Annotated in this window: 54 protein-coding genes (1 of these 54 running past the window's edge); 21 read left to right on the top strand and 33 right to left on the bottom strand. The window is 50.5% G+C overall.

Features of this window, described 5'->3' with window-relative positions:
- Positions 1-1,657 carry the 3' portion of an RND family transporter gene (locus tag Q7J88_RS09775; RefSeq protein WP_303721995.1) on the top strand. The gene continues 854 nt to the left of window position 1, outside the view, so only the last 1,657 of its 2,511 coding nucleotides appear in the window; its start codon lies beyond the left edge, outside the window; it ends in the stop codon at positions 1,655-1,657.
- Positions 1,650-2,003: a YajD family HNH nuclease gene (locus Q7J88_RS09770; RefSeq protein ID WP_369682010.1), complete on the top strand. Its 354-nt coding sequence runs from the start codon at positions 1,650-1,652 to the stop codon at positions 2,001-2,003. The genes Q7J88_RS09775 and Q7J88_RS09770 overlap by 8 nt, the downstream gene beginning before the upstream one ends.
- A gap of 453 nt (positions 2,004-2,456) precedes the next feature.
- Here Q7J88_RS09770 and Q7J88_RS09765 read toward each other — a convergent pair whose 3' ends face one another.
- Complete coding sequence (locus Q7J88_RS09765) at positions 2,457-2,585, bottom strand: hypothetical protein (protein ID WP_303721994.1); 129 nt, start codon at positions 2,583-2,585, stop codon at positions 2,457-2,459.
- Positions 2,586-2,764: 179 nt separating this feature from the next.
- Between Q7J88_RS09765 and Q7J88_RS09760 the strand changes: the two genes are divergently transcribed.
- A complete protein-coding gene (locus Q7J88_RS09760) occupies positions 2,765-4,528 on the top strand; it encodes a DEAD/DEAH box helicase (RefSeq protein ID WP_303721993.1) in 1,764 nt (587 codons plus the stop codon).
- Here the strand turns inward: Q7J88_RS09760 and cfa are convergent.
- The 9 genes from cfa to Q7J88_RS09715 form a co-directional block, all read right to left on the bottom strand.
- Positions 4,525-5,643 (bottom strand): cyclopropane fatty acyl phospholipid synthase, encoded by a 1,119-nt coding sequence (cfa, locus tag Q7J88_RS09755; protein ID WP_303721992.1) that lies wholly within the window; start codon positions 5,641-5,643, stop codon positions 4,525-4,527. The genes Q7J88_RS09760 and cfa overlap by 4 nt on opposite strands.
- A gap of 171 nt (positions 5,644-5,814) precedes the next feature.
- Positions 5,815-6,846, bottom strand: coding sequence for a succinylglutamate desuccinylase/aspartoacylase family protein (locus Q7J88_RS09750; protein WP_303721991.1), 1,032 nt, complete (start codon positions 6,844-6,846; stop codon positions 5,815-5,817).
- Entirely contained in the window at positions 6,843-7,748 is a 906-nt protein-coding gene (gene rimK, locus Q7J88_RS09745; protein ID WP_303721990.1) for a 30S ribosomal protein S6--L-glutamate ligase, read from the bottom strand. Before rimK ends, Q7J88_RS09750 begins: the two co-directional genes overlap by 4 nt.
- A 23-nt stretch (positions 7,749-7,771) precedes the next feature.
- Positions 7,772-8,206, bottom strand: coding sequence for an ATP-dependent zinc protease (locus Q7J88_RS09740; RefSeq protein WP_303721989.1), 435 nt, complete (start codon positions 8,204-8,206; stop codon positions 7,772-7,774).
- A 227-nt stretch (positions 8,207-8,433) separates the two neighbouring features.
- On the bottom strand, positions 8,434-9,498 hold the full coding sequence (locus tag Q7J88_RS09735; RefSeq protein ID WP_303721988.1) for a M42 family metallopeptidase: 1,065 nt from the start codon (positions 9,496-9,498) through the stop codon (positions 8,434-8,436).
- Positions 9,499-10,155, bottom strand: coding sequence for a histidinol phosphate phosphatase domain-containing protein (locus Q7J88_RS09730; RefSeq protein WP_303721986.1), 657 nt, complete (start codon positions 10,153-10,155; stop codon positions 9,499-9,501).
- A gap of 43 nt (positions 10,156-10,198) precedes the next feature.
- A complete protein-coding gene (miaB, locus tag Q7J88_RS09725; RefSeq protein WP_303721984.1) occupies positions 10,199-11,515 on the bottom strand; it encodes a tRNA (N6-isopentenyl adenosine(37)-C2)-methylthiotransferase MiaB in 1,317 nt (438 codons plus the stop codon).
- A gap of 60 nt (positions 11,516-11,575) precedes the next feature.
- A complete protein-coding gene (locus Q7J88_RS09720) occupies positions 11,576-12,103 on the bottom strand; it encodes a hypothetical protein (RefSeq protein WP_303721983.1) in 528 nt (175 codons plus the stop codon).
- Positions 12,100-13,389, bottom strand: a complete 1,290-nt coding sequence (locus Q7J88_RS09715; RefSeq protein ID WP_303721982.1) for a M48 family metalloprotease — start codon at positions 13,387-13,389, stop codon at positions 12,100-12,102. The genes Q7J88_RS09720 and Q7J88_RS09715 overlap by 4 nt, the downstream gene beginning before the upstream one ends.
- A 149-nt stretch (positions 13,390-13,538) precedes the next feature.
- On the opposite strand from Q7J88_RS09715, the gene amrA reads away from it, so the two are divergent.
- Positions 13,539-14,084 (top strand): AmmeMemoRadiSam system protein A, encoded by a 546-nt coding sequence (gene amrA, locus Q7J88_RS09710; RefSeq protein ID WP_303721981.1) that lies wholly within the window; start codon positions 13,539-13,541, stop codon positions 14,082-14,084.
- Between the two features lie 7 nt (positions 14,085-14,091).
- Positions 14,092-14,832 carry a methylenetetrahydrofolate reductase gene (locus tag Q7J88_RS09705; protein ID WP_303721980.1) on the top strand — a complete coding sequence of 247 codons (741 nt, stop codon included), beginning with the start codon at positions 14,092-14,094 and terminating at the stop codon, positions 14,830-14,832.
- A gap of 374 nt (positions 14,833-15,206) precedes the next feature.
- Here Q7J88_RS09705 and Q7J88_RS09700 read toward each other — a convergent pair whose 3' ends face one another.
- The 4 genes from Q7J88_RS09700 to Q7J88_RS09685 are packed head-to-tail and all read right to left on the bottom strand — an operon-like array spanning position 15,207 to position 20,007.
- Positions 15,207-15,365, bottom strand: coding sequence for a rubredoxin (locus Q7J88_RS09700; protein ID WP_303721979.1), 159 nt, complete (start codon positions 15,363-15,365; stop codon positions 15,207-15,209).
- A 14-nt stretch (positions 15,366-15,379) separates the two neighbouring features.
- Positions 15,380-17,809, bottom strand: coding sequence for a vitamin B12 dependent-methionine synthase activation domain-containing protein (locus tag Q7J88_RS09695; protein ID WP_303721978.1), 2,430 nt, complete (start codon positions 17,807-17,809; stop codon positions 15,380-15,382).
- Positions 17,806-18,729 (bottom strand): homocysteine S-methyltransferase family protein, encoded by a 924-nt coding sequence (locus Q7J88_RS09690; protein WP_303721977.1) that lies wholly within the window; start codon positions 18,727-18,729, stop codon positions 17,806-17,808. Before Q7J88_RS09690 ends, Q7J88_RS09695 begins: the two co-directional genes overlap by 4 nt.
- A gap of 36 nt (positions 18,730-18,765) precedes the next feature.
- Entirely contained in the window at positions 18,766-20,007 is a 1,242-nt protein-coding gene (locus Q7J88_RS09685) for a NupC/NupG family nucleoside CNT transporter (protein WP_303721976.1), read from the bottom strand.
- Between the two features lie 177 nt (positions 20,008-20,184).
- Between Q7J88_RS09685 and Q7J88_RS09680 the strand changes: the two genes are divergently transcribed.
- Together Q7J88_RS09680 and Q7J88_RS09675 are read left to right on the top strand one after the other, a co-directional pair.
- Entirely contained in the window at positions 20,185-21,399 is a 1,215-nt protein-coding gene (locus Q7J88_RS09680; RefSeq protein ID WP_303721975.1) for a hypothetical protein, read from the top strand.
- A gap of 1 nt (position 21,400) precedes the next feature.
- Positions 21,401-22,195, top strand: coding sequence for a hypothetical protein (locus Q7J88_RS09675; protein WP_303721974.1), 795 nt, complete (start codon positions 21,401-21,403; stop codon positions 22,193-22,195).
- Positions 22,196-22,219: 24 nt separating this feature from the next.
- On the opposite strand, the gene Q7J88_RS09670 is transcribed toward Q7J88_RS09675, so the two are convergent.
- A complete protein-coding gene (locus Q7J88_RS09670; RefSeq protein WP_303721973.1) occupies positions 22,220-22,822 on the bottom strand; it encodes a DUF924 family protein in 603 nt (200 codons plus the stop codon).
- Positions 22,823-22,970: 148 nt separating this feature from the next.
- On the opposite strand from Q7J88_RS09670, the gene Q7J88_RS09665 reads away from it, so the two are divergent.
- From Q7J88_RS09665 to Q7J88_RS09650, 4 genes are read left to right on the top strand one after another with little or no spacing between them, the layout of a single operon-like run.
- Entirely contained in the window at positions 22,971-24,107 is a 1,137-nt protein-coding gene (locus Q7J88_RS09665) for an MlaE family lipid ABC transporter permease subunit (protein WP_303721972.1), read from the top strand.
- 1 nt (position 24,108) lies between these two features.
- Entirely contained in the window at positions 24,109-24,858 is a 750-nt protein-coding gene (locus Q7J88_RS09660) for an ABC transporter ATP-binding protein (RefSeq protein WP_303721971.1), read from the top strand.
- Between the two features lie 24 nt (positions 24,859-24,882).
- Positions 24,883-25,917, top strand: coding sequence for an MlaD family protein (locus tag Q7J88_RS09655; RefSeq protein ID WP_303721970.1), 1,035 nt, complete (start codon positions 24,883-24,885; stop codon positions 25,915-25,917).
- Positions 25,914-26,498 carry a membrane integrity-associated transporter subunit PqiC gene (locus tag Q7J88_RS09650; protein ID WP_303721969.1) on the top strand — a complete coding sequence of 195 codons (585 nt, stop codon included), beginning with the start codon at positions 25,914-25,916 and terminating at the stop codon, positions 26,496-26,498. Before Q7J88_RS09655 ends, Q7J88_RS09650 begins: the two co-directional genes overlap by 4 nt.
- Before the next feature lie 125 nt (positions 26,499-26,623).
- Here Q7J88_RS09650 and Q7J88_RS09645 read toward each other — a convergent pair whose 3' ends face one another.
- The 3 genes from Q7J88_RS09645 to Q7J88_RS09635 all read right to left on the bottom strand — a co-directional run bounded on the left by Q7J88_RS09645 (position 26,624) and on the right by Q7J88_RS09635 (position 30,314).
- A complete protein-coding gene (locus Q7J88_RS09645) occupies positions 26,624-28,084 on the bottom strand; it encodes a GGDEF domain-containing protein (protein WP_303721968.1) in 1,461 nt (486 codons plus the stop codon).
- 385 nt (positions 28,085-28,469) lie between these two features.
- Complete coding sequence (locus Q7J88_RS09640; protein WP_303721967.1) at positions 28,470-29,891, bottom strand: phosphoglucomutase/phosphomannomutase family protein; 1,422 nt, start codon at positions 29,889-29,891, stop codon at positions 28,470-28,472.
- 120 nt (positions 29,892-30,011) lie between these two features.
- A complete protein-coding gene (locus tag Q7J88_RS09635; RefSeq protein WP_303721966.1) occupies positions 30,012-30,314 on the bottom strand; it encodes a hypothetical protein in 303 nt (100 codons plus the stop codon).
- A 148-nt stretch (positions 30,315-30,462) separates the two neighbouring features.
- On the opposite strand from Q7J88_RS09635, the gene Q7J88_RS09630 reads away from it, so the two are divergent.
- Positions 30,463-30,753 carry a PxxKW family cysteine-rich protein gene (locus Q7J88_RS09630; RefSeq protein WP_303721965.1) on the top strand — a complete coding sequence of 97 codons (291 nt, stop codon included), beginning with the start codon at positions 30,463-30,465 and terminating at the stop codon, positions 30,751-30,753.
- Positions 30,754-30,824: 71 nt separating this feature from the next.
- Here the strand turns inward: Q7J88_RS09630 and Q7J88_RS09625 are convergent, their stop codons facing one another.
- From Q7J88_RS09625 to Q7J88_RS09595, 7 genes are all read right to left on the bottom strand, one after another.
- On the bottom strand, positions 30,825-32,774 hold the full coding sequence (locus Q7J88_RS09625) for a cation:proton antiporter (RefSeq protein WP_303721964.1): 1,950 nt from the start codon (positions 32,772-32,774) through the stop codon (positions 30,825-30,827).
- 164 nt (positions 32,775-32,938) lie between these two features.
- A complete protein-coding gene (locus Q7J88_RS09620; protein WP_303722009.1) occupies positions 32,939-33,148 on the bottom strand; it encodes a hypothetical protein in 210 nt (69 codons plus the stop codon).
- A 126-nt stretch (positions 33,149-33,274) separates the two neighbouring features.
- Positions 33,275-33,775, bottom strand: a complete 501-nt coding sequence (locus tag Q7J88_RS09615; protein ID WP_303721963.1) for an IS1595 family transposase — start codon at positions 33,773-33,775, stop codon at positions 33,275-33,277.
- A 723-nt stretch (positions 33,776-34,498) separates the two neighbouring features.
- Positions 34,499-35,191, bottom strand: coding sequence for an LrgB family protein (locus tag Q7J88_RS09610; protein ID WP_303721962.1), 693 nt, complete (start codon positions 35,189-35,191; stop codon positions 34,499-34,501).
- Between the two features lie 2 nt (positions 35,192-35,193).
- Entirely contained in the window at positions 35,194-35,538 is a 345-nt protein-coding gene (locus Q7J88_RS09605) for a CidA/LrgA family protein (RefSeq protein WP_303721961.1), read from the bottom strand.
- 26 nt (positions 35,539-35,564) lie between these two features.
- Complete coding sequence (locus Q7J88_RS09600) at positions 35,565-36,335, bottom strand: lipopolysaccharide assembly protein LapB (RefSeq protein WP_303721960.1); 771 nt, start codon at positions 36,333-36,335, stop codon at positions 35,565-35,567.
- Between the two features lie 9 nt (positions 36,336-36,344).
- On the bottom strand, positions 36,345-36,734 hold the full coding sequence (locus Q7J88_RS09595; protein WP_303721959.1) for a VOC family protein: 390 nt from the start codon (positions 36,732-36,734) through the stop codon (positions 36,345-36,347).
- Between the two features lie 71 nt (positions 36,735-36,805).
- Here Q7J88_RS09595 and Q7J88_RS09590 point away from each other — a divergent pair, with 71 nt between their 5' ends.
- A complete protein-coding gene (locus Q7J88_RS09590) occupies positions 36,806-37,513 on the top strand; it encodes a UDP-2,3-diacylglucosamine diphosphatase (protein WP_303721958.1) in 708 nt (235 codons plus the stop codon).
- Here Q7J88_RS09590 and Q7J88_RS09585 read toward each other — a convergent pair.
- The 4 genes from Q7J88_RS09585 to lon all read right to left on the bottom strand — a co-directional run bounded on the left by Q7J88_RS09585 (position 37,501) and on the right by lon (position 44,258).
- The gene (locus tag Q7J88_RS09585; protein ID WP_303721957.1) at positions 37,501-38,895 is read right to left on the bottom strand and encodes a YhjD/YihY/BrkB family envelope integrity protein; all 1,395 of its coding nucleotides are present in this window, start codon (positions 38,893-38,895) and stop codon (positions 37,501-37,503) included. The two genes, Q7J88_RS09590 and Q7J88_RS09585, sit on opposite strands and share 13 nt — an antisense overlap.
- A gap of 37 nt (positions 38,896-38,932) precedes the next feature.
- On the bottom strand, positions 38,933-40,342 hold the full coding sequence (locus tag Q7J88_RS09580; protein ID WP_303721956.1) for a pitrilysin family protein: 1,410 nt from the start codon (positions 40,340-40,342) through the stop codon (positions 38,933-38,935).
- The gene (locus tag Q7J88_RS09575) at positions 40,339-41,817 is read right to left on the bottom strand and encodes a pitrilysin family protein (protein ID WP_303721955.1); all 1,479 of its coding nucleotides are present in this window, start codon (positions 41,815-41,817) and stop codon (positions 40,339-40,341) included. Before Q7J88_RS09575 ends, Q7J88_RS09580 begins: the two co-directional genes overlap by 4 nt.
- 122 nt (positions 41,818-41,939) lie before the next feature.
- Positions 41,940-44,258 (bottom strand): endopeptidase La, encoded by a 2,319-nt coding sequence (lon, locus tag Q7J88_RS09570; protein WP_303721954.1) that lies wholly within the window; start codon positions 44,256-44,258, stop codon positions 41,940-41,942.
- 232 nt (positions 44,259-44,490) lie between these two features.
- On the opposite strand from lon, the gene pfkA reads away from it, so the two are divergent.
- From pfkA to Q7J88_RS09555, 3 genes are all read left to right on the top strand, one after another.
- A complete protein-coding gene (gene pfkA / locus Q7J88_RS09565; protein ID WP_303721953.1) occupies positions 44,491-45,453 on the top strand; it encodes a 6-phosphofructokinase in 963 nt (320 codons plus the stop codon).
- Positions 45,454-45,696: 243 nt separating this feature from the next.
- Entirely contained in the window at positions 45,697-46,155 is a 459-nt protein-coding gene (locus tag Q7J88_RS09560; protein ID WP_369682008.1) for a PepSY domain-containing protein, read from the top strand.
- Positions 46,156-46,211: 56 nt separating this feature from the next.
- A complete protein-coding gene (locus Q7J88_RS09555) occupies positions 46,212-46,610 on the top strand; it encodes a hypothetical protein (protein ID WP_303721951.1) in 399 nt (132 codons plus the stop codon).
- A gap of 18 nt (positions 46,611-46,628) precedes the next feature.
- Here Q7J88_RS09555 and Q7J88_RS09550 read toward each other — a convergent pair whose 3' ends face one another.
- The 3 genes from Q7J88_RS09550 to Q7J88_RS09540 all read right to left on the bottom strand — a co-directional run bounded on the left by Q7J88_RS09550 (position 46,629) and on the right by Q7J88_RS09540 (position 49,548).
- Positions 46,629-48,050, bottom strand: a complete 1,422-nt coding sequence (locus tag Q7J88_RS09550; protein WP_303721950.1) for a diguanylate cyclase — start codon at positions 48,048-48,050, stop codon at positions 46,629-46,631.
- A 103-nt stretch (positions 48,051-48,153) separates the two neighbouring features.
- On the bottom strand, positions 48,154-48,828 hold the full coding sequence (locus tag Q7J88_RS09545; protein ID WP_303721949.1) for a response regulator transcription factor: 675 nt from the start codon (positions 48,826-48,828) through the stop codon (positions 48,154-48,156).
- A 129-nt stretch (positions 48,829-48,957) separates the two neighbouring features.
- Positions 48,958-49,548 carry a DUF938 domain-containing protein gene (locus tag Q7J88_RS09540; RefSeq protein WP_303721948.1) on the bottom strand — a complete coding sequence of 197 codons (591 nt, stop codon included), beginning with the start codon at positions 49,546-49,548 and terminating at the stop codon, positions 48,958-48,960.
- Between the two features lie 41 nt (positions 49,549-49,589).
- Between Q7J88_RS09540 and Q7J88_RS09535 the strand changes: the two genes are divergently transcribed.
- Positions 49,590-50,303, top strand: a complete 714-nt coding sequence (locus Q7J88_RS09535) for a sulfite exporter TauE/SafE family protein (protein ID WP_303721947.1) — start codon at positions 49,590-49,592, stop codon at positions 50,301-50,303.
- Here the strand turns inward: Q7J88_RS09535 and hypF are convergent.
- Positions 50,284-52,566: a carbamoyltransferase HypF gene (gene hypF, locus Q7J88_RS09530; RefSeq protein WP_303721946.1), complete on the bottom strand. Its 2,283-nt coding sequence runs from the start codon at positions 52,564-52,566 to the stop codon at positions 50,284-50,286. The genes Q7J88_RS09535 and hypF overlap by 20 nt on opposite strands.
- Positions 52,567-52,834: 268 nt before the next feature.
- Between hypF and Q7J88_RS09525 the strand changes: the two genes are divergently transcribed.
- From Q7J88_RS09525 to Q7J88_RS09510, 4 genes are all read left to right on the top strand, one after another.
- Positions 52,835-54,511, top strand: a complete 1,677-nt coding sequence (locus Q7J88_RS09525) for a SulP family inorganic anion transporter (RefSeq protein ID WP_303721945.1) — start codon at positions 52,835-52,837, stop codon at positions 54,509-54,511.
- A 62-nt stretch (positions 54,512-54,573) separates the two neighbouring features.
- A complete protein-coding gene (locus Q7J88_RS09520) occupies positions 54,574-55,227 on the top strand; it encodes a pseudouridine synthase (protein WP_303721944.1) in 654 nt (217 codons plus the stop codon).
- An 85-nt stretch (positions 55,228-55,312) separates the two neighbouring features.
- Entirely contained in the window at positions 55,313-56,668 is a 1,356-nt protein-coding gene (gene purB / locus Q7J88_RS09515) for an adenylosuccinate lyase (RefSeq protein WP_303721943.1), read from the top strand.
- 168 nt (positions 56,669-56,836) lie between these two features.
- Positions 56,837-57,671 (top strand): multiheme c-type cytochrome (locus Q7J88_RS09510; protein ID WP_303721942.1); only part of this gene is annotated, 835 nt, incomplete at its 3' end.

Here is a 57,671-nt window from a genome sequence, read left to right as displayed (position 1 = left end):
GGTTATCCTGCCGATGCTCTGCTGTGCCGTTTCGGTGCTGTTTATGTTCGGCTTTCTCGGCTGGATCGAATGGAAAGTCACCGTGGTTTCCTCCAACTTCACCTCGTTGCTGTTGATTATCACCCTGTCGCTCTGCGTCCACCTGATTGTCCGCTACAACGAGCTATTCGAGGAAATCCCAAACGCCGACCAATTGACCATGGTTCGGGAGATGGTGCGCACCAAAGCGGTACCGAGCATCTACACCGCCCTGACCACCATCGTCGCCTTCGTCTCGCTGCTGACCAGCGATATTCGCCCGGTCATAGATTTCGGCTGGATGATGGCGATAGGCATCACCTTCGCGCTCCTGCTCTCCTTTGCCCTCTTCCCCGCCGGCCTGATGCTGTTTAAAAAACCGAACCATTTCACCCCACGCCACGATATTACCGGAAAGATCACCGCCGCCTGCGCGTACTTGGTTGAATATCGCAGCGGTTTGACTGCCAGCATTTTCCTTGGCATCGCTATTCTCAGCGTCGTCGGCATTTCAAAGCTTACGGTAGAAAACCGCTTTATCGACTATTTCAAACCAAGCACAGAAATCTACCAAGGGATGGAGCTGATCGACCAGCAGCTCGGTGGGACCACACCGCTCGATGTCATTATTGATGCTGACCCCGGGTTTCTTGCTGCCCAAAAGGCGGAGAAACAGGCGGCGGAAGAAGATCCGTTTGCGGACGATTTCTTCGGTGAGGATCAGGCGGATGCCGGTTTATCTGGCAGCAGCTACTGGTACAACAGCTACCGAATTAATACATTGGAAAAGATCCATAATTATTTGAACGCACTTCCGGAAACCGGCAAGGTATTGTCGATGGCCACCACCATGGAAATGATGCAGATAGTCAATGAGGACAAGCCGCTCGACAACATTTCTCTGGCGGTCATCCATAAAAAACTGCCGAAGGCGATCGCTGATGCCCTTTTCCACCCCTACATGTCGGAGGATGGCAATCAGGTAAGGTTCTCCTTACGGGTGATCGATTCAGACCCGAATCTGCAGCGTAACAAACTGCTGGAAAAAATCCGTCTTAACCTGACTGAAAAGCTTGGCCTGAAAGACGAGCAGGTGCACCTGACCGGCATGTTCGTGCTCTATAACAACGTCCTGCAGAGCCTGTTCAGTTCGCAGATCATGACTATCGGCGTAGTCTTTTTCGTCATCATGATCATGTTCATGCTGCAGTTCCATTCGCTGCGTCTGGCAATTATTGCCATCATCCCCAACCTGATTTCCGCCGGGATGGTACTCGGCCTGATGGGTCTGCTCCACATCCCACTCGACATCATGACCATCACCATCGCCGCCATCACCATCGGCATTGCGGTTGACGACACCATCCACTACGTACACCGCTTCACCGAGGAAATGGCTGTCGATGGAGATTACCTAGCGGCCATGAAGCGCTGCCACCATTCGGTTGGTCGGGCCATGTACTACACCTCGATCACCATCATTATCGGCTTTTCGATCCTTGGCTTGTCGAGTTTCATCCCGACTATCTACTTCGGACTGTTCACTGGGATGGCCATGCTAGTTGCCATGTTCGCCAACCTTACGTTGCTGGCACTGTTGCTGTTGAAATTCCCGGCTAAAGATAGAAGCAATGGATGATCGACAACGCAAAGAAATGGTCGCCCGGATGCGCCAGGAAGAACAAGAACGGCAATCCGGTTATCGGGAACAGGCGTTAAAATTGTTCCCGCACGTCTGTGCTCGATGTACGCGGGAGTTTTCCGGCAAACAACTGCGCGAGTTGACCGTTCATCACAAGGACCACAACCATGACAACAATCCGCCGGACGGCAGTAACTGGGAATTGCTCTGCATCTACTGTCACGACCATGAGCATACCCGCGGCGTTCAAGAAGAGCGCTTGGCCGGGGTACAGGAAAGTGCCCGCCCTGAGTTAAAACATTCCCCCTTTGCGGGGCTGGGCGAGCAGTTCAAAAATAAATAATCAACACCTGAAAAATCATTGGAAAATCCGGCCTTTGTTTTTAGAGCCAACTCCAACACAAAATACTATGTTGGTCTCCACGATAGACTTGAAAGAAATCCGCATTTCTGAACAAGTCATGTGGCCAACATGGCAAGATACAGCTTATCAGTTCTTCACTCCTTTTTACCGACACATAAAACCGAACCGTTCTAGATCGGCCTAGACATTCATAGGCGACCCCCTGCGATGGAATGGCCGGGGGTTGCTCCACCTGTTGATTTTTAAGCGACACAGTAAAATACCAGCGTCCTTACGTGGATTGCAGGTGTTTTGCATTGGCTGGAAATCTATCTAGCAGTCGCAAAACAACAAAGGCTCCCCTTGTAAGGAGCCTTAGCCAAGAAATATTTCTTGGCTTCAGGACGTCATTGCCGGATCACATTCAGGAATGACCGTCAATGCCGATTCATTCTAAAAGATAATCTTTTTTCGCTTCCGTACATTATTGCCAAGAGGTTTGGTTCCAACGTAAAACTCGATGATCTCCATTTCATTGGTTCCGCTTTCGAGTGAAATTTCCTGCTTCAACTCCTCACCCATCCCATATCCCCTTGTAAAAAGGATAGTCCTAGAATAATCTTAACTATCGAGGCCTTTACCATAACCCCTAAATCAAATTCATGATGAAAAAGACTAGCACTTACTGCCGATATGAGGTAGTGTTCGCATCTTTTGCTGAATTATTGTAAAAATTACGCACTCTCATCCGGTTAGGCATTATGAGCGAAACTATTGCAGCATCATTTGCAGACCTGAACCTGGCGCCTGCCATCTTTAAGGTTATTCACGAAGTCGGCTATGAAACCCCTTCGCCGATTCAAGCACAAAGTATCCCCCCCCTACTGGAGGGGCGCGACCTTCTTGGCCAGGCACAGACCGGAACCGGCAAAACGGCAGCCTTTTCTCTGCCACTGCTCAGTCGCATCAAACCGAAATTAAAGGCGCCTCAGGTGCTAGTTTTGACACCGACCCGTGAACTTGCCCTGCAAGTTGCGGAAGCAATGCAGACCTACGCCCGTCACCTGAAAAATTTTCATGTACTACCTGTCTACGGTGGCCAGAACTACACGCAACAACTCCGACAGTTGGCGAGAGGAGTACAAGTAGTCGTCGGTACTCCGGGACGTGTCCAGGATCACCTCAATCGTGGCACGTTGAAACTGGATGAGCTTTCTGCGGTTGTCATCGACGAAGCAGATGAAATGCTGAAAATGGGATTTATCGAAGAGGTCGAACAGATTCTCCAATTCGCCCCCCATGAAAGACAAACAGCTCTTTTTTCAGCCACGATGCCCAAAGAAGTTTTGGAAGTCGCTCGCAAGCATTTGCAGAATCCGGTCGAAATCCGTATCAAAAGCAAAACCTCCACAGTGGAGAAAATCAGTCAGCATTTCTGGCAGGTAAAGGGGTTACATAAACTTGATGCTTTGACCCGGATTCTAGAAGCGGAAGAGATCGAGGCGATGATCATCTTCGTTCGCACTAAGCTAGCGACTGTCGAACTGGCGGAAAAACTGGAGGCAAGGGGATTCTCAAGTGCAGCGCTGAATGGGGATATGACCCAGATGCTGCGCGAGAAAACAATCGATCGGCTCAAGGACGGTTCGCTCGATATCGTCGTTGCAACCGATGTCGCTGCCCGCGGCCTCGATGTGCCACGTATCACCCATGTAGTAAATTACGACATTCCACATGACATTGAAGCCTATATCCATCGCATCGGCAGAACCGGTCGCGCCGGACGAGAAGGAAAAGCGATCCTATTTGTCGCACCTCGGGAAAAAAGGATGCTAGCGGCCATTGAACGTGCGACCCGGCAGCCTATCAAGGCGATGGCTCTGCCGAGCCGCAAAGACATCACAGATCGGCGGATCGGCCTATTCAAAGAACAGATCGCTCGGGCGATGGAATCCCAAGATCTTGAATTCTTCGAAGAACTGATTGACCAGTACCAGAGTGAATATGAGGTTGGTCATCGGAAAATAGCAGCCACCCTCTCCTACCTGCTGCAGAAAGAACGCCCCCTGCAACCGGAAGAAAGGTTTGCTGAAGAACTACCGCCTGAAAAACCAGAGCCGAACACACAAAAGCGCCCTGCCCGGAAACTGGATAGCGAAATGCAGACTTATCGTATCGAGGTCGGCCGGGCACACGGTGTCGAACCGGGCAACATTGTCGGTGCAATTAGCAACGAAGCGAAGCTCAACAGCCGCAACATCGGCCGAATTCGACTGTTTGACCAATTCAGCCTGATCGACCTGCCGAAAGATCTTCCGGCAGAACAGCTACACAAGCTGAAAACTGTCTGGGTCTGTGACGAACAACTGCAGATCAGTGTTGACAGTGGTGAAAAACAGCCGCGTTGGGACAAAAGAAAAGAGCGTAAGGCCTTTGGCAAGGGGACCTTAGGCCGCAAGAAATCACCCGGGAAAAGTCCTCTACAGCGCCGTGGTGGCAAAAAACGTAAAACCGATAAGGCTTAACGCGGGAACCGTCGTCCCCCTGGGATACCATATCTGGACAGGACCAGCTGCCAGACCTGGTTGTCACGTGCCCTGAAGGAGGCGGCCGAGCAGCTCAAATAATAGAGCCACATCCGTCGGAAGCGCTCGTCGTAATTAGCTTTCAGTTCAGACCAAGCATGTTCGAAATTCTCCTGCCAAACCATCAGGGTCCGATCATAATCAGGCCCGAAGTTGTGCCAGTCTTCTAGCACAAAGATCCCTTCAAACGCCTTACTGATTTGCTGTGACGAGGGGATCACCCCGTTCGGAAAGATGTAACGCTCGATCCAGGGATCGGTGCGGGATGCCGGCCGGTTTCCACCGATGGTATGCAGAAGAAACAAGCCATCATCCTTTAACAACTCGGAAACTTTACAAAAATAGGTACGATAATTCTTGTGCCCGACGTGCTCGAACATGCCAACCGAGACGATCTTATCAAATTCCCCTTTCAGCTTACGATAATCCTGCAGTCTGATCTCGATCGGCAAGTTTTTACATTTTTCTCGAGCTAGTTCCGCCTGTGAGCTAGAAATAGTTACGCCAACCACCTCTACCCCGTAGCGTTCCGCCATGAACTTGGCAGTGCCCCCCCAGCCGCAACCGATATCGAGTACCTTCTCCCCAGGCTTCAAATCCAACTTGCGACATATCAGATCAAGTTTCTGCTCCTGCGCCTGATCGAGAGTTTCGGCATCCTGCCAGTAAGCACAGCTGTAGATCATCCGTTTATCGAGCATTTTCTGGTACAAATCATTGCCGGCATCATAGTGCTTTTCTCCGACCAGAAAGGCTCGTTTGGTAGTCTGTCGGTTAAACAGTTTTGCTTTAAAAGCATCAAAAGCGACCACGGCAGATTTGACTTTACTGTTTATTTTGGCACTTATCAGCCGAGTGAGCAGCTGATCAGGAGACTTCGCCTCCCACCAGCCATCCATGTAGGATTCTCCGAAACCGAGCGAACCCTGAGCCAGAACCCGCTGAAAAAACCTCGGATGCTTTACCTGAAGATCCCAAGGGCGGTTGCCATCGACGGCAACATCAGCCTGCTCAAGTAATTGCTCTACACGGCGTCGAAATGGTGCTATAGACATACAAACCTCCCACCACTAAACAGCAATGTCAGGAGGATGAAGCAAGAGAGAAAGGAGGGAATGAGCCCCTGACTTCGCTGAACTTTCAATCCATAATCTAACTAGATCAACAAATTGACCAATAATCTAAATACTTACGGCAACACTAATGAGTTGTCAAGTATGAACGTTTCAGCGCTCCAAGCTGAAATCATCCTCAGTCAAATTTGAGGTGTAATCATCGAGAGCATTCTCCGCTTCACTGGCATCCGGCACCCTGGCCAGATGAATCAAGGCATCTCCTTCGTGCGCCAGAGGCAGGTTCGACTGACCGATAACAACCCCAGTAAAAGGTGCAACGACTTCTTCGCGATCATCCCCCAAAGGATCACTGAGTATCCCGACTCGAGTTCCCTGTCTAACCAACTCGCCCAAATTCACCTTGCGGGTAAAAGTCCCACTCATCGTCGCTCTAATCCAGCTGGTTTTGTGAGTGATAATTGGCTCGACAAGCTTCTGCTTTCGCCCCTTCGGCAACATTCCGACATGCCGCATCAACCTGACGATGCCATTCAACCCGGTTCGAATGGCAGCTTCGTTGAAATAGAGCGCTTCTCCGCCTTCGTACACCAAAACTGGTTTACCGAGATCGGCAATCGCTTCGCGCAAGGATCCTTCGCGCAGTTCTGATGGCACAATGACCGGTGTGCCAAATGCCCTGGCAAGCGCGATCGTCTGCTCGTCATCCAGGCTCGCCCTCACTTGCGGCAAGTTGGATCTAAAATTTGAGCCGGTATGCAGATCTATCCCGAAATCGGAGCGTTCGGCGATTTCAGTCATAAACAGATTGGCAAGGCGACCCGCAAGCGACCCTTTCGGGGTGCCTGGAAACGAGCGATTAAGATCACGCCGATCAGGCATGTAGCGGGATCGCTGGATAAAGCCGAACGGATTGACTATCGGTACCGCCAGGAGGGTCCCTTTGATACTGGAGAGGGCCTTTACTTTCAGTAGGCGACGAATAATTTCAACACCATTAATCTCATCACCATGGACGGCGGCGCTGACAAAGATGACGGGCCCGCTTCTTTTGCCATGCACGACATGCACCGGCAAAGTGATTTCGTTGTGGGTATATAGACGTGCCATCGGCAAATCGACCGTTGCACGACTGCCCGGAGCAACCGTCTTACCACAAATTTCAAACGGACCGTTACGACTCATCCCTTCCCTCTGGTCCTGGTATTCCCCGGCCTTGCCTGTTTTTCGACGAATTGAATGATCATCCCGGCGACATCCTTTTCGGTGGCGGTTTCTATCCCTTCAAGCCCGGGAGAGGAGTTAACCTCCATCACCACCGGACCATGATTGGAACGAAGCAGATCAACGCCAGCGACGTTCAATCCCATAATTTTCGCAGCGCGGACCGCTGTCGCTCGCTCGCTCGGCGTCAAGCGAGCAACGGTGGCACTGCCACCGCGATGCAGGTTGGAACGGAACTCACCTTCCTTGCTTTGCCGCTTCATCGCCGCGACAACCTTGTCACCAATGACCAGGCAGCGCAAGTCAGCCCCTTGGGCCTCCTTGATGAATTCCTGAACAAGGATATTCTCCTTCAGCCCACGAAAGGCTTCAATAACACTCTCTGCCGCCTTGCCGGTTTCGGCCAGGACGACTCCAACCCCTTGAGTTCCTTCCAATAACTTGATCACGAGGGGTGCTCCTCCCGCTAGGCTGATCAGATCATTGGTGTACTTGGTCGAATGGGCGAAACCGGTTACCGGCAGACCAATCCCTTTTCGCGCAAGCAGCTGCAAACTGCGCAGTTTGTCCCGTGAGCGACTGATAGCCACCGACTCATTGACACTGTAAACCCCCATCATTTCAAACTGCCGGACGACCGCAGTGCCGTAAAAAGTAATCGACGCACCGATACGGGGAATGATCGCATTGTAATCAACCAGCTCTTCACCTTTATAATGGATTGTCGGGCGCTGGGTGGCGATCGTCATGTAGCAAAGCAACGGATCGATAACCCGCACCTCGTGCCCCCTCTCTTTAGCCGCCACCACTAAACGATGGGTCGAATACAACTCCGGATTTCTTGAAAGAATGGCTATTTTCATTACAACCTCTTTTTAAAACCAATTTATTCGGCGGGCTCTCGCCCAACCAGAAAAGACTTCTTCGGATTGACCAGTATCCCTCTCATCGCCGTACGTCCCAGCAACATGCGGAATTTCATGCTATCTCGATTGGTCAGGGTCATCTCGATATTCCAGCTCCGATCACCAAGCCGAGCCTCTGTTTCGATAACATAACGCATCTCTTTATGACCGCCTGAATCGCTGACCTGCCGATAATCCTTAACCGGATACTCGCAGATAACTTCAGCATCCCCACGTTTCTGCTGCGGGTGCACCCCGAAGCGCACCATCTCGATGCCATCTCTCGTGAAGGGTTCGACAAAAAACGCGTGCAGAGCAGAGGTTCGCGCTCCAGTGTCGACCTTTGCCTTGATTGCCGGAATGTTCAGTTCGGGTAGCGACATCCATTCCCGCCACCCTACAATCAGTTTATCCATTACACCTCATCTGGGTTAAAGCTTGACCTGCTCGCGGCAGTGTAACCATACTTTAGCGCAAAAAGCGCGCAATAATAGAGCCAACAAGCTAAAAAGAAAAGTAAAAACACGCTACTAAAAGAGTTTTTTACTCTCTTCCAGGCGCTCCAGGCCGCTGCTTCTCGTGCGTAAAAACAAGAAAGCCCCACCAGAATTTGACGGGGCTTTCTTTCTGACTATTGGTTCCCTCATTGTGGAATAAAACTTTGGTCTTTATCGAGCCGCAGTGTAAAAGATGTCAGCAACTTAATGGCGTTCTCCAGATCACTCAGAGAAAGAACCTCGACCGGGGTGTGCATATAGCGCAGTGGGATACCGACCAGGGCCGTCGCCACTCCGCCCCGCGAAAGCTGCATCGCGTTAGCATCGGTGCCGGTAGCACGCGGCACACCGATTACTTGCACCGGGATCTTCTCTGCTTCGGCGATCTGCATCAGCAGGTCGAACAACACCGGGTTGATGTTTGCGCCACGAGCAATCACCGGCCCCTCGCCGACCATAACCTCACCAATCCCCTGCTTTTCAACTCCGGGATAATCGGTGGCGTGGGTCACTTCGACGACAATTCCGGCATCCGGGTTGACGCCGTAGCTGCTGGTTGTGCCGCCACGCAGGCCGACCTCTTCCTGTACAGTAGAAACTGAAAAGAGTTCGGCTGTCGCACCACCCTGCTCTTTGACCCTCTTCATCACTTCAGTGACGATAAAAGAGCCCATTTTGTCATCAAAAGCACGTGAGGCAACCCGGTCCCCCTGCAGCTTTTCGACACCGACGGAAAAGGTTATCGGGTCACCGATCTTGACCAGCTTCAGCACCTGCTCCTTGTTGCTGCAACCGATATCGATGTACTGTTCTTTCAGTTTGATGACTTTTTCCCGGTCAGCCGGGTCGATCAGGTGAATCGCCTTCTTGCCGATAACCCCAGGGATAATTGTATCTGCGGCATGGATTGAAACCCGTTGTCCCGGTATCAGATGCGGATCAACGCCACCGATGGCACCAAAGTAGATAAAACCGTTGTCGTCAACATACTGCACCATGAATCCGATCTCATCACAGTGCCCGGCAAGCATCAGCTTAGGGCCACCATCCCCCTCAAGATGAGCGATCAAATTACCCATGACATCTGTGTGTATTTCATCAGCGACACCATCAAGCTGGGCACGAATGACCCGCTGCGCCGGTTGTTCATAACCAGAGGGGCTAGGGGTTTCGACCAGTTGCTTTAGAAACGCGAAATCCTTCTTTTTCATCTAGGCCTTTCCCTTCACCTTAGTGACCAGTGCTGCGGAATTTTTACGTGCCTGCTGAAACAGTTCCTCGGTCATGCCAGCACCCAATGCTACTTTACGCGCCATCTCCAGGGAAACCAGATCGCCAGGACCGTGCGCATCATTATCGATAACCACCTTGGCTCCATATTTGAGCGCCAGCTTAGCGACATGCCCATTGGTCAGCGAATGCCCTTTGCGGGTAGTAATTTCCAAGTAGACACCTTTTTCTGCCGCAAGTTTGACATCCTCTTCTGCGATCAGGCCGGGATGAGAGAGAATGTCGACGCCCGCTTCTATCGCCGCCCGGTTGGTTCCCTCCATCACCGGTTCAACGATGGTTTCCCCGTGTACAACGATGATTTCAGCACCATTGTCGCGCGCCAGCTTTGCAGTGTCAGCGATCATGTGCGGAGCGACGTGGGTCAACTCGACGCCAGCCAGCACCTGCATATTGTTCGACCTGCCGATATCATCGACGACGCCAACCAGCTTCGATAGCAGCCAGGCGATATTACTCTGATCAGCGTGATCGGTAATCGCCAGCGCCCGGTAACCAGCCACCGCGGCGCGGCGGACTAGCTCAGCAGGTACCAGTTCGCCATCACTGAAAAAGGTGTGGGTATGCAGATCGATCATATCCGTCTCCCATATGTATGATGAAACATTAAGAATTAAGGGTTTATATCAACTCACCCAGGTTCGAGTTACGGAAAACTTTAACAATCTTGACTGGCACAGTCATACCAATCAGTTCCTTTTCCCCTACGAAGTTGACAATCCGGTTCCAGGTAGTTCGACCGAACAGTTGGCCGTCCCCCTGCTTGCTTTCCCCTTCGACCAGCACCGGCAAGACTTTGTCTAGATCCTGCTGCCAAATCTCCTCACCAATCCGGTTCTGCAGGGCGCAAAGCCTCTCGAAACGTTCCTGCTTCAGCACGCTCGATTGGTCATCCTGCAATTCCGCCGCCTTGGTTCCGGAACGAGGCGAATAGAGGAAGGTGAAGGCATCAGCATAGCGCACCATCTCAACCATTTCGAGGGTGGCAAGAAAATCATCCTCAGTTTCACCAGGAAAGCCGACAATGATATCGGTAGTCAAACGGATTTCAGGGCAGACCGATTTCAAGCCCTCCACCTTGCGCAGGTAATCGGCTGCCGTGTAACCACGATTCATCAACTCGAGAATTCGATCGGAACCACTTTGCACCGGCAGGTGAATATGCTTGCACAATTTGTCGAGCCGACCAAAACAATTGATCAGCTCATCGGTCATATCCTTCGGATGCGAGGTCGCAAAACGAAGCCGCTCCAGACCAGCTACCTGATTGACCTCGTTCAGCAACTCGGCGAAAGAGAGTTCCCCATCTTCCTTTAAACCATAGGAGTTTACGTTCTGCCCCAACAGGGTCACTTCGCGAACCCCTTGCGCGACCAAGCCTTCGATTTCAGCTTTGATCTCACCACTTGGGCGACTTACTTCACGGCCACGGACATAGGGCACGATGCAGTATGAGCAAAAATTATCGCAGCCCTGCATGACCGTTACAAACCGGGTCACATTGTCGCGCACACTCCGATGTGGAAACAGGTTGAGCCGAGTTTCTCGGTCAAGAAAATCGGTGACACTGCCGCGGCGTTTTTCTTCTGCCTGCAGAACCAACTCCGGCAATCGATGTATATTGTGGGTACCGAACACCAAGTCTAGGTAAGGGACGGTTTCGAGCATCTTTTCCCCTTCCTGCTGGGCGACACAACCACCGACGCCGATGATCAATTCAGGGCGACGGTCCTTGATCGGCTTGAAACGACCAAGATGGCCGTAGACCTTGCGCTCGGCTTTGTCGCGCACCGAGCAGGTGTTCAACAGAACCAAGTCAGCTTTTTCTGCTGCATCGACCTGTGCATAACCAATCCCTTCCAACAAATCGACGATCCTCTCCGAATCGACGACATTCATTTGACATCCGAACGTTTCTAAATAAAAAGCTTTTCCCATAATTCCTAACTATCCGCTATGCAAAATTCCGCGCATCATAACGGCTGATTTTCCGGCAAGTCAAACAGATTCCTTGGTTGTGCTCGGTGTAAGTTCACACTGCAGACATTCGACCAAGTTCTGTGGCTGTTCAATGCAATGCAGGATAACCGGAGGGCGATTCCGAAGTTGCAGCCGCAGGCCGATCAGCTGAGCACCATACTTCTTTTGTTGCCAACCCTCGATCTCGTCAAGCGGGAAACTAGCGAAACGAGCCTTAAACTGGCCATCGCGAACCAACAGTCTTTGCTCGGTTACAGCATAAAAAACCTTCTCCCAACGAATTCGAGTCAGGAGTAAGTTTACCGGTCCAAACCAGAGCGAAAGCAGCACCAGCGGAACCGGGATCAGCAGCAACCACCAAGGGGAGCCATCCTTCTTGAACAGTTCATAGGCAAGCATCAGCCAGAAGCTGCTCGCTAGAAAAAGCATGGTACCAACGGCGGCCTGTTTCCAGTTGCGCCAGACAAAGCAGCGCGGCGCCGGGCGGCCTTGCCAGCGAAGCGTTTCACCAGCTGATAACGGCCACTGCCAGTCGAGTCCGTTCATTCAGAAAGCCCTTTCAGTTTAGCCGCTGCTGCTTGTCCCAACTTGCCATTGGCATCAGCCTGACTAACTGCTTGATAGAGTTCGCGCGCCTGCGCAAGATTCCCTTGTGCTTCTTCGGCTTCACCGAGCAGGTAGGCCGCTTGTACAGTCGGCATCAACTCGAGCGATTTCTTCAATTGAGAAGATGCGTCAGCAAATTTCCTGTCTTTCAGGTAAAGATAACCGAGTCCCATGCGGGACTGATAATAGTCGGGGTCTGTATTGATTGCCTTCAATAGATAACGTTTGGCCGGAATCAGGTCCTCCTTGCGTAGATAGGCCATTCCCAGAGCATTCAGCAGCAACCCGTGGGTCGGAGCATTTTGCATCGCTTGATGATAGGTCTCGATCGCCGCTTCAAGTTGGCCTTGGCTTTCCAATTTCAACGCCTGATCATATAATTCATAGGCTTCCTGTGTTTTCAGCACTGCTTCTATTGACTGCTGATAGCTGTTCCGATCGAGACCATAACCGGAACGGTCCAAATACTTCCCGGCGACATAAGTCCGGTTAGCATCGAGGCGTTCCTTAGAAAAGGGGTGGCTGCGGAACAGACCGCTCAACCAGTCAGTATTCTGTCCATTTTCAATCTTACGGTAAAAAATTTCCTGCAATTCAATCGCCCCCTGCGGGTCATATCCGGCAAGAACCATATAATCGATCCCGAGCCAATCCGACTCGCTTTCCTGGTCACGGCTGTAACGCTTATCAATTAGGTTTGCTGTGACTCCCCCGATCTGCGACGCCAAATCCCCATATTGTTCTCCCGCTGCAATTCCCGCCAGTCCGACTACCGTATCCAAAAAAGTCGAGCGCTGCATACCCTGAACACTATGTCGGGCTGTCACATGACCTATCTCATGCCCCAATACCGCCGCAAGCTGTGCTTCATCTTCCAGATTAATCAGAAGCCCGCGGGACACCCCGATGAATCCTCCGGGCAACGCAAATGCGTTGGGTGAAGAATCGTTGACGACCTTAAATGAATAATTCAATTCCGGCCGGTGGCTGCGCTTAGCGACCCGCTGCCCAACTCGATCGACATAATCGTTGACCGAATCATCCGGATAAATCCCCCCCATGGTCTGCATGGCCTGACCGAAGGATTTCTTTCCCAACAGAATTTCCTCCTCTGGGGAAACCTGCATCAAAGCCAACTCTTTCCTGCCAGTCACCGGGTTAACGGCGCAGCCGACAAGCGCTCCCAAAAGTACCAACAACCAGAAAAAACGGGTAACAGTTCTCATTTGCACTCTCCAAAAACAAACCACAGAAAAAACTCAACGCAATGACGTATACTACATTTCGATAAAAATGTTGCGTACATCCATCTCAGACACTATAAATGAACACTCTATGAAGTGACAACTTTTGCTATCAAATTGGGAGACATTAGATGCTATCAGAAAAGGACGCATCAACCCTTCTGGCCATAGCCAGAGATGCTATCATCAGCATTGTTGAAAAGCGGGATCACCTTCCACTCCCGAGAGAGGAAAAAGCCCTGAACGAGCGTTCCGGCTGCTTTGTCACCCTCAAGCAGAATGACAAACTGCGTGGATGTATAGGCAACTTTCAGAGCGAACGTCCTCTCTATATGGAAGTTGCCGAAATGGCTGTCGCATCAGCAACCAAGGATCCCCGTTTCCCGCCAATGGAAAAAGCTGAACTCGACAATTTCAGTTTGGAGCTTTCGATCTTGTCGCCGCTGGAAAAGATTGACGATGTCGAACAGATAGAAGTTGGCACCCATGGCATTTACCTGGAAAAAAACTTCAGCCGGGGCGTCTTATTGCCCCAAGTAGCGGCCCAATACGGCTGGGACCGCGTTACCTTCTTGCAACAAACCTGTCAGAAAGCGGGTCTTATGCCGGACGCCTGGCAAGAAACAGACGCTGACATCTATATCTTCAGTGCCCAAATTATAAAAGAACAGAATTAAGAAGAGCATGACTGAAATATCGATCGAACTTGTTCCCCGTAGTGAAGGTTCCCTAAAAAAAGAGCTGGAACTGATCCGTAACCATTTCCCATCCGTCGACCGCATCAATATTCCGGACATTCTCCGCTTCGACATGCGCAGCTGGCAGGGATGCATGATCGCCGGTGATGTTTTTCCGAAGACCATCCCGCACTTGCGGGCGATCGATTTCGATCCTAACAAGCCGATTCAGATTGTCGATGAACTGTGCCGTCAAGAAGTGGAAGCGGTACTGGTCATCACCGGCGACCTACCTCAGGACATGGCCCACAAATGCTATAGGACTAGCTGCCTAGAGATGATCCGCCGTCTGAAAAGAGAGTTACCACAACTCAAAGTTTATGCCGGGATGGACCCCTATCGGAACGGGATCAAAGAGGAAATCGACTATCTGAAAGCCAAGCAGGATGCCGGAGCAGAGGCGTTTTTCACCCAACCCTTCTTTGACCTGCGGCTGATGGAGATCTATCAGGGCTTCATGCGGGACTGTACTGTCTTTTGGGGGATATCTCCGGTATTGACCGAGAACAGCCAGAATTATTGGGAAAACAAGAACAACGCCGTCTTCCCACCCGATTTTGAGCCGACCTTGGAGTGGAACCGAGCGTTTGCACAAAAAGCACTCCAGTTTGCCAAAGAACATAACGACAACATCTACTTCATGCCGATTCGTACCGATATCGCCGCCTACCTGGATGGGATTCTCTAAAAGCTCTTATCGCTTAACGGATTGTGGCGATCTAACTGGATCTCCCTATTCCATTAAGCTTGGCCGTCCACTCAGTTCATCAGGGCCTTCACCAGCTTGAATTTCTGGGCATTAAAAAACTGCAAAAAACGAGTTCTGATTCGTTGCCTGCAGGTAAGGAACGACCTCTTCAGGATTTTTTTGATCGTATCTGCGATCGGTAAAGCAGTGGCAATTAATAGCCAATTCTTCAGCGAAGGCACTGTTGATCAACATGCCAGTGATCAAGATGCGAAGGAGAATCAATTTGCGCGCACGACACCTCTGTTCGAAAAAAGGATTAATTTTTATCCAACGTAGTAGAACGTTTATTTACCGTTCTTGATCTAGGTGAACTAATCGAGTGGATCAAACTGATCTTTGGAAGCATAGCAGAGCGGACAAACCCATCCTTCAGGTAGATCCTCGAAAGCGACACCCGGCATCACCCCATTCATACCGTCCCCGTTTGTCGGATCGTAGGTATAACCACAACAGGTACAGATATATCGCATCGAATACACCTCGCTCAGACAGCAAAATACTTGGCTTGTGGATGATAAACGACGATCGCCGAAGTGCTCATTTCGGGGACCATCTCGAAAGATTCTGTCAGTTTTATTCCGATCCGCTCCGCCTGTAGGAGTTCAAACAGTGGCAGGTGCGCTGACAGATCAGGACAGGCCGGATACCCGAAACCGTACCGTGACCCTTGATAGCTCTGCGCGACATAGGCAGCGATATCGGCATCGCGCTGCTGTTGAATCCCCACTTCAATACGCATCTGTTCGTGCCAATATTCGGCCAGCGCGTCTGTCAGCTCGACCCCGAGGCCATGTAACATCAGGTAGTCATGATAACTATCCACAGCAAAGAGTTCGTGGGTTCGCTCCGCAAGCATTTCACCAATGGTGACGATGAAGAAACCGACCCTGTCGCCTCCCTCCTCTGGCGTGCGAAAATAATCAGCGATACAGAGATGCGGTGCTGCGGACTGCCGCGGAAAGTTAAACTGCTTTTCTCCGGCTGCGCTTTGCACCAGCAGACTGTTTCCTTCACTGCAGCAATCGAAGTAGCCGTAAGCCACCTTCGGTTGCAGCCAGCCTCCGCTCAATACCTGCTCTTTCAAACGAGCATAAAGAGGCAATACCGTCCCCTCGGTCAGCTCGGCATACTCCTCCTTCGACATCTTGCCGCGCCGATACCCCCAACGTCCACGAAACAGTGCCGCCTGGTTCAGATAGGCAAAAAGCGGCTCTGCTGGCAGATCAGTAACGAACTGTTCGCCAAGAAAAGGTACCTTAGGCGGTTCCTGTGAGCGATCCAGCACTTCCACTTGTGGGCTAGGCCGATTACTTGGGAAAACGGCGGAATCCCAGCGAGTCGCCAGTAACTTGCCCGCCTCGAAATCGCGAATTGCCTTCAAGCCGGCGAAGGCATCGGCACAATAGACCACCGGTTTCTCATAACTCGGCACACAATCCTCAGCGACAAACTTCGGCGTCAGCGCTGCACCACCAAGCAGCACCGGTTGGGTCAGACCCGCTGCTTGGAACTGAACCATATTCTCTTTCATCAATAGCGCCGACTTTACCAGCAGACCGGAGAGACCGATGACATCAACCTGCAACTCCTTCGCCTTGGCAATAATTTCTTCAGCAGGCACCTTGATGCCGATATTGTACACCTTATAACCATTGTTGGAGAGGATGATGTCAACCAAGTTCTTGCCGATATCGTGAACATCCCCAGCAACCGTCGCCAGCAGGATGCTGGTGCGCCCTTCATCGGCAAGCTTTTCCATATATGGTTCCAGCAACGTCACTGAGTGCTTCATCACCTCAGCCGATTGCAACACGAATGGCAGTAATAACTCGCCGCGCCCGAACAGTTCACCGACCTCACGCATCGCCGGTACCAACAATCCATTGATGATGTCAAGCGGTTGCCAGCGGCCGCGAAGCTCACTCAACAAATCCTCCAACCCATCCTTATCCCCTTTGAGGAGCTTGTGTCTTATCTGCTCTTCAAGCAGGGATTCGTCCTCGCCCTCGTCGTTCTCCTCCACAGCTTGTTCGAAATGCTCGATAAATTTCATCAGCGCATCATCAGAGCGGTCGTAAAGCAAGTCGAGGCAGTAGCTACGCTCCTCATCACTGATCGCGGCATATGGCAATACCTTGGCGGCATCCACAATAGCTGTGTTTAGACCGGCAGTGACCGCTTCGTGCAAAAACACCGAATTGAGCACCTTACGGGCTGCTGGGCGCAAGCCGAAACTGATGTTACTGATCCCGAGGGTAAAATTAACCTCCGGCAGTTCCTTTCTGACCTGCTTGATGGCATTCAGCGTCTCAATCGCCGCGTTACGCATTTTTTCATCGCCTGAACCAACGGTGAAAGTGAGCAGGTCAAAGAGAATATCCTGTGGCCGCAGGCCATGTTTATCGACTGCCAGTCGGTAAATCTGCTTGGCGGTGGCGACCTTCTTTTCACAGCTCAGCGCCATCCCTTCCTCGGTGATAGTCAGGGCAACCACGGCTGCGCCGTATTTTTTTGCCAGCATACAAATTTTATCGAGAATAGCGCCGCCGTCTTCCAGATTAATGGAGTTGATGATCGCCCGCCCCGGGTAGAGCGGCAGCACCGCTGCCAGGGTCTCAGGATTGGTTGAATCGAGCATCAACGGCGACTTGCAGGAGCCGGCAAATAATTTGACCAGTCGGATCATGTCTTCCAGTTCATCACGACCGGCATAAGCGACGCAGAGGTCAAGCACTTGCGCCCCACGCGCTTCCTGATCGAGCCCCACCTTCAGACATTTTTCCCAATCTTCGGCCAGCAGAGCTTCGCGGAAGGCTTTGGAGCCGTTCGGGTTGCAACGCTCGCCTATCAACAATGGCGGAATTTCCTGATTCAGCTCAACTGCTTGGTAGAGGCTAGCAACGGACGTTTTCATCGGCTCACCTCCCTCGGCAGAGGTTTGACACAGTTCAACTTATCGGCCAGTGCCTTGATATGCGCCGGGTTGGTGCCGCAGCATCCGCCGACGATACTGACCCCCTGTTCGGTGACAAACTGATACATCTGTTCGGCGAATTCATGCGGAGTCAACGGGTAAACCGTCTGCCCATCAATCACCTCGGGAAGCCCCTGATTCGGGATACAGGAGATCCGCTGCGACCAGTGTTGACTCAAATAGCGGATATGTGAGCGCATGTCCTGCGGCCCGGTTGCGCAGTTAAGGCCAAGGGAAAAAATCGGGTACGGCTCCAGTGTGGCCAGCACTGCACCAATATCGGAGCCAACCAGCATGGTTCCCTGCTGCTCAATGGTCACAGAAACCAGTACCGGCAGTTCGAGTTTAGCCGTATCCAACACCTCAAACAGACTGACCAGCGCTGTTTTGGTCTGCAACAAGTCCTGACAGGTCTCAATGATCAGACAATCGATTCCAGCTTCCAACAATGCTTCGGCCTGTTCACGAGTCGCAGCCGCCAGTTCAGCAACCTCGATGTGCCCTAGTGACGGCAGCTTGGTGCCGGGACCAATCGAGCCGGCCACATATCGACCAGACTTTCCATTTGCTGCAGCGTGAGCATTTTCCACTGCCCGCCGGTTGATCTCTTTGACTTTGTCCTGCAAGGCATATTCTCCCAACACGATCCTGCTGGCTCCGAAGGTGTCGGTTTCGACCACCATCGCCCCGGCCTCGTACATGCTCTTATGCAGGGCAACAATAACCTCGGGGGCTGTCAGGTTGAGAATTTCGTTACAGCCCTCACAGTCATCCCAGGCAGACCTCGGAATTTCCATCTGCTGCAGGTTGGTGCCGCAGGCTCCATCGAAAATCAACAGTTCATTATCCCTTAATGTCATCTATCAACCTTTGTTCGCTATCTAGCTCATATTAATTCAATAAATTAAGCCAACCACAGCTCCAGTCATGCAGGTGGCGATAACTCCCGCCAGAATCGATTTCATTCCAAGTGAAACTATTTCATCGCGCCGCTCAGGAGCCATTGCCCCAAGTCCACCGATCATGATCCCGAGGCTACCAAAGTTAGCGAACCCGCACATGGCATAGACCATGATCAGCCGGCTGCGCTCGCCAAGCTGCTCCATCGGAATAGCCGCCAGCTGCAGATAGGCAACAAATTCGTTGATAATCGTCTTGGTGCCGAGCAGCCCACCGGCGACAAAAGCTTCATCCCACGGGACCCCCAGCAGCCATACGACTGGAGCGGTCACCATTCCCAACAACCGTTGCAAAGTCAGCGGCGCACCGGAAAATTCAGGCAACAGTCCAAGCAGCTGATTGCAGAAAGAAACCAACGCGATCAATACGATCAGCATACCAACAATATTTAACAGCAGTTTGATTCCATCGATGGTACCGGTAGTGATCGCATCCATCGCCCCACGAGCCTCGCTTTTGACAATTTCTCGACCGACCGTAATCTCACCCTGATGAGGAACCATCAACGCCGCGACGACTATGGCTGCAGGTGCGCTGATGATTGACGCTGTGAGAATATGTCCCAGTGCACCAGGTAAAGTTTCGCGCAGGATACTGGCGTATAAAACCAGAACAGTCCCGGCGATGGTACTCATCCCGCAGACCATCAGGATAAAGAGCTCGCCGCGCGACATCTTGCTCAGGTACGGTTTGACCAATAGCGGTGCCTCCACCATACCGACAAAAACGTTGGCGGCTGCGGCAATGCCAACTGCGCCACCGATCTGCAAACTTTTCTCCAGCAGAACCGAACAACTTTTGACCAGTAGCGGCAAGAACCGCCAGTAGAACAGTAGAGCGGAAAGTGCGCTGATCACCAGAACAATCGGCAGAGCCCGGAAGGCGAGAATAAAGGAACCACCCGCCAGATGCTCTACATAAGGCAGATCGGCACCGCCGAGAAATCCGAAGACGACCGAGGTTCCTGCAGCGGTAGCCTCCTCCAACGCAAGTGTCAACCGATTCAGCATCAGGAAGACATCTTTAAACGCTGGCAGTTTTAGCAGCAACAGTGCCAGAAAAAATTGCAAACCGACTCCGACGATAACTAATCGCCAGTTGACGTCACGCCGTCTTTCACTGCAGAGCCAGCTTAAAAGCAATAGAAACAGAATGCCGACGAGTCCTCGTAATGCCATATCTTCTCGAAATCTCCTCCATTTATGTTGCTGAAAATAAATATCACTTTACGCATATTGATGAGAGCTGTCCACTGGTGAACCTGCAACTCCTTTTAACTTAAAGACGATTATCACTACTTATCTGCACATTTTTTGTTAGAATGCTCTATTATAAAAATTAAAATGAGGTAAACCATGGATCTGCCAGAATACCAATTGAAAACCAACACTCTTAAACGCCGTCTTGGTGATTACCTGATCAGTGCAGGGATTATCACTCCTGAACTACTTGATGAAGCGATTGAATCTCAATGCATCTTTGGGGGCAAACTCGGAACCAACCTGATTGAGCTGGGGCTGATCGAAGAAGAACATCTTGCCAAGATATTGAGTCAGCAACTGAATTTACACTACATCAAACCGAAATTACTGATGAACGTTCCGGAAAAAATCCTCGATCTGGTACCACAAAACCTTGCGTTGAAACATCAAGTAGTCCCTTATCATAAGGAAAAAGAGAAAATTTTTCTTGCTATGAAAGATTCATCGAATTTAGCAGTGATCGATGAATTATCTTTTCAGCTTAATCACATCATCATCCCACTGGCAGTTCCAGAAGTTAGACTGATGCTGGCGTTGAAAAAGCACTACGGTTTAGAGCTGTCTCCACGCTTTGAAAGTATCGAAGCGAAAATCGATCATCCTGATTCTCCCCTCCCAAAGGCTCCTGAAACCAGTTCAAAAACTAATGGCAATCCCAATAATAAAATTCCATCAAAAATTTCGATCAAAAGAGTAATAAACTTAGAAAAAGAACACTCCTCAGAACAAAGCGATTCCTGGCCACTACTCGGGGAGGGAAACGATCAAGAAGCTATAGTTGAAGACTCTGTATATTTCGATTTCGGCACCTCGCCCAAAGAAATGTCGCAAACCAGTCTCGCACAACAGTTGGTATCCGCAACGGATCGAAACGACATTGCCCGTTCGCTAATCAATTACCTAGCCCAAGAATTTTCTGTCAGTGCACTCTTCATGGTTCGGGCGGACATTGTCCACGGCTGGTTGGTTAAGTACGGCAATATCGAGCCTACCGGCTTTGATCGGTTGCAGATTAATCTACAGAAGCAATCCATTTTTAATCAGCTTGTCGAAAACAAATCATATTTTCTCGGGTCTGTCAGCGACACACCTCAAAACAGCCTCTTACTGAAGTTCTTTGACACCCAGCCACCGCAAACAGCACTGATTGTTCCGTTGCTGGTAAAAGATCGGCTCGTAAGTATTTTATACCTGCAGGATCGATTAGAGATTTTGGAAAAGAACTTTTTCGAGGTCCAGAAAATGGCTCAAAAAGCCCAGATGGCCTTTACCTTGTTGATTCTCAAAAACAAGATTCTTTCGATTTGACATGAGCAGCAGAGAAAGAAACAAGCCGAATCCTGATGTTGCCAAAAAACTTGTCCAAGCGTTGACAGCTAGCAGCGATGCCTTGTTTCAGCTAGTTCTTAATGCAAATGAAGAGGTCCTTTTCAATACCCTGAAAAATCCTCATTTAAGCGAAGAGCATCTGCTGGCGCTGCTGAAAAGACGGGATTTATCTACAGATCTGTTGGACAGGATACATCAGCGCTGCAGCAAGACCCTCAGCCACCGATTGATTTTAGCTCTGATCAAAAATCCGGCAACGTCTGATTTCCTAGCCCGTTCCCTGATGCCGCATCTGAGGCTGTTCGAACTGGTCGATGTCTGTTTTCTGCCCGGCGCAGGGGCAGACAAGCGTCTGGCCGCGGAACGCAATATCCTGCAGCGGCTACCGACCACCCCGTTAGGTAACAAGCTCACCTTGGCACGCAGGGCGACAGCGAACATTGTAGGCGAGTTGCTCAAAGAAGGACATCCCACGCTGACAGAAATTTGCTTGAGCAGCCCACGGCTCAAAGAAGCGTCCATTTATCAGTTCTTGACAGGCCCCAAAGCTACAGCAGAAACCATATCGATGATCGCCCGCCACCAACGCTGGCAACACCGGACAAATTTACGCCAAGCAATTTTACGCAATCAAAAAACCCCTGACGTCTGGTTCACCCTCTGGCTACCGAATTTATCGCTACCGATAATCAAACAGATGTTTTCCAGGCAACGGTTCAATGCAAGCCAGAAGCATCTGATTCAGAATGAATTGAAAAAACGTTGCGGCGGCTGATTCTTAGCCGAAGATCAACAATCCTCAAAACGATGAGTTCGGTTGTTTGAGAAATTCAATCTCCTCGGCAGTCGACTCCCTTCCAAGTATCAGGTTACGATGCGGAAAACGGCCAAATCTGGTAATGATTTCTCGATGCCGTACAGCGTAATCGAGAAAACCTTCAAAGGCCGACCGCATCCGCTTGGGAACATTCCTAGTCAACTCTTCAAACAAGGCAACGGAGCGATTCTGCATCTCCATTTCCTCAGCGTGTTCCAGCGGTAGGTAGATAAAAACCCTCTCGATCGGCCTTAGTCCACTGTCGTAGTTATTTTGCAAAGAGTCCATCGCCAATCGCAATGCAATTGAGTCACTGGTAAAGGCACGAGCATCCCCCCGGTAAATATTGCGGGTAAACTGGTCGAGCAAAATGATTGTGGCCAGATACCGCTGGCCAACCTGCTCATCTCCCGGCAACACCCCTTCTGCGGCTGCGGTTGCGATCCAAGATCCGAAGATTGTTCCGATTTCACGATCAACCTGTTCATCTTTCCCAAACCAAAGTTTGACCTTCTGCTCCATCACCTGCAAATCATCCTCACTAGAACCGAACCAGTATCGTAGAATTTTTTCGGATTTATTCATAAACAACTCCAAGTGAGATAGATATCAGTTTACCAGCTTTCCCGAAAGATCCGACAGCTGCAGAATTGTTACAGCAAAAGCTGGATACTCTTCTATCGGCATGATATTTTTATTTCAACGATTTTACCTATTTGCCCGGCACGGAATTATGTCCACAATCAATCTAGACAAATACCAGCTTGAAGTTTCCGACTCCTGTGCCACCTTGCACATTTACGGAGACTGGAACTTTTCCACCGGCATCCCTCAACTCGAGCCACTTGCCGCACAGTTGGCAACAGTTACCGGCTGTCGAGATCTTACCTTTAACTTTGAAAAGCTTGGAGACTGGGACTCGGGCCTAATGACTTTTTTAATCGGCCTGTTAGCAAATTGCAGTGAGCAAAACATTACTGTCGATCCAAAAGGGTTGCCAGAGGGAATTCAACAACTATTGAAACTTGCTACTAGCGTCCCGGAACGCGAGGGCACCCGACGCCCAGTACTCGGGCAACCTGTCCTGGCCCGCATCGGCAATGTCACTGTCGAAATGCACCGCAACTGGGGAGACCTGCTGGCATTTCTCGGCGAAACCTTTTATGCCGTTCTCAACCTACTGCGCGGCCGCGCTCGTTTCCGCTCTTCCGACCTGATGTATCAGATCGAAGGAGCCGGCCCGATGGCGCTGGCGATCATTACCCTGATCAGCACCTTGGTCGGGATGATTCTGGCTTTTGTCGGCGCGGTCCAGTTGAGAATGTTCGGTGCACAGATCTTTATCGCCAACCTAGTTGGCCTCGGCATAGCCAGGGAGATGGGCGCCATGATGACTGCTATCATCATGGCTGGCCGCACCGGAGCTGCATATGCGGCGCAGATCGGCACCATGCAGGTCAACGAGGAGATCGACGCGCTGAAAACGATGGGTATCTCGCCGATCGAATTTCTTGTTTTGCCACGCCTGCTAGCCCTTTTCCTGATGATGCCGCTACTCTGCGTATATGCAGACTTCATGGGAATCCTCGGCGGAGCGGTGGTCAGTGCTTTGATGCTCGACATTTCTTTTTTCGAGTACTATCAGCAATTACAATCGGCAGTAGCGCTGAAGCACTTCCTGATAGGCGTCATCAAGGCGACCATATTCGGCCTCATAGTAGCCACCTCCGGCTGTTTTCGAGGGATGCAATGTGGCCGTAGCGCCTCGGAAGTAGGCTTTGCCGCGACGAATGCAGTTGTCACCTCGATCGTGTTGATTGTTGTCGCCGATGCCTTGGTGACCATTATCTGCCAGATATTGGGGTACTGACATGTCTACTAAAAACCATCTCGACATTCAGAATCTGACCATGGCCTACGGCGACAATATTATTCAGGAAAACCTTGATTTTAGAGTTGCACACGGCGAGATTTTTATCATTATGGGCGGCAGCGGCTGCGGTAAAAGCACTCTGTTGCGTCATTTGATCGGCCTGATGCAACCCTACAAAGGGAAGATTCTGATCGGTGGAGTGGATCTTTGGGAATCGTCTCAGGACGAACGCAACCAGCTAATCAGTCGCTGCGGCGTTCTCTACCAAGGAGGAGCCCTCTGGAGTTCTATGACCCTGGCTGAGAATATAGAGGTTCCTCTCAAGGAATACACCAATCTGAATGCGAAGCAGATTAGTGAGGTCATCTCCTACAAGCTCTCACTGGTTGGGTTGGCCGGTTTCGAGGACTACTACCCCTCTGAAATCAGCGGCGGCATGCAAAAAAGAGCTGGGCTGGCGCGGGCCATGGCGCTCGATCCAGACATTCTATTCTTCGACGAACCTTCCGCCGGACTTGACCCGATCAGTTCGCGCTTACTGGACGACCTGATCATGCAACTGCGTGACAGCCTCGGCTCAACAGTGGTGATCGTCACACATGAACTAGCCAGCATTTTTGCCGTTGGCGACAATTCGATTTTCCTCGATACGGAGAGCAAAACGATCATCGCCAGAGGCGCTCCAATTGAATTATTGAAAAATTGTCAAGATGCGCGGGTGCGAAAATTTTTGACCCGTGAAAGTTAACCTGCAACCTTAAATGAGACAGTTATGCAGCGGCGAAAACGTGTAGACCCACGAGTTATAGGTAGTTTTGTTGTCGGAGCGATCCTCCTCAGTGTCGCCGGGCTAATTTTTTTCGGGCCCGGCGGGCTGATTTCGGAAACCGTACTCTACGTGCTCCATTTTGACAGCTCGGTAAAAGGACTTACGGTCGGCTCCCCGGTGCGTTTTCGCGGAGTCAAAATTGGCCAAGTCAAAGACATCAACGTACGGGTTAGGCCCAGCGATTTTGAATTTCATATCCCAGTCATTATCGAAATTGAGCCATCCAGAATTGAAGCTGACGGCACCAACCTAGGCCTCTTCGATACCCTGAAAAGTACTGTCAAGGGAGAACATCCACTGACCCGCTTGGTCGAAAAGGGCTTGCGGGCGCAATTGCAGATGGACAGTCTGGTGACAGGACGTCTTTACGTCAACTTCGACATGCACCCGGATGAACCGATCTATCAGGTCGATTATCCATCCAAATACCCTTCGCTACCGACGATCAGCTCAAGCATGAGTGAATTGGCGAAAACCTTCGAAGATTTGCCGCTACGCGAACTGTCCGCCAAATTGATCAGCTCGGCAGACGGATTCGAGCGGCTGGTTACTTCGCCCAGCTTGCACAACGGTCTGGCAAAATTCGATGAAACCACGACGCAGCTGAATGCCCTTTTAGCTGGTTTGAATCAGAAACTGACTACTTTATCGGGCGACATGCAGTCAACCCTGCAAACCACGCAACAGACCTTGAGCACAACTCAGGATACCCTTAAGCATATCGACACCAGAATAGATCCACTCAGTTCAGAATTTACTACCGCCATGCAAGCATTTTCTTCTGCCTCGGAAAAGACCGAACTTGTGATGCAGAGTGTACAACAGATGACCGCCAACGATTCCCGTTTACAGCAGCAGCTGAGCCTCACACTGCATGAACTGAATCGCGCGGCCCGCTCAATCCGCTATCTTTCTTCAGAACTGGAACGAGACCCACAGATTCTGTTGCGCGGGCGTATGTCTGGAGGTGAGCAATGATGAGATATTTATGCCTGTTTACCCTGTTGCTCTGCAGCGCCTGTATCCAACTGGGCAACGAACCGCACCCGACACGTTACTATCTTCTTGAACCGGTAGCCGATGTCCGCTCGGCTGCCAATGACCAACCGTTGCAGCTTGAGCTAAGCCCCATTATCTTCCCAAGCTACCTCGATCGGCCGCAGATCGTCACTCACAACATCAACAACAGCATTCAGATCGCCGAATATGATCGGTGGGCTGAACCGCTATCGGAAAATCTGACCAGAACTTTACAGGAAAACCTGCGCAACCAGCTGCCGAATGTACGGATCAGTTCAGCCCCCTGGAACCAGTCCTCTGCGCCAGTGTACCTGCTTCAGCTTACAGTGAACCGTTTTGACGGTGTGCTTGGGCAACAGACCGCCGTCGACATCCGCTGGACACTCGTTAACTATAAAACTAATACAGAAATAGCCCGTCGGCATTTCCGGGCACAGTTACCGATCGATGAAAATCACCGAGGGCTAGTTGATGGACTTAACAGTACGCTTGCAGAATTGAGTCAGGAAATAGCCTCGATGCTGACGACACAACAGTGAAACCTTAACAGAATCGATCTCGAAAAATCAGCCCAACCAGATAACAGCTGGGTGATTTGTTTGCTGTGCAACAACGGATCAACCTGCCCTTTATCAGGAACTGCTAGCGGAAGGTGGGCAGATCATTATCCTTCGGCCAGGACAACCTGGTTCCGCCCCGCGTTTTTGGCTTGATAAAGAGCACGGTCGGCAGCCCCGATCAGTTGATCCTTTTGTATCTGTTGTTCAGAGGGAACGGCGGTCGCAGTTCCGATACTGATGGTAGCGGTAACCCATTTTCCTTCGACCGAGGTCGCAATCCCCTCAACACACGAACGCAGGTGCTCTGCGAAAGTTCTGGCTCCCTCACGATTCGTCGAGGGTAGAATAATTGCAAACTCATCCCCGCCGAAACGCGCAACAACATCGTTGGTTCGTACGGTGGAAATAATCGCCTTGGCAATATTCATCAGCACCATATCGCCGACCAGATAACCATAATTATCGTTCACCAGCTTGAAATAATCGATATCGAAAAGTACCAACGAAACAGAGGAACGATAGCGGATCGCACGGGCCAACTCTGCCTCAAGCGCTTCCTGAAAATAACGATGGTTATAAACACTGGTCAGGCTGTCGTGAGAAACCATCTCAGTTAACCGATTTTTTGCATCCTGCAATTTTTGGATTAGGCGCTGGTTCTGTTCCTTGGCTTCATGCAGTTCCAGAAACAGTTGAGCTTTGCTCAAATTCAACCTACCTAAGTCCTGATTAGCTTGCTGCAATACCTGCGAAAACGGCTGCATGTCGAGTGGATCGATATCGAACAAGGTGATTATTTCTCGGCTTTTTTCGGCCACTTCATCCAAAAGCTCAAGAGATTCGGCCTCATTCATTCCGTAGGCGGCCATTAAAGCTGACTGCACTTGACGAGCCTTTTCCGCAACCTTCTTTCCGGTATAAATTTCTGCAAGTTGATCTGCCCAAAATAGAACTTCAACTTTCCCCTTGAATTCTTCCGGGGCATGATCCGGATGATGATGATAAAGAACTGGCGTAAAAAGGTTTTCGGGAAAGTTCCAATGGTAAAATAGCAATGAGGCGACCTGCTGATGATCGAAACCGTATTGCTCATGTTCCTGATGACACAAATCGGTTGGGTTATCGGAAAGCTCATCGAGTACCTCTTTGTATTCTCTTCCCTTCGTTAACAAAATCATCAGTGCCCCTAAATCTTGCAACAGGGCGACAAGAAAAATGTCAGGAATGTCCCGTTGCAATTTTTGCGACAGTAACTCCGCAGCGACGGCAGCAGTCACCGAATGACGCCAGAATTGGTCGAGACTGTATGCTACATCCTGTTGCTTGCTCAGATTCGCGGTAATGACAAAAGACAAGGCAATACTTTTGGCCGTGTTGGTCCCCAAAATAGAAACCGCACGTTTGATATCTGTAACTTCCTGGTTGCATCCGAACAGGCTGGAATTAGCAACTCGCAATATCTTGACCGATAACGCAGGGGCGAGAGAAATAATACTGCTCAACTCAATCAGTGCCGCATCATCTTTGCTCACCGCCTGTAAAATTTCAGACGCAATTGCCGGCAAGGTTGGAAACTTCACCTCATTTTTTATTAAATTGCTAAGTTTTGGATCAATCATAAAATCAGCCCATTTACACTGAAAAGCGTCTGTTCCTATATAAAAAAGACGCTAAGACCCATCCTTTGTCCTGCATTATTTCACTCTTCGACGCCCCGGTTATCAGATTATTCAGAGTTATGAACTCGCGGCAATAGATATCGAGAGATTCCCAGTTTTGCTGTTATCGATATGGTATATACATTTACAATCAACATTCACATTTCCATATATGACAGACAGGAACACACTTTAGTCAAATATTTTAATAATAATTTCATAAATTCAACTCTCAAGCAAAAGAGGGAGAAGCATCCGCATCTCCCTCTTTTTAGCATCTTTAAAGCAAGGCCTAATTGAGGATGAATTGTTCCGCCTGTTTCAGCAACTCGTCTAACCGTTCGGCGGTCACAGCTTCTCCATAGAGACGAACAACCGGTTCAGTCCCTGACTTCCGAAACAACATCCAGCTGCCATCGGCAAAGATAAATTTATTTCCATCAATTTTAATTACTTCACTAACCTGATGACCACCGAACTGCTGTGGCGGATTCTGTAGTTTCTCCGACAATGCCGCTTCCAACTCTGGAGAAAGTCGGATATTGATCCGCTTAGTGTAAATTTCACCGACACGGGAATACAGGTCATCAAGCAACTCTAAAAGGGTGCGTTTTTCCACAGCCACCATCTCTGCCACCAGCAGGCAGGCTAGGATGCCGTCTTTTTCCGGAACATGCCCACAGATACTCAGTCCGGCACTCTCTTCTCCACCGATCAGAATCTTGTCATCACTGATGTACTCGCCTATGTACTTGAAACCAACGGGTGTTTCCAGAACTTCGACACCGTGATATTTAGCAACTGCGTCAATCAGGTGCGACGTCGCCACGCTGCGCGCTGCGTTTCCTTTCATCCCCTTGCGACGGATCATATAATCGAACAACAGTGCCAGAATGTAATTCGGTTCGATGTAGCTGCTGTCGGCATCAACGATGCCAAAACGGTCCGCATCGCCGTCTGTGGCTAGGCCAAGACCGATCGCGGGGTCAGACTTGATCAACTCAATAAAGTCTGGGATATGGGCTTCAGCCGGCTCCGGCGGTTCCCCGCCAAAATAGGGATCCAGGTGATTATTGATCTTTACAATCTCAACACCAGCTTGTTCAAGAATATCGTCTAGATAACCACGTCCGGAACCGAAGAGGGGATTAATCGCGATCTTCATCCCCGAAGCGGCAATCGCCTCAAAATCGATCAATGTGTGTAAGGTCTTAAAATACTCGTCACGCGGATCGATCTCTTCAAATAGGCCTAATTCGATAGCCCGGTGCACGTTCACATCCTTAAAAACGATTTCGCCGATCATTTCGTTGGCGCGTTTTTCAATATCCCCGGTGGTTTCGGGCAGGGCTGGACCTCCCCAGGCAGGAGAGAATTTTATCCCATTATAATTATAGGGATTGTGGCTGGCAGTGAAATTAATCGCACCTGACAACTTGCGACGGAGTAATTCGTGAGAAATGACCGGAGTCGGTGTGTCCCGCTTGCAGAAATAACTTTTGATACCAGCACCAGCCAGGACACGAGCAGCTTCCCTCGCGAAGTCCCCCCCCATGAAACGTGCATCGTAACCGATGATCAAACCACTGCCGGCCAAACCTTCCGCGTGCAGATGGTCGGCAATTGCCTGAGTCACAACGCGAACATTGCTCAGGGTAAAATCTTCGCAAAAAATCCCACGCCATCCGGAAGTCCCGAACTTAATCTGAGACATTGAAAACCCTCCTTGCTGGTTTTGTTGGAAATAAGAAACTGAAAAGTAAAATATACCATAGGAAAATGATCCTGCGGGGCTACAGCACAAACTGAAATGTTCAGGAATTATTACGAAAACTCAACCAGCATCGATTTCCGGGGCCGGATAGTCTTCTATCCCTGCAACATAGGGGCAATCTGCGGGAAGAATACCGGCAGCAACCAATTCAGGTGTCAATTGGGCGCATTCAGGATGCAGTTCCGAGCGCTGTTCATATATTCGGCACTGGTTAAGTTCGACATCCAGATGTGGGCAGGGAACATCCGTGTAATAGATACGCCCCTGATAATCAAGTTTTTCATAACAGCAACAACCGCAACGCTTGCAAACCTCTTCCCACTCTGCGCTACCCGGCATGAGATCTTTCTTTATCTTGGTCATGAACACAGACTACCCAGAATCGGCAACTCCCGTCAATGGATTGCTACCACGAAAAACAAAGAAAAAGCGTTGACTCAGGAAATGAAATTCGCTATTAGTAAGCGTTCTAAACGCTGAACCAAAGCATAAAGCTAGGAGGAATAGAAACATGCTGTGCCAAACTGTTCTCGTAGGTACCGAATGTACTTTCTGGAAAAAAGCCGGCTGCTCTGCCGAAGGCGGTAGCTGCCAGGTTGTTGTTGAAGAATGTCAGGGTTGTGAGCGTATCGTCAAAGGCTCGATCGGCGATGTCTGCAGCTCTTATCCGAGTCCGTCCGTCAAGTGGGCATCCGGGCTGTGTAACTTTGCAACCCACAAGAAGATCGATATCAAGATTGATGATGTTCGTATCAACCCGCTTAAAGCTGCCAAGCGGGCCGCTGCCGGTAAAAAGAAGTAAGACCACGGCTTTGCATTATGAAAAAAAAGGCCGTCGGAAATCCGACGGCCTTTTTTATTTCATTTGATAACTCAATTAAAATTCTGCAGCGCCTGCTGCTGAATCGGACTGCCGATAATGGCAATCATATCATCGACCTGAAAAACAAAATCGGCTGACGGATTCAAGGTGAACTTTCCGTCGCGCAGCACCCCGACAATAGACACACCGAGCGTTTGGCGTAGCTCAAGTGTTCTTAAACTCCTTCCAACCAGCAGGCTATCCTCCCCCAGTCGCTCCCAGCTCAATTCGAGCAGTTCTCGAGCATTTTTCAACAGACGAATTTCCTGATTCCCCGCTTGGTTCAGTATTTCGGAGTGATAATGATCGAGTCGCACCGAGTCGGTATAGCGTTGAATGGTCGGAATCGGAATCTTCAGATTGAGCAACGCCTGCCGGGCTATTTCCAGACCGGCCTCAAGTTCAGGCATGATCACCATATACACCCCGTCTTCGTAAAGTGCCGCCATCTGTTCCACCCCATTGGCACGGGCAACGATATTCAGTTCCGGATAATTGCGATGTACATAACGAACGATGCTTTCCGTTGTCGTAATGTTCGGCATGGTAATTAGCAGCTGTTGTGCTTCAGCCAGATTGGCAGCCTCAAGAATCGTCTCTTGACCAGCATCTCCATAAATTGCAGGGTAGCCACATTTTTTACAAATATCAATCAGGCGGTGACTCAACTCAATGACGACGAACGGAACGTCCAATTGCTGCAGCACCTGAGCGATATGTTGACCGACGCGACCGCCACCAGCAATTACGATATGTTGATGTAGCCCTTCTTGCGGCAGGTTGACGGTTTCCAGCGTATCGGTTTTCATCAGACGCCGCTTCATGCCATAAAGAGGTGCCGTCAATCCTGATGCCAGCGGGGTAATCACCATGCTGAAGATCGCAGCGGAAAGAATATAGGCATGCTGCACACCATCAAGGAATCCCCCCGCATGTCCGACTTGGCCGAGAACGAAGGAAAATTCGCCAATCTGAAACATACCCAAACCGACCGCCAGCGGCACCACATTGCCGTAGCCGAACCCGCGCGCAATTGCGGCCATCAACACCCCTTTGCCGACCGCGATCAAGCCGACCAGTCGCAATACTCTGGCGTAGTTTTCTAATAGAAAATTAGGCTCCAGCAGCATGCCGACCGAGGTAAAAAAAAGCAGTCCGAACAGGTCACGCAGCGGGATGATATCGCTCAGCGCCTGATGTCCATAATCCGACTCACTCAGCACCATCCCGGCAACAAATGCACCGAAGGCGAACGACAACCCGACCAGATAGGTAGCATAGCCTATTCCCAGCCCGATTGCTGTGATCGTCAGCAGAAAAAGTTCGCGAGAATTCCAGCGGGCAACAATTGCCAGCAACCAGGGTAAAAGGCGGGTGCCGACCAGAAACATCAGTAAAAGAAAGACCACCGACTTTATTACAGCGACACCGAGAATTGGCAAGCCACTGGCCGGATCGGAGAGTTGTGGCAGCATGATCATCAGCGGCACCACAGCCAGATCCTGCACAATCAGCACACCGATCATCACGCGACTGGACAGGGTTCCCATCATCCCCTGGTTCATCAGGGTCTTCAAAATCACCATGGTGCTAGAAAGTGACGCAATCCCTCCCAACCAGAGGGAAGGCACTGTCTCCCAACCGATCCATCGGCCGATCAAATAACCATAACCGATCGTCAAAACTATCTGAATGGGACCACCGAGCAGAGCGACATATTTAACCGGTTTCAACTCTTTGAGGGAAAACTCTAGGCCGAGAGCGAACAACAGAAGAGCCACACCTATCTCGGCGAGTTTCTCGACCTCGTAGACATCGGTCACCGCACCGCCGGTAAATGGTCCGATGACCACGCCGGCTAGAATATACCCCAAGATCAAGGGTTGACGGAATTTTTGCGCCAGCAAACCACCGAACAGAGCGGTAACAACAATAATGACAATATCAGCAGCTATGCCCATTTAATTTCGTTTCTATCCACAATACAAAGGATGGGGTTGAGCAGGTCCGCCCCAGATGGTTCTTCGAAGCTGAGTGCCGACCACATGCTGAAGCAAGTCATCAAACTGTTCCTGAACGGGCTTTGCTTGCCTCACGATCTTTGACAATCCGTTTCACTTCTTTTTCACTGGACCCCGGTTGTTCCAGCGAAAGACGATCCCACTGAGATCGCGCGGCAGATGTTGTCGACTGACAAAATAAATCCCCCCTGCTTCGCTCTTCCCAGAATCGCGTTAAAGGACTCCGCTGTATTGACGGGTGCTTCTCCGTAAGCGTATTCCCTGTGGCCGTGATTAACACTTACATGATCGGAAAATTCTTTTTCCAGCGTCATGTAGGTGTGTAATTGATCTGTTATCAACAAAGCCTCCAGTAAAAAAGGCCTGCTTGACATGGGGTGTCAGGGTCGCATAGCTATCGTTAGTGATTACCCCTGTTCGGACCGGTCCTTTGCGGCTGACTACCACGTGCCCCCAGGTCTTCTTGGTTCCTCTGCCCTTGGGATGCTTACCCCATGCTGGAATCTCGGTTTTCCGCCAAGATATTTTTCATCCAGTTCAACGATGCCGGTCAACATCCCTACGGTATCAGTGTGTACATCCATTATGGCACGAATAGCGTGGACGACTTTCCAGACGGTCTTTTGATAGACCCCGAGCCATCGAGCCAGACCAACCGAGAAAATGCCCTTACTGGAGCGGATGATGAGACACATCGCAATCAACCAGATCTGCAGCGACAGCTTGGTGCTGTGCATGGGAGTCTTGGTTGTCACCGTGAACTGCCCAGAAAAACCGGCGCACTCGTAAAGCCCAGAGCGAGAAGACTCTCCTTTGATCCTCCACGACTTCAGGCAACCATAATGCGGGCAAAACCGGCCGAAGGGCCAAATCACATTTTCCAGATAACGACGGCAGATCACCTCATCTAAAAACATGTTGCAAAACTGATTGATATCCATGGACCTATCTCCCTTCGAAGATAGGTCCCATTGTAATTTTATCAACCTATGTCACATCCACCTTTGTTTGATGGATAGAAGTGTTTAATTCAGTGTAATAACAAAGAGTTCAGATCATCTGAACGGTTCAAGAATTCCAGCGAGCGGCGACTATCATCTTTTAGCTGCAACAAGCTGATACTGGGGGGGGCTATCGACAGATGACAGTTTCCTATATCATTCAGTGAAATTATCAGCGTGCCCATTACCAGACAGGTGAGAACAAAAGAATAGTTGACCACAATTAGATTTTCTGCTTCACCGTCGAGCCAAGCTTCCACAGCCGTATAAATTCGCCCAGCACATTCACCTCACTATTCGCCGCAACCGCGGACCCGATATCCGAGAAGATCAGTCGAAGCTAATGGCTACTTATACTGTTCCAGCCAAGCTGTCAGTTGACCGTCCCCCTCGCCACAGTTAAATTAGCTAAATCTCGGCAGAAAAATCGGCTTACCAGCATAATTTTCGGTCGATAACAGCTGCTGTTTCCGGGACACGTATTAAGGACGATTGCCCGCTGGGCCACCGATTGCTTGCACAAAGACACCTCAATCGCAGCTGCATGATTTTTCCCTAAAGCGGTCAGACCAGTATCGTCCCAACCACCGACGACACTATCGATCTAGTGTTAGGACTAAGAGAAATCTTTTTCGCTCGACCTACCTTAAGCGTTAAAAAGATTCAACCAAACAACAACCAGAGCAGCGGAACCAGCAATGCCGTCGCCAGTCCGTTTAAGCCGATCGCCAACCCGGCGATCGCTCCGGCGAAACGATCCTCACCCAACATTCGAGCAGTCCCGATGCCATGCGAAGCAGTGCCAACCGCCAATCCCATTGCGGCTTTAGAACGAATGCCGATCAAACGACAGAACTCTGGGCCACAGATGGCGCCGAGACAGCCGGTCAATACCACCAATGCGGCTGTCAAAGGCACAATGCCACCGATCTTTTCAGATATGCCGATGGCAATAGGTGTGGTGACCGATTTGGGAACTAACGACAAAACTACCCCTTGACCTCCACCAAGCAGCCAGGCGATCCCGGCTGCCGAAATAATAGACGAAATGGCTCCAGCAACGATGCCGATTAGAATTGGCAGCTTTCGTTTAAGGATTTCCTGGCGCCTCTGATAAAGCGGAACCGCCAGCGCCACAACTGAAGGGCCGAGCAAAAAGAGGATCATCCGGCCGCCACTATTGAAATTTTGATATGGAATGTCGCACAACTTTAGCAACAGAATGATACTGACAATTGAAACCGCAACCGGGTTAAAGAGAATAAAACGGGTACGGCGGTAAAGTAACTCTGCCAACTGATATGTCAACAGGGTCAGGACAACACCGAATAATGGTGATGCGAGTAGTTCACGCACTGTTATGATTCCTCATGCTTGTCGAGCAGATTCTCACTCCAGCCCGTCACCGCCATCACCACGAAAGTACTAATCACGGTCCCAGCAATAATCGGTAACCACTCACGACCAATCAGGTCAAAATAGAGCATCACGCCAACGCCAGCCGGGACGAAGAACATCGCCATGTAGGACAAAAGCAGTTCAGCCGCCTCTTGAAGCCACTCCGACTTGACCCAACCGGCAGACAGGGCTGCCAGCAGTAATGCCATGCCGATGACATTCCCAGGAATCGGCAGCGCTAAAAAACGCGATATCCCCTCCCCCAGAAACTGAAACAACAACAGCAGAACCATTCCCTGCAACATAACATTCTCCAGACAGTATTCTCGACTTACTTCAAGCCTTCAATGACAGCACTCACTTCATCACGGAGCTGCTTGGAAGAAAGGCTTTTTTCCAGCTTCAGAAATTGCTGAAAGTTCTCCACTGCTTCCCGACTTCGATCCAAATCCATATAGATATATCCGAGCGTCAGGTAACCGGCCGACAATCCGGCGTCTAACTGCAAAGCCTTCTGGCATGACTCTTCGGCCTGATCCAACTTCCCTTGTTCATAATAGAGATCTGCCAAATTGAGATAAGTTTGCGGTTCGTCCGGATCGATCTCGGCGGCTTTCAGGTAAGCGTCCATTGCAGCCTGATTTTTACCAGCCGCAATTTGAATATCGCCTAGGGCATTCAGGGCCAATACCGATTCAGGATCTGCCTGCAGTGCTTCGCGGCAAGTCTGCTCAGCGACATCCAAGTTATCCTTTTCCAATTCGAGCATCGCCTTATTGACCCGCGCATCTATTTGCTCCGGGTCGATCTCAATAATCCGCAGGTAGGTTTGAAGAGCCTGATCGATATGATCTTCCTCCAAGCTGATGTCAGCAGAGAGATAGAGCAGATCGATATTATTCTCCTGCAACTTAAGACCGGAGATAACACTTTTTTTCGCTTTGAACAGCTGATTTTCGTCCAACTGAGCTTCGGCCAACAGCAACCAGGCTTCTGCCGTCTGCTCCAGTTTGATTGCCTCTTGGAACAGATCCAACGCCTTGCGACTATTATCTTCATCAAGGGCCCGTTGCCCCTGACTGAGCAAATCCTCAAACGACATCCAAAACTCCTATAAATTTTTCCGACGCACAACTTCCACCCTGAAACCGTCAGGGTCGGTGACAAAATAAAACATCGGCTGTCCCTCACTCAACCCTTTTAGTGGTGTCACTTGCAGCCCCATCTCGGTATGGTGTTTGTGGGAAGCTTCCAAATCGGCGACCGCTACCGCTAGATGGGAATATCCATCGCCGATCACATACGGATCCTTTTGATCATAGTTGTACGTTAGTTCGAGTTCGAAGGGCAAACCGGCCGAGGTCATATAACTCAAGGTGAACCGCCCTTCGGGATAGTCCTTCTTGCGGGAAACTTCAAAACCGAAGGCCTTGCGGTAAAACGATTCACTGGCCTCAAGGTCCATGACCCGGTAACAGATGTGAATCATCGGATATTCCATAAAAATCCTCCTTATAGTGATGTCCGCTGTGTAATTGACAAGGGTTGATCCTCTCTTTATAGTGACCGACCATGAAAGCTATTTTTCTTGCCGACGCCCACCTGCGCCAGCCGCAGGATCATAATTATCAACAGCTACTCGAATTCCTCGAGCAGAACAAGGATGTTGACGGTCTGTTTCTGCTCGGTGATATTTTCGAATTCTGGCTTGGCTACAAATATTTGACCTTTTCCGCCTACATACCGATTTTGGAAAAGCTACGTCAGCTTGCCACCAACGGAACCCGGATTTTTTTCGTTGAAGGGAATCACGACTTCAATCTCGGTCCCTACTTCACTGAAACCCTCGGCTGCACCCTGATCACTGATCAACAGCTGGTCGAGTGGGACGGCAAACAACTGCTACTGAGCCATGGAGACCTCCTCAACCCAAGCCGAAGTTATCACCGCATGCGCGCCTTCTGGCGCAGTGGCATAATCCGTTTTTTAAGCAAGATCGTCCATCCCGATACGGTCTGGGCATTTGCCATCTGGCTGAGTAATCAAAGTCGCAAAAAACGCCTCAGAAGTAAAAACTGGGATCCGTCCTACCTGATCCTTCCCCTTGCGGATTCAGATGAAGCGAAACCAGCCGACGCGATCATTTGCGGACATTTTCATCAGCCCCTAAGTACAGAGTACCAAGGAAAACAGCTGATTGCAGTCGGCGATTGGATGGGGCAATTTTCTTACGCAGAAATGATCAACGGCCAAATTGAGCTGAAAAGCTATCCGGCCTGAGTTTTATCGCGATTCTCAAGTGACCCACCATCTGCCTGCTCAACATTTTGCTGAGAACGCAACACCATATCGCGTAAGCTCATCCCCCCCAACCCTTCTTCAACCAGAGATTTCATCTTTTTATACGTTTCTAAAGCGACCAGCGTCTGCGGATGCGGATGGAGGTGAAAGACTTCTTCCCCTGTATTACGCAAGGTTTCAAGAATTTCTGCCAAGGACAAATTTTCCGCAGCACGACCGAGTTGGTAGTTTCGCCGACCAAGCCGGCTACAAAGTTCAGAAACATACCCCACCGCAACCAACTGACGCAGGATACTGCTACAAAGCCGGGCTGGTATGTACAGAAACTTGGCTAGCTCCTGCTGGGAGAGAGCACTCTTACCACGGGAAAAACGATCGGCCAAAGTCACCAGAATAATCAACGACACTTTTTCATAACAGTTGCGGCTGACCTCCGAACCGCGCAAATCGCGTCCGCTGGTGCGCAGGTTCTGTTTCGCGTAGGTAACCCCGAGTCCGAACAGCACAATCACCCAGGAGAAATACACCCAAATCATAAAGATAGGCAGCGCCGCCATGGTTCCGTAAATAGCATTGTACTTAGCAACGCCAACCTGAAAATTGATGTACGCCCACTGGGCGAGCTGCCAGAGTGTCCCCCCAACGATCCCACCAACAAATGCAGCCCGCCACTCGACCCGGGTATTCGACATAAAGACATACAACACGGTGAAGGCGAGCCACATGAAGACGAAGGGAGCAAATTTAAAGAGCAACAGGATCAGGGTCCCAACCATCTCCATCTCGATCAGTTTATGCACCAGATTGTTGCTAGCCAGGCTGGAGGTCATCGAGATCGCGGAAATAATCAGCACCGGGCCAACCAGAATCACGGAAAGATAATCGGAGAACCGACGCATCAGGGGGCGGGTTTCACGAATCCCCCAGACATGATTGAAGGCTTTCTCAACGTTGGTCAGCAGCGAGACAACCCCAAACAGAAGAAAAATCAGGCCGATGGCCCCCATCTTGCCAACCTGGGTGTTGTTGATGTAGCCGAGAATCGCCTGCACAACCTCCCCGTCGCCGACCTGAAGTTTTTCCATGATCAGCGGTTCGAGCAGATTCTGCACACCAAATGCTTTTAAAAGAGCGAAGGTCAAGGCCAACAGCGGTACGATCGACAGCATTGTGTAATAAGTGAGTGCCGAAGCACGCAACAGACTCTGGTTGACACCGAAATCGCGCACCACCAGAACTGCGGTCTGGACTTGACGCAGTAGAATCCGCTGCCCAAAATTCAGCTCGTTGAGGTTCTGTTCCCAAAGCAGTTGTTTGGTTTTGTGACGGATATTATGTTGCGTCTTTTTGATCCCCGCCATCCCCATCCCTTAACCCTAAAACACAGCAACAAATAAATTATAATTCTACCTGTTCAACCGGCAAACCAAAATCATCCACATCGGAGACAAACAGATTCAGATCGCCAACCAGCACAATCTGCAATTGATCCGAATGTAGGTACTTCCGGGCAACTCGCTGAACATCCGCTATCGTTACAGCAGCAATTCGATCACGATAGTTTTCCAGGTAACCTTCCGGGTAGGAGAAGAAGTCGAGCCTCACTTTGCGGGTGACAATTGAATGGGTGTCATTAAAAGCAAAAACAAAGGAATTGATCAGACTCTGTTTCGCCAATTCCAACTCTTCAGCCGAAACAGGTTCGTCCCTTAATTGCTGCATCAACTGTTGCATCAAAGAAACAACCTCGCCCGTAGTGGCACATTTGGTTTCCGCGGCAGCGATAAACAGTTCCGGCAAACGCCGACCTACCTTGAAATAAGAATAAACAGAATACGCTAGACCACGATTTGAACGAATTTCTCGCATCATTCGCGAATTAAAGCCACCGCCACCGAGGATGAAATTGGCGATCTGCAATGCGAACAGGTCTGGGTTATCCTTATTGATGCCCGGATGACCAATCATGATACTGGTTTGAGGAATGTCCTTGCTGACCATCCAAACCCGACCTTCCGGGGTAGGTGGCAAAGGTGGAAGCGGCGCTGTGATCTGTACGACCGGTTGCCAATCGGCAAAATTGTCATTTAACAGATCGATCATTTGTCTTTGTTCCACAGCGCCGGATACGGCGATCCAGATATTGTTCGGTTGCAGGCAACGCTGCTGTTTTTTCAGCAGATCTTCACGACTGAATGCTTCTACCGCTGCCGCCTTCGCGGTACTGCCCAGTGGATGTTGCGGAAAGACTGCTTCACTCAGTATCCGCTCAGCAACCATGCCCGGATCATCATTCTGTCTGTGGATCACTTCAAGAAGCTGCTTTCGCGCCAGTTCCACCCGTTCAGCATCAAAACGTGGTCGACGCAGCATATCAGCGAGGATTTCAAGACCGCGCCGCAGATCCTGCTGGTGGATGGACAGATGAATTGAAAGATTATAACTGTCGCTTTCTACCGAGAGTTCAGCCGCCATATCCTCAAGTTCTGATTCAAGCTCAATCGGAGACAGGGACTCAGTCCCACCGGTCTCCAGCGCAGCAGCAAAAAACTGCGACAGACCAGTCTGGGCTAGCGAATCTTCAATGCTACCACCGTCTATCATCATGGTAATATCAACCAACGGCAGCTCATGATCTTCTTTCATGTAGAGCTTCATTCCGTTGGCGAGTTGTTGTTTGCTGACTTCAGGAAAGGTAAATTCCAGTTTAGGGAACTGCAACTGATCTGGTCGCACTTGCGCGGTCTTTACCGTCTGGTCACAGCCAAACAGTAGGAATAACAGGCAACAAAATATCAGGCGTATCATTCAAAACCCTCCCGACCAATGCTGACAACAGTCCGATTTGCCGCATGAAAATAAGTTCGCGCTACTTCCATCACTTCTTCAGCAGTAATCGAATTCAACTGCTGCTCGTAATCGACCAGATACTGCCAACCGCCCAGCGTTTCGTACGAGGAGAGCATCCGCGCCAGACCGCTGTTACCTTTAAGTCTTCGTAAAATTGAGATCGAGATCTGCCGCTTGGCTCTTTTCAGTTCGTGCTGGCTGATCGGCTCAGTCTTCAAGCGTTCCAACTCTTCATAAATCACCCCTTCAATATCGATACAGGTGCAGGTCTGTCGAGGCGTCAACGCGATCGTCATCAAATTATTGTAGCGGGAACCGGGTACACCAAACACGGCCACCTCTGTCACCAGCTGCTTATCAACGACCAGCGACTGATAAAGCCGCGAGGTTCGGCCTTCCCCCAACACCTGCATCAGAATGTCAAAAACGTAATCCTCGCGCTGCGGCATGGTCGGTTTATGATAGGCGATCATCAGTTGTGGCTCGGTATCAAACTCCACAATCGCCCTTCGCTCTCCAGTTTGTGGCGGTTCGGCCTCTACCACCGGCGGCACCGGAACACCCGGATTCAGTGAACCGAAATAGCGGTTCACCAGTTCCAGCGCTTGTGCACTTTCAAAATCTCCTACCAGAGTGATCACCATATTGGCTGGTGAATAATAATTATGGAGGAAAGCACGTGTTTCGGACAAGGTCAAGTTGGCGATATCGGAATCCCAGCCGATAATCGGATTACGATAAGGATGAACCTTATAGGCGGTTGCCAGCAAGGTTTCGTAAATCATTCCTTGAGGGTTGCTTTCATAGGATCGGCGCCGCTCTTCACGGACAACCTCGCGTTCCGTATAGAACTCGCGCAGGACGGCATTGTGTAAGCGATCCGATTCGATCGCTGCCCACAATTCCAGCTTATTGGAGGGGAGATTAATCAGATAAGTGGTCTGATCCTTGCTGGTAAAGGCATTGTACCCGACTCCGCCGTTTTCAGCGTAGATCTTCGAAAACTCATCCTTGACGACCAGTTGCCGGTGTTCTTCCTGTAACACCCCCAGCTGGTTCCTTAATTTTTCCAACTCTTGAGGATCGGCTTCAGGTTGATTTTTCAGAAAATCAATGCGATCGCCCAAATCCTCGATCTTTTTCAGAAGTCCGCTTTCCGTCTGATAATTTTTGGTGCCTAGGGTTTTGGTTCCCTTGAACAACATATGCTCAAGCAGATGAGCAACCCCGCGATGACTGCTGTCTTCGTTGACCGAACCAACCTTAAAACTGATATAGGCTGAAACTGTAGGTGCTGCATGCCGTTCCACCATTAACAGGGTCAACCCATTATCAAGTTTATACTCCTGAACCTTTTCTGCCAATGTCTGCGCAGACACCATCCCCGGCCAGATCAACACCAGTAGGAAAAGTAAAATTCGACATCTAACCATGCGATACCCCTATAAATCAGCCAGCAATATAATTATTGACCGTTATAGTAACTCATTGTTCAGAGAATAACCACAGGACGAGGTTATATTTCTTGGCAGAGCGCTAGTCAGCAAGCGATGGCTCAGGAAGGTAACAGAATTTTTTCAATGATTTGATCGACCGATTCAACCAGTTCGATATTGATGTCTTCGATATTCACATCTTCCAGCTCAACCAGATGTTCCTTGTTTCTCGCTGGCAACAAAACGGTTTTCACTCCTGCTCGCCGGGCGGCCAATACTTTCTCCTTGACCCCCCCGATCGGCAAAATCCGACCCGACAGGGTTAATTCACCGGTCATTGCGATATCTCGCCGAGCGGGCCGCCCAGTTAATAGTGAAATGATCGCCGTGGCAATCGTCACCCCGGCAGATGGTCCATCTTTCGGGATCGCTCCCGATGGCACATGAATATGAAGGTCGTGATTTTCAAAAAAGTCTGCTGCGACACCGAAATCGGTAGCCCGGCCTCGAACGTAGGACAATGCGGCGCGAGCCGATTCCTGCATTACATCCCCAAGGCTGCCGGTTAATGTCAAGTCTTTGCGACCTGGCATCTTGGCCGCTTCAATAAACAGGATGTCGCCCCCCGATTCAGTCCAAGCCAATCCGGTAACCACACCAACCCGGTCTTCTTCGCTGGCAACATCAACAAAATAGGTACAAGGGCCGAGCAGTTCTTCCACCTCAGCAGAATGAATCTTTTGTCGCGGGTCCTCACCTTGAGTAATTTCCTTGGCAACCTTGCGACAGACCGCCGACAACTTCCGCTCCAGATTACGCACTCCAGCTTCACGGGTGTAATCATGAATAATTTTATCAACCGCATCTTGACCGAAGGTCAACGGATACTTCGCCAGCCCATTCTCCTCGATCGCTTTTGGAATCAGATATTTATAGGCAATCTGCGACTTGTCCTCCTCGCTGTAACCGCTCAGACGAATTACCTCCATCCGATCTTTAAGCGCGTGAGGAATAGGATCGAGCAGATTAGCGGTGGTTATAAACATCACCTTTGACAGGTCGAATGGGACGTCGAGATAATGATCCTTGAAACTATCGTTCTGTTCAGGGTCAAGAACCTCCAGCAATGCCGACGAAGGATCTCCACGAAAATCCTGACCAATCTTATCAACCTCATCGAGCATAAAAACCGGATTGTTCGACTCAACGCGACACAATTCCTGAATGACCCTCCCCGGCAAGGCGCCTATATAAGTACGCCGATGACCTCTAATTTCCGCTTCGTCCTTCATTCCCCCCAAAGAGAAGCGAATAAACTTCCGCCCCATGGCTCGGGCGATAGATCGTCCCAAAGAGGTTTTCCCAACCCCCGGAGGGCCTACGAAGCATAGAATCGGACCCTTGGTGGTGTCACGCAACGAGCGGACGGCAAGATATTCGAGAATCCGCTGTTTAACCTCTTTAAGGTCATAGTGGTCTTCATTGAGCACCCGCTCTGCTTTATTGATATCAAGATTATCTTCTGTTCCTTGCTGCCAGGGGGCCGTACAGAGGTAATCGAGATAGCTGCGCGAAACCGTATATTCGGGTGACGCTGGATTGATCTGTTCCAGTCGACGTAATTCCTTCTCCACTACCGACAGTACCTCATCAGACATTTTCGCCCGCCGGATACGGCTACGCAGCTCATTGATTTCTGCCTGGCGCGGATCCTGCTCACCAAGCTCCTGCTGAATCTGCTTCATCTGCTCGCGTAGAATCTGCTCTTTCTGATTTTTCCCGAGTTTTTTTGTCACTTCAGTCTGGATCTCGCCTTTAATCTGAAGCTTCTGGACTTCGTTGGTCAGATGGATAAATACAGACTTCAACCGTTCAATCGGGTCGATTATCGTCAGCAATTGCTGCTGAATTTCAAGCGGTATCCCAATATAAACCGAAACCATGTCTGCCAGGCGGCCAGGATGTTCAATGCGATCGATAATTTTCATCACATCATCCGGTAGTGGTTGTCCATAGGCCAAAGCGATCTTTAACAATGCGTTGACACTCTGAACTAACGCCTCGGAAACAATCCCCTGGCAGTCCTGCTCCGGAATAACGCGGATTGACGCCATCAGACATGGATCGTTCGACACCGAAGAACTGAGCGCAAAACGACTGATCCCCTCGACAGTCGCCTTCCCCCCACCGCTTGGGAACTTGATCAATTGATTGATCTTACAAACCGTACCGACCCGCGGGTGTTCATCAAAGGTACAGATATTCTTATTACCAGGACAAAAAACCATCCCGATCAGCTGATCATTCCGCATCGCCTCTTCGATAATCGCTGCCGTTTCACGATCAAAAAAAACCGGCAAAACCATATAGGGAAAAACGATCTGCTCTTTTACCGGGTAGATCGGCAAGACACTCGGTATCGGTATGCTACTCGGCATTTCCAGCACCTCGAAAGCTGTTGTGGCTGTTCATTAACAGGCAAAGCGCTAATCAAACAACATATTGTCATATCAAGTAGTTACTAAAATAAACTAACAGCTATTCAGAGCCCGTCAAGGGAAGATATTCTTTTGACAAACAGGACATCGACTGTTTAACTTCCTGTAAGAAAAAGAGCATTTCGTTTTTCCATTTAAAAAACAAATCATTCTCGATAGATGGAGTTTTAAAATGAAACGTATTGCCGTGTTGACCAGTGGAGGTGATTGTTCAGGAATGAATGCAGCGGTTCGCGCCGTAGTTCGTGCCGGACTGGCTTCACAAGTTGATATCATCGGAATTTACAAAGGCTTCCAGGGACTGATCGATCGACTTTATGAAAATATGACGACAAAATCTGTCAGCAACGTGCTGCAACGTGGTGGTACCTTTTTGCAAAGTGCCCGCTGCCTGGAAATGAAAACCAAAGCAGGCCTGCAGCTGGCAACTGCTAACCTCAAAGGGATGGGCGTGGAAGGCCTAATCGTTATTGGCGGCGACGGCTCTCTCAAGGGCGGCTACGCCATCCATCAACAAGGGGTCCCGGTAATCGGCATCCCCGCCTCGATCGATAACGATATCCCCTACACCGATATGTCGCTTGGGGTTGACACAGCGCTGAACAACATCGTTTCCGCAGTCGACAATTTAAAGGACACCGCCTCTTCCCACGACCGCGCCTTCGTGGTAGAAACCATGGGCCGTGGCTGCGGCTATCTGGCGGTTGTCGCGACAATAGCGTCCGGTGCTGAGTACAGCCTAATCCCGGAAGAAGATTATAACTTGGAAGTAATTTGTGAAGATTTGCGCCGCCGCTACCGGGAAGGACGCAGCAATTCCATCATCCTGGTCGCCGAAGGAGCAGGAAAAGCACAGGACATTGCCGATCAGATCAAGGACAAGATCGGTTTCGAAACTCGCGTCATTGTCCTCGGACACTACCAGCGGGGAGGCTCACCGACAGTCTTTGACCGGCTGCTCGGCGCTCGCTTCGGCGAGGCGGCCATTGAAAATATGCTGAAAGGCAATCACGGTAAAATGGTTGGACTGAAATCAGCAGAGATCCAGTTGACCAACCTTGAAAAAGTTGTCAAAACGAAAAGCCGTCCGATCGACCCGATGCTTCCTTTATTGGCAAACCGGCTTTCGGTTTAAACCATTTACTTTATGCTGTTCAACACGCAGCATTGAGTACTGAGCATCCTTAGGATGTCCGGTCGCAGCAGCAGAACCTGCGGTGCGACCGGCAGCCTCTTTTATTCTAGTTTCTGTTATCACTCCGATGCGCGTCACGAATCTTAAATTTTTCTATATTCTTAACCCTAAAAAAGTGCAATTATTTATGCGGAAATTATCTGACGCAATACATGAGCACCATATTGTTCACAGGTTTCACTAATGGTTCAATGCACAAAAACACCAAGGAGAAATAAAACCATCTCCTTCTGGTTAAAAATTCATCTTTACGGTTTCGGACATTACAGATGGCTGGCCCTGATGATCTCAACATTCTTAGTCATATGTTCACTGACCGGTATCTTCTACAACCACCATCGTGACTTTGAATTCCTGGAGAAAGGTCGAATCTCAACCAGTTTTCTTCCCGACGGCTACCAGGAGCGGCTTGAGCGCACCCGCAAGGCCCAAGGACTGGAAAATCTTTTCCCTGATGAGGCCAACAGCGTCCCGGTGATGTGGTTGATTCAAGATCTTCATACAGGACAGATTTTTGGGTTCTGGGGGCGAATTTTTTACGATTTCCTCGGAGTCGTCATGATTTTTCTTGCCATTTCCGGCTGTTATCTTCACCTAGTCAAGCCACGCTTTAACAAACAGAGAAAGGAAGTCTTAAAATGACAAGAATCGCTTTCGTTATCCTCTGCCTGCTCGCTGCCCTGTTTCTCTCAACGGGGTTGGCAACTGCATCTGATCAGTTAACGGTATCCCAACTCACCGAAAAAATCACGGATCTCGAAAAGCAAACCATTTCACTGACCGGCACCATTGCAGGGGCATGTAAGAGCGGCTGTAAAATGTGGCTTATCGAGGGCAACTACAAAAAAGGCGATCCGGTCATTCTGGTTTGGGCAAAAGACAACGCCTTCAAATTCAGAACCGATGCAACTGGCACAAAAGTTATGTTGAAGGGTTTTGCCGTTGGCCAGTACATTGACCTCTGTGCGATAGAAAAGAAACAGGCAGAAGGGATAAAGGAAGGTGAAAGCTGTCCCAAACCGGAAGCGCTAGATAGCAATAAGGAAAAACAACTTGAATCGATTACCTTTTTTGCAACATCTGTCGACTATTATTAAGGTAAAATCTGAGGTAAGTCATAAGTGCACTGAAGCATGGATGATCTGATTTCTCCCACTTGCCTTTGCCTTATACATCGCCTCATCGGCATGTCTTACCAATCGATCGAAGGATTGAATATTGCCGTCCTCAAAGGTGGATAGCCCGACGCTGATAGTTATCAGACTATCACTGAGCCCTTGGAAAGCATGTTCATGAATAATCGTGCACAACCGGTTTGCCAAGTCAATTGCTCCTTGTTGTGCTGTGTTTGGTAAAAGAATGGCGAACTCATCCCCACCATAACGTGCTGCCACATCACTCTCCCTAGCAACATTCCGAATGATTTCTCCTAACTGGCACAGTACCTTGTCGCCAATTAAGTGGCCAAAGGTATCGTTGACGCCTTTGAACTCATCAAGATCAAAAAAAACCAAGGATAGTGGAGAGTTATAGCGTTGTGCTCGGCTGAACTCCCTTTCCAGGCAACAGTAGAAATGACGATGGTTGTAGAGTAGAGTCAAACTATCGCGAATCGCCATCTCTTCGAAATATTCCGAGGATGTTTTCATGGATCGGAACAGGATCGCATTTTCCAGCGCATTAGCGGAAATATTTGCGACCATTTGGCAGAGTTTGTTGACTCTCTCAGTAATTCCTTGCACGTTCGAAGAGGTGGTACTCAACAAAAATGTTCCAATAACACTCTCTTTTTTGATAACCGGGACAACGATTATTGAATTGTAGGGCAGATTTTTGATCTGATCGCGGACCGATGTCATCAAAGGATCATTTTTCATATCATTAACAACGATCACTTGCTTGGTGTCCAAAGACTTTCTGATTTCCGGATATTTTCCGACATCGATCCCTAGTTCTTCATTCCCCTTAAAATCACTGCTCGCTCTGACCGTCGCAACCCCATTCTCGTCGACACTGACAATGGAACAACGCGCAACATCGATGATATTCGACATTTTCTCAACGATTAGCTGAAGAACCGTCATAGGGTTACGAACAGCAGAAATTATTTCGGTGAGTTGCAGCAGAAACAGCAGGTCACTGTGCTTTAGATCGGTATAATAATCGGTGGTTCTAAGATGCGCTTCAACCCGTGCCAGAACCTCTGGGAGGGAGACAGGCTTTGAGACATAGTCGTCAGCACCCGCCTGCAGGCCGTGCACAAGGTCTTTTTTCTTAGCAAGAGAGGTAAACATAATCAGCGGAATTTTCCTGGTTTCCGCTTTTCCCTTAAGAACCTTACATACCTCAAATCCTGACATCCTCGGCATTTCGACATCCAAAATAATCAGGTCTGGTTTGGATGAGAGTGCAAGGGCGATTCCCTCTTCGCCATTTTCGGCTTCGATGATATCGTACCCCCCCTTCAGGCCATCTTTAAGAATTGATCTGAAGAAAACTTCGTCATCAACAACTAGGATTTTCTTTTTCAAAGCCATGAAATGGCCATCTCCCTTAGAACATAACCATCACAGGACAAAGCGTTGGATGGCAACAAACTCTCTAGAAAGGTGATCTATCCGTCCTTTTCCTGAGGCAGGGTCAGGCTCCTTCCCTCAGGGCGTAGCCAACGCCACGTACGGTCCGGATCAGCTTATTATCATAATTTTGATCAACCTTTTTACGAAGGTAGTTGACATAGACATCGATAATGTTGGTGAAAGAATCGAAAGTATAATCCCAGACATGTTCGGCAATCATTGACCGAGTTAAAACCTGCTCGGGGTTTAGCATGAAATATTCAATCAGTCCATACTCCTTCGGAGATAATTCCAATTCGTTGCCGGAACGCCAGACTTTATGGCTGACCGGATCTAGACGTAAATCAGCATAAAAGATTTCGGCGCCTCTTTTTTGCCTGCTACGTCTAATCAACGCTCGGCAACGAGCGTTAAGCTCGGCGAAGGCGAACGGTTTTGTCAGGTAGTCATCGCCACCGGAACCAAGCCCGTTGACGACATCTTCTGGAGTGTCTTTTGCCGTTAAGCAGAGGATAGGAACAGTAATCCCCTTCCCTCTGATTTCCCTGTTTGCCGTTAAGCCATCCTTCTTTGGCATCATCACATCCATGATGATCAAGTCATAGTTAGAACTGGTTGCACGAAGAACGCCCTCTTCACCATCATGTGCTAGATCAACCTTATAGCCTTCTTCCTCGAGACTTTTTTTGAGAAATAAAGCGACTTTCTTTTCGTCTTCAACAACGAGTAGATGCATTGGAACTCCTCCACGCAGGTGAGAAGCAATTATTTGGTAAAATGACAAGGATAGATTTATCAGGAGGAAGGATTGAAATCAAGAAAATATTAATTTCAACTAACTTTAGTACGGGTATACCGCACTCATTTAGTATTTCTGCCAAACCAGCAGCTGATTGTTGGACGGCATCTGATGGTCATGCAAAAGGTGTAACCCCTGCTCATTCGCGTACTGATCAAGCAGTTCAAAATTGCGGATACCACGTTGCGGGTCAAGGCTTTTCAAAAAACGATCGAACTCTGCATTGCTTGCGGAAGTAAAATCTCCCTGATACCGAAACGGGCCATAAACACAGAGCTTGCCACCGCAAATCAATACGGTTCCCGCACCATGAAAAAAATTAGCCACGGAAGCAAGTGACATGATATGCAGGGTATTGGCAGAGAAGATCGAGGAGAGGGATGACACCGGCCAGGGAAGATGATTAACGTCCAGGCTGAATGGCATGAGCAGATTTTTCAGACCACATCCGGCAAGATTGGCCTGTAGATCCGACACCAACTCCGGTCGTTCACTCGGTTGCCATTGCAAATGTGGCAGTTGCTCGGCAAAATAGAGAGCGTGCTGCCCAGAACCGCTGCCGATCTCCAAAACGGTCTCCATTTCGGCCAACTCGGCCTGTAGCACCTGCAGGATCGGCTCCTTGTTACGTTCGCAGGCTTCACTGAAATTTTTCATCGCTGCCCCCAGCTTGAAACACTAATTAACACATTAAGACTATGACGAATACATTCCTGATCATTGCTGCCTTCCTATCATCAACCCTGACTGCCGTGATCGGTGTTGGGGGCGGGATGCTGTTGATCTCGGTGATGGCGGTCTCCATGCCGCCAGTCGCGATCGTCCCGGTGCACGGTGTCGCCCAGTTGGCCAGCAACGCCAGTCGCGGGATTTTTGCCCTCAAAGAAATCAGCTGGCAGATCGTCTGGCCGTTCCTGTGCGGCTGTCTCCTCGGTTCGCTGTTCGGCTCCAACCTGCTGATCCGTTTTCCGAGTGAATTTCTACCGATCCCGCTCGGAATCTTCATCTTGATAATGACGTGGCTGCCGCAGTGGGAAAAAAACTTCCGGCTACCGGGGCGTTTTTTCGGCCTCGGATTCGTTCAGGCGGTGCTGACCCTGTTCGTCGGCGCAACCGGCCCTTTGAACATGCCAATCCTGTTGCGCGAGGGCCTCTCGAAAGATCAGATCGTGGTCACCGCTTCGGCGCTGATGACCCTCGTTCATCTGGCAAAAATCATCACCTTCGGCTTTATCGGCTTCGCCTTCGCCAGCTACTTACAGTTAATGGTCGGCATGGTGATCGCGGTGATAGCCGGTTCTTTTGTTGGCACCAAACTACGTAGCAAGATCCCCGAACAGCTGTTCAAAAACATCTTCAAACTGCTGATCACCGTCCTCGCTCTACGGATGATTATCCGCGCGCTGCTTTAGCCCCGGCGATCGCCGCCTGTCCCAAAGCCAACCCTCCATCGTTCGGCGGGACCTGTCGATGCAGCAACAGTTCAAAACCGGCTTCACGCAGCAGTTTGGCTGCCCGCTCGGTCAGGTAGCGATTTTGGAAAACGCCACCGGACAGAGCCACAGGCAGCGGACCAAATGCCTCCGACAACTGCTCGCAAACTTCAAGAATCAGCCAAGCCAGACCGTTGTGAAACCGGGCGCTTATTTTACCGGCCGGTATCCCGTTCTCCAGATCCAGGACAAGCTGCTTGACCATCGGCACCGCATCGACCTGCAACAGCCCGTCTTTTTTTTCCAGATCGAGCGGGTAGGCAATCTCATCAGAATCATCCGACTCGATCAGCATCTCTAGTTCCAACGCGGCCTGTCCTTCATAGCTGACATGCTGTCTCACTCCGGCCAAAGCGGCAACAGCATCAAACAGCCGGCCAACACTACTGATCAGCGGCGAATTAAGCCGCTTCTCGATCATCTGCAGCAGCAGCTTCAGGGCTGCCTCATCGATGTCCTGCAAAAAAGGCAGCTTAGGTAGCTGACCACCATAAGCAGCATGCAGATAGCTGACCGCCATCCGCCAAGGTTCCTTGGTAGCCGCATCCCCGCCTGGCATCGGGCGATACGCGAACTGCCCAACCCGTTGAAATTCATGCAGGTCGCCAACCAGAAATTCACCGCCCCAGATATGTCCGTCACTGCCGTAGCCGATTCCGTCGAAAATCACCCCGATCGCCTTGTTGGTTCTGCCGTTATCGGCCAGACAACTGGCCAGATGGGCATGGTGATGCTGCACGGCGACCAGCGGTCGCCCATTCGACAGCTCTCCAGCAACATGCGTAGAGAGGTAATCGGGGTGCAGATCGTGTGCAATTAATTCCGGCTGCACCTCCAGCAAACCCTCAAAATGTTCGACCGCCTGTTTCATTGAATCGACCACTTGCTGATTCTTCAAATCGCCGATGTGATGACTCAGGTAAGCCTGGTCGCCACGGGATAGGCAAATAGTGTTCTTCAGTTCGGCACCGACCGCCAACACCGGCAGCTGCTCACTCGGCAGTTTCACGCCGCGCGGCACATATCCGCGCGAGCGACGGTAGAGAACCGGCTCGCCATCAAGCAGTCGGGCGATCGAATCGTCGGTACGGATATGGATGCGCCGGTTGTGCTGCAGATAGCAGTCGGCAATTCCCTCCAACCTCTGCTGCGCATCACTGTTTTCGAAGGCGATCGGCTCGTCGCTCTGGTTGCCGCTGGTCATCACCAGGGCCTCAAATTGTTCAAGTAACAGATAATGAAGTGGAGTGTAAGGAAGCATAGTTGCAAAGAATTTATTTTTAGGGGCGACATTCATTGAAAGCGGATGATCATCCCTGCGACGCAGCAGAACAATCGGCCGTTCCACACTGGTCAACAATCGTTCTTCCAGCTCGGACACCGTAGCAAAACGGCGAATCTTGCTCAGATCGAAACTCATCAGGGCAAACGGTTTTTCGTCACGATGCTTTCGTTGTCGCAACCTCTTAACCGCCGTATCGTTGGTAGCATCGACCGCCAGATGGTAGCCCCCCAAACCTTTAATGGCAGCGACCTCCCCCGCCTTTAACCGCTTGATGGCCTCCTCAAGCGGGTCTGCGACCGCAAGCTGTTGACCAGCAGCGTCGGCAAAGGATAACTGCGGACCACATTCAGCACAGGCATTCGGCTGGGCGTGAAAGCGGCGCGAGGCAGGATCTTCATATTCCTCCTTGCAGGCCGGGCACATCGGGAAATCAGCCATGGTGGTCAACGGGCGGTCGTAAGGGATGTCGGTAACGATACTGTAGCGGGGGCCGCAGTTAGTGCAGTTGATGAAGGGATACCGGTAACGCCGATTCGCAGGATCGAACATTTCCCGTAGGCAATCGGAACAAACATAGGAATCGGGCGCAATCTGAGCGACATGTGAGCTACCTAAGCGGCTTTCAGCGATGGCAAACCCGGTTTTTCCGACAGCCGGGATATCGGTTATCTGCATACGACTGATCGACGCCAGCGGCGGCAGCTCGGTCTTAATAGCTAGGATAAAAGCGCTAACCGTCTCCTCTTCCCCCTCGATATCGATCAGCACCCCCTGGCTGTCGTTCAGGACCGTCCCAAAAAGTTCACGTTCGCTTGCCATCCGGTAGACAAATGGCCTAAAACCGACTCCCTGAACGATCCCTTCGATCCTGATCTGTTTGGCGATAACTGCAGACATCAATGATCCTTTTCCCTTGCTGACATTTTGGCATTTTCAGCACCGATACAGCAACGGCGAATACATAAAAACAAGCGTCGTTCCACTGTTTCACTAAATAAAAAAATCTGGTTGCATTTTTAATCCAAACGCGCAAAAATCGCCACCTTTCGTTGGACAAGACCTTTCCAGTAGTAGGCCTCTGCCCGGCATTAATCCGCCGACACCTGGACACACCGCCCTCGCTGCCGACGGACATCGTTGACTTCTTTACCTTAGAGGAGAACGTATGTCCCAATCATCTTTTGTACCCAAACTGTGGAGCAGTTTGCGAGCTGGCTACACACGTCAAATGTTTCTCAACGACCTGCTGGCCGGCATCATCGTCGGCATTGTCGCCCTGCCGCTGGCAATCGCCTTCGGCATCGCCTCCGGCGTAAAACCGGAACAGGGGCTATTCACCGCCATCGTCGCCGGATTCATTATTTCCGTGCTCAGCGGCAGCCGCGTACAGATTGGCGGACCGACCGGCGCCTTTGTCGTCATCGTCTTCGACATTATCCAAAAATTCGGTTATGACGGACTGGCGATCGCAACACTGATGGCCGGAGCACTCTTGATCGTTATGGGGCTTGCCCGGATGGGCAGCATCATTAAGTTTATCCCCTATCCGGTGACAGTCGGGTTTACCAGTGGGATCGCGCTAATTATTTTTGCTGGCCAACTGAGGGATTTCCTCGGACTGCAGATGGATGAGGTTCCAAGCGAGTTTCTGGATAAACTCTACGCCTACGAACAGCACCTAAACAGCGTATCCTGGTCCGCTACGCTCATCGGGCTTGGTACCATCGCCATCATTCTCCTTTGGCCGAAACTGACCCGCAGAATTCCCGGTTCATTGATCGCGATCCTGGTGACAACCACCATCGTCGGCCTGTTTGATTTGCCGGTTGCAACTATCGGCAGCAGATTCGGTGACGTCCCCAACACACTGCCGCTGCCCCAACTCCCAGCTTTGCCAAGCTGGGACCGTTTAAGCATGCTGTTTTCTCCGGCATTGACCATCGCCATTTTGGCCGGGATCGAATCGTTACTGTCAGCCGTGGTCGCCGACGGCATGACCGAAGGGCGCCATCGCAGCAACATGGAATTGATCGCCCAGGGGGCAGCGAACATGATCTCTCCATTGTTTGGGGGCATTCCGGCCACCGGGGCGATTGCCCGCACGGCGACCAATATCAAAAACGGCGGCCACACCCCGATCGCCGGAATTGTTCATGCAATCACCCTGCTTTTAATCCTGCTGTTCTTCGGTAAATGGGCCACCATGATCCCGATGCCAACCCTGGCCGGTATCCTGATTGTTGTCGCCTGGAATATGAGTGAATTGCCCCTCTTCCTTAAATTGCTCAAAGGTCCACGCGGTGATATTCTGGTGCTTCTTTCGACCTTCGGGCTGACCGTCCTGATCGATCTGACCGTTGCGATTCAGGTCGGCATGGTGCTGGCGGCGTTCCTGTTCATGCGACGCATGGCGGAAGCTACCCAGGTCGGCTTTATCTCTCGCGAGTTGAACGAGATTGAAGAGGACCTGCAAGCCGACCCGAAACGCTTACGCGATCGCCATGTCCCGGAGGGCGTCGAGGTATTCGAGATCAATGGCCCGTTTTTCTTCGGTGCGGCAGACAAGTTCAAAAATGCCCTTGGTGAAATCAGCCCGCCGCCGAAGGTTCTGATCCTGAGGATGCGCCACGCCCTGACCCTTGACGCTACGGCGCTCAAGGCCTTGGAGAGCGTTTATTCCAGATCTAAAAAAACTGGCACCCAGTTGATCCTCTCCGGGGTCCACGCGCAACCACTGATCGAATTGCAACGTTCCGGTTTTCTGAATAACATCGGCGAGGAAAATGTTTTCGATGACATCGACTCCTCACTGAAGAGGGCTCGTGAAGTTCTGAAATACTAGCGTCTGACACCTTCTGCCACTATGCTTAAGCAAGAAATTATAGCTGTAACGGAATTCAGCCCTTGTTCGACTATCGACCACCACATACAGATCCGCGCATTATCTATCAGGATGATGCGCTGCTGATCATCGATAAACAGCCCGAGTTGCTTTCAGTGCCGGGTCGCCGTCCAGAACACCACGACTGCCTGATCAGCAGAGTACAGCGGACGTTCCCGGAAGCGTTGATCGTCCACCGCCTCGACATGTCAACCTCTGGATTGATGGTTCTGGCAAGAGGTTTTGAAGTTCATCGCCTGCTGAGTCGCCAGTTCGAACAGCGATTGGTCAAAAAAAACTATCTGGCGGTGGTATCCGGACGGCTTGCGGAACCCGTCGGCCGAATCGACCTGCCACTGATCTGCGACTGGCCGAACCGGCCACGGCAAATGGTCGATCAACAGCAAGGCAAACCGGCCCAGACAAATTACCGTCTGCTCAGCTACGATCCAGCAAGTGATTGCTCGCGGGTGAAACTGATTCCGCTAACCGGTCGCACCCATCAGCTGCGAGTGCATATGCAGGCGCTCGGGCACCCGATTCTAGGTGATGATATGTATGCCGATGACTTAACATTCAATAAAGCGGATCGCCTGCTGCTGCACGCCAGCGGCCTTAAGTTCACGCATCCGACAAGCGGCAAAATAGTCATTTTCCACCAAGACGCCCCCTTTTAACGCCCAAACAGCTGCTAGAGGGTTGCAGCCAAATCCTGCCTGCTTTATAGTGCCGTTTTTTAAAACCGAATCAGGAGACAGAAATATGATTACCGCCATCAGCCCAATCGACGGGCGTTATGCATCGAAAGTGACCGAGCTGGCCGAATGTTTTTCTGAGTACGCGCTACTGAAAAACCGCGTTAAAGTCGAGGTAATGTGGTTGATCGCCCTCTGCACAGAAGAGCAGATCACCGAGTGCCGCTCTCTGACCACGGAAGAAGAGCAGACCCTGCGCCAGATCGTTGCCAACTTCACTCCGGCAGAAGCGGAGAAGATCAAAAAAATCGAAGCGGTCACCAACCACGATGTCAAGGCGGTCGAATACTACCTGAAGGAGCAGATCGAAGGCACCAGCCTCGAGGAACTGTCCGAGTTCATTCACTTCGCCTGCACCTCGGAAGATATCAACAACCTCTCCCACGCGCTGATGCTCAAGGACGGCCTCGCCGCCCTCACCCCACAGCAGCTGGAGATCATCGCCTCGATCAGAAAGCTGGCGAAAGAATTCAAGAATGTGCCGATGCTCTCGCGCACCCACGGCCAGACGGCATCGCCCAGCACCATCGGTAAGGAGCTAGCGGTGTTCGCCGCACGACTGCAGAAACAGAGCGAGAAGATCGCCGCCGTCGAACTGCTCGGCAAGCTGAACGGCGCCGTCGGCCACTTCAACGCTCACATGGCTGCTTACCCTGAAGTAGATTGGGTTGCACTGACCAAGTGTGTGATCGAAGGAGAACTGGGGTTGAAACAGAACCTGTTCACCACCCAAATCGAACCACATGACTACATAGCTGAGCTGTTCGACGCTATCGCCCGCTGGAATACTGTGCTCAACGACTTCAACCGCGACATTTGGACCTACATCTCAATGGCCTATTTTGGTCAGAAGACGATCAAGGGCGAAATCGGTTCCTCGACCATGCCGCACAAGGTCAACCCGATCGATTTCGAGAACTCGGAAGGCAATATTGGCCTCGCCAATGCTATCTTCCAGCACCTCTCTGCCAAGCTGCCGATCTCGCGCCTGCAGCGCGACCTGACCGACTCGACCGTACTGCGCAACATGGGAGTCGGCTTCGGCTACAGCATGATCGCCTACAAATCGACCCTCAAGGGACTCGGCAAGTTGAAGCTGAACGAGCATAACCTGGCGAAAGATCTCGATAACGCTTGGGAGGTGATGGCCGAACCGATCCAGACGGTGATGCGTAAAGCGGGTATCGAAAAGCCATATGAGAAGCTGAAGGAACTGACCCGCGGCCAGCAGATTGACCGTGAAACGATCCGACAGTTTGTTGAAGGACTGGAGCTGAATGACGCCGACAAGAAACGTCTGCTGGAGATGACCCCGGCCAACTACATTGGCATTGCACCGAAGATCGTCGACCTGCTTGATTGAGTAAACTTCTTTGCTGGAATCTAGGGGCCGCTTCGTCGGCCCCTTTTTATTTCCACCCCAAAAAGCACTTTTCAGTTTTATTAAGTTCTTATATGGAATAGCATTGCCCATAAAGTCCCGTAATTTATGTGTCTTTACCCAGAGAAGCCTATGTTTCAAGGAGGGTACATGAAACGCTTTGCATTGACAGCCCTGCTCTTTTTCTCCGCCGCCCTATTTTCCGGGTGCAGCTACTTAAGCTCTTCTGAGGAGATCGTGCAACAACAACCTGCCGAGCCCGAAGTCATCCAAGAAACGAATGCTGAAGTGGCACCTCAGACAGACCCGTCCCAGCAAACCTCGATCGACGAAGAGAAGCTAGAACCCAAAGAGCTGGAACCGCAGATTTTTTCCGCTGGCGATTTTGAAAGCCCGGAACGCTGCGTAAACTGCCACCGCGATATTTATAATGACTGGTCCAAGTCAATGCACGCTTTCGCCTGGGAAGATCGCTGGTACCAGGCCGATTACATGCTCGGACACTCGGAAACCGAAGGCGCAACCGACCTGCTCTGCGGAGCCTGTCATGCCCCGATTGCAGCTCGCACCGATCAGCTGCCGCCTGCCGATGGCAGCCAGTTCGATGCGACATCCCGCCGCGGCATCTCCTGCGATTTCTGCCATACCGTCAGCCGAGTCGCACAGATGCACAACATGGGGCATGTGTCTGAACCGGGCGGCACAAAGATCGGCCCACGGAACGATGGTCGGTCCCTCTACCACAAAATCAAAAACACTATGTTGCATACGAAAGCGGAATTCTGCGGTTCCTGTCACATGGTCATCAATCCAGCCAATGGAACCCACATCATCGACACATGGCAGGATTACCAGACAACGGAATACGCCCAGCAGAGCATCACTTGTCAGAACTGCCACATGACCCCGACTCCGGGCATCCGCAAAGCACCAGGCCGCGCCTCCCTCATGGGCAAAACTCGCGACAACATAGCATTCCACGGAT

Source organism: Malonomonas rubra, from assembly GCF_003247215.1.
In the GTDB taxonomy this organism is placed as follows: Bacteria; Desulfobacterota; Desulfuromonadia; order Desulfuromonadales; family Geopsychrobacteraceae; genus Malonomonas; species Malonomonas rubra_A.
This window is presented reverse-complemented; position numbering and strand designations above follow the sequence as displayed.

Bases quoted from the DNA above. Each gene is read 5' to 3' on its own strand.
- lon (WP_303721954.1), bottom strand. From the start codon at position 44,258: ATGCCGAGTAGCATACCGATACCGAGTGTCTTGCCGATCTACCCGGTA.
- Q7J88_RS09675 (WP_303721974.1), top strand. From the start codon at position 21,401: ATGAGCAGCAGAGAAAGAAACAAGCCGAATCCTGATGTTGCCAAAAAA.
- Q7J88_RS09750 (WP_303721991.1), bottom strand. From the start codon at position 6,846: ATGAGTCGTAACGGTCCGTTTGAAATTTGTGGTAAGACGGTTGCTCCG.
- Q7J88_RS09680 (WP_303721975.1), top strand. From the start codon at position 20,185: ATGGATCTGCCAGAATACCAATTGAAAACCAACACTCTTAAACGCCGT.
- amrA (WP_303721981.1), top strand. From the start codon at position 13,539: ATGCTATCAGAAAAGGACGCATCAACCCTTCTGGCCATAGCCAGAGAT.
- Q7J88_RS09600 (WP_303721960.1), bottom strand. From the start codon at position 36,335: ATGTCGTTTGAGGATTTGCTCAGTCAGGGGCAACGGGCCCTTGATGAA.
- Q7J88_RS09700 (WP_303721979.1), bottom strand. From the start codon at position 15,365: ATGCGATATATCTGTACCTGTTGTGGTTATACCTACGATCCGACAAAC.
- Q7J88_RS09655 (WP_303721970.1), top strand. From the start codon at position 24,883: ATGCAGCGGCGAAAACGTGTAGACCCACGAGTTATAGGTAGTTTTGTT.
- Q7J88_RS09535 (WP_303721947.1), top strand. From the start codon at position 49,590: ATGACGAATACATTCCTGATCATTGCTGCCTTCCTATCATCAACCCTG.
- Q7J88_RS09640 (WP_303721967.1), bottom strand. From the start codon at position 29,891: ATGTCTCAGATTAAGTTCGGGACTTCCGGATGGCGTGGGATTTTTTGC.
- Q7J88_RS09585 (WP_303721957.1), bottom strand. From the start codon at position 38,895: ATGGCGGGGATCAAAAAGACGCAACATAATATCCGTCACAAAACCAAA.
- Q7J88_RS09770 (WP_369682010.1), top strand. From the start codon at position 1,650: ATGGATGATCGACAACGCAAAGAAATGGTCGCCCGGATGCGCCAGGAA.
- Q7J88_RS09575 (WP_303721955.1), bottom strand. From the start codon at position 41,817: ATGGTTAGATGTCGAATTTTACTTTTCCTACTGGTGTTGATCTGGCCG.
- Q7J88_RS09605 (WP_303721961.1), bottom strand. From the start codon at position 35,538: ATGTTGCAGGGAATGGTTCTGCTGTTGTTGTTTCAGTTTCTGGGGGAG.
- Q7J88_RS09595 (WP_303721959.1), bottom strand. From the start codon at position 36,734: ATGGAATATCCGATGATTCACATCTGTTACCGGGTCATGGACCTTGAG.
- Q7J88_RS09525 (WP_303721945.1), top strand. From the start codon at position 52,835: ATGTCCCAATCATCTTTTGTACCCAAACTGTGGAGCAGTTTGCGAGCT.
- rimK (WP_303721990.1), bottom strand. From the start codon at position 7,748: ATGAAAATAGCCATTCTTTCAAGAAATCCGGAGTTGTATTCGACCCAT.
- Q7J88_RS09650 (WP_303721969.1), top strand. From the start codon at position 25,914: ATGATGAGATATTTATGCCTGTTTACCCTGTTGCTCTGCAGCGCCTGT.
- Q7J88_RS09620 (WP_303722009.1), bottom strand. From the start codon at position 33,148: ATGACGCTGGAAAAAGAATTTTCCGATCATGTAAGTGTTAATCACGGC.
- Q7J88_RS09730 (WP_303721986.1), bottom strand. From the start codon at position 10,155: ATGATCGATCTGCATACCCACACCTTTTTCAGTGATGGCGAACTGGTA.
- Q7J88_RS09560 (WP_369682008.1), top strand. From the start codon at position 45,697: ATGGTTCAATGCACAAAAACACCAAGGAGAAATAAAACCATCTCCTTC.
- Q7J88_RS09625 (WP_303721964.1), bottom strand. From the start codon at position 32,774: ATGGGCATAGCTGCTGATATTGTCATTATTGTTGTTACCGCTCTGTTC.
- Q7J88_RS09715 (WP_303721982.1), bottom strand. From the start codon at position 13,389: ATGAGAACTGTTACCCGTTTTTTCTGGTTGTTGGTACTTTTGGGAGCG.
- Q7J88_RS09550 (WP_303721950.1), bottom strand. From the start codon at position 48,050: ATGGCTTTGAAAAAGAAAATCCTAGTTGTTGATGACGAAGTTTTCTTC.
- Q7J88_RS09690 (WP_303721977.1), bottom strand. From the start codon at position 18,729: ATGACATTAAGGGATAATGAACTGTTGATTTTCGATGGAGCCTGCGGC.
- Q7J88_RS09665 (WP_303721972.1), top strand. From the start codon at position 22,971: ATGTCCACAATCAATCTAGACAAATACCAGCTTGAAGTTTCCGACTCC.
- Q7J88_RS09685 (WP_303721976.1), bottom strand. From the start codon at position 20,007: ATGGCATTACGAGGACTCGTCGGCATTCTGTTTCTATTGCTTTTAAGC.
- Q7J88_RS09705 (WP_303721980.1), top strand. From the start codon at position 14,092: ATGACTGAAATATCGATCGAACTTGTTCCCCGTAGTGAAGGTTCCCTA.
- miaB (WP_303721984.1), bottom strand. From the start codon at position 11,515: ATGGGAAAAGCTTTTTATTTAGAAACGTTCGGATGTCAAATGAATGTC.
- Q7J88_RS09695 (WP_303721978.1), bottom strand. From the start codon at position 17,809: ATGAAAACGTCCGTTGCTAGCCTCTACCAAGCAGTTGAGCTGAATCAG.
- Q7J88_RS09630 (WP_303721965.1), top strand. From the start codon at position 30,463: ATGCTGTGCCAAACTGTTCTCGTAGGTACCGAATGTACTTTCTGGAAA.
- cfa (WP_303721992.1), bottom strand. From the start codon at position 5,643: ATGTCTATAGCACCATTTCGACGCCGTGTAGAGCAATTACTTGAGCAG.
- Q7J88_RS09760 (WP_303721993.1), top strand. From the start codon at position 2,765: ATGAGCGAAACTATTGCAGCATCATTTGCAGACCTGAACCTGGCGCCT.
- Q7J88_RS09740 (WP_303721989.1), bottom strand. From the start codon at position 8,206: ATGGATAAACTGATTGTAGGGTGGCGGGAATGGATGTCGCTACCCGAA.
- Q7J88_RS09765 (WP_303721994.1), bottom strand. From the start codon at position 2,585: ATGGGTGAGGAGTTGAAGCAGGAAATTTCACTCGAAAGCGGAACCAAT.
- Q7J88_RS09540 (WP_303721948.1), bottom strand. From the start codon at position 49,548: ATGAAAAATTTCAGTGAAGCCTGCGAACGTAACAAGGAGCCGATCCTG.
- Q7J88_RS09590 (WP_303721958.1), top strand. From the start codon at position 36,806: ATGAAAGCTATTTTTCTTGCCGACGCCCACCTGCGCCAGCCGCAGGAT.
- pfkA (WP_303721953.1), top strand. From the start codon at position 44,491: ATGAAACGTATTGCCGTGTTGACCAGTGGAGGTGATTGTTCAGGAATG.
- Q7J88_RS09635 (WP_303721966.1), bottom strand. From the start codon at position 30,314: ATGACCAAGATAAAGAAAGATCTCATGCCGGGTAGCGCAGAGTGGGAA.
- hypF (WP_303721946.1), bottom strand. From the start codon at position 52,566: ATGTCTGCAGTTATCGCCAAACAGATCAGGATCGAAGGGATCGTTCAG.
- Q7J88_RS09670 (WP_303721973.1), bottom strand. From the start codon at position 22,822: ATGAATAAATCCGAAAAAATTCTACGATACTGGTTCGGTTCTAGTGAG.
- Q7J88_RS09735 (WP_303721988.1), bottom strand. From the start codon at position 9,498: ATGAAAAAGAAGGATTTCGCGTTTCTAAAGCAACTGGTCGAAACCCCT.
- Q7J88_RS09615 (WP_303721963.1), bottom strand. From the start codon at position 33,775: ATGGATATCAATCAGTTTTGCAACATGTTTTTAGATGAGGTGATCTGC.
- Q7J88_RS09660 (WP_303721971.1), top strand. From the start codon at position 24,109: ATGTCTACTAAAAACCATCTCGACATTCAGAATCTGACCATGGCCTAC.
- purB (WP_303721943.1), top strand. From the start codon at position 55,313: ATGATTACCGCCATCAGCCCAATCGACGGGCGTTATGCATCGAAAGTG.
- Q7J88_RS09720 (WP_303721983.1), bottom strand. From the start codon at position 12,103: ATGAACGGACTCGACTGGCAGTGGCCGTTATCAGCTGGTGAAACGCTT.
- Q7J88_RS09545 (WP_303721949.1), bottom strand. From the start codon at position 48,828: ATGCATCTACTCGTTGTTGAAGACGAAAAGAAAGTCGCTTTATTTCTC.
- Q7J88_RS09580 (WP_303721956.1), bottom strand. From the start codon at position 40,342: ATGATACGCCTGATATTTTGTTGCCTGTTATTCCTACTGTTTGGCTGT.